54 protein-coding genes and 3 pseudogenes are annotated in these 52,375 nt (G+C 69.4%); 29 read left to right on the top strand and 28 right to left on the bottom strand.

What is annotated here, in order from left to right; all coding sequences use genetic code 11:
• Positions 1 to 51: 51 nt before the first annotated feature.
• Positions 52 to 1,182 (top strand): annotated as a pseudogene (locus ACYVO6_RS23395) (XdhC family protein); the annotation flags it as partial.
• 355 nt (positions 1,183 to 1,537) lie between these two features.
• Positions 1,538 to 2,404, top strand: a complete 867-nt coding sequence (locus tag ACYVO6_RS23390; RefSeq protein ID WP_461064148.1) for a helix-turn-helix transcriptional regulator — start codon at positions 1,538 to 1,540, stop codon at positions 2,402 to 2,404.
• 90 nt (positions 2,405 to 2,494) lie between these two features.
• Here the strand turns inward: ACYVO6_RS23390 and ACYVO6_RS23385 are convergent, their stop codons facing one another.
• Positions 2,495 to 3,262: a glucose 1-dehydrogenase gene (locus tag ACYVO6_RS23385; RefSeq protein WP_461064146.1), complete on the bottom strand. Its 768-nt coding sequence runs from the start codon at positions 3,260 to 3,262 to the stop codon at positions 2,495 to 2,497.
• A 117-nt stretch (positions 3,263 to 3,379) separates the two neighbouring features.
• Positions 3,380 to 4,066, bottom strand: a complete 687-nt coding sequence (locus ACYVO6_RS23380; protein ID WP_461064144.1) for a hypothetical protein — start codon at positions 4,064 to 4,066, stop codon at positions 3,380 to 3,382.
• Here ACYVO6_RS23380 and ACYVO6_RS23375 point away from each other — a divergent pair.
• Positions 4,047 to 4,382, top strand: a complete 336-nt coding sequence (locus ACYVO6_RS23375) for a cyclophilin-like fold protein (RefSeq protein WP_461064142.1) — start codon at positions 4,047 to 4,049, stop codon at positions 4,380 to 4,382. The two genes, ACYVO6_RS23380 and ACYVO6_RS23375, sit on opposite strands and share 20 nt — an antisense overlap.
• Before the next feature lie 18 nt (positions 4,383 to 4,400).
• Here the strand turns inward: ACYVO6_RS23375 and ACYVO6_RS23370 are convergent, their stop codons facing one another.
• Positions 4,401 to 5,282, bottom strand: coding sequence for a helix-turn-helix domain-containing protein (locus tag ACYVO6_RS23370; protein ID WP_461064140.1), 882 nt, complete (start codon positions 5,280 to 5,282; stop codon positions 4,401 to 4,403).
• A gap of 439 nt (positions 5,283 to 5,721) precedes the next feature.
• Here ACYVO6_RS23370 and ACYVO6_RS23365 point away from each other — a divergent pair, with 439 nt between their 5' ends.
• Both ACYVO6_RS23365 and ACYVO6_RS23360 read left to right on the top strand, forming a co-directional pair.
• Complete coding sequence (locus ACYVO6_RS23365) at positions 5,722 to 6,507, top strand: SDR family oxidoreductase (protein WP_461064138.1); 786 nt, start codon at positions 5,722 to 5,724, stop codon at positions 6,505 to 6,507.
• Positions 6,508 to 6,728: 221 nt separating this feature from the next.
• Positions 6,729 to 8,300, top strand: a complete 1,572-nt coding sequence (locus ACYVO6_RS23360; RefSeq protein ID WP_461064136.1) for a sodium:solute symporter family protein — start codon at positions 6,729 to 6,731, stop codon at positions 8,298 to 8,300.
• A gap of 70 nt (positions 8,301 to 8,370) precedes the next feature.
• Here ACYVO6_RS23360 and ACYVO6_RS23355 read toward each other — a convergent pair whose 3' ends face one another.
• The 3 genes from ACYVO6_RS23355 to ACYVO6_RS23345 form a co-directional block, all read right to left on the bottom strand.
• Positions 8,371 to 9,348, bottom strand: coding sequence for a CU044_5270 family protein (locus tag ACYVO6_RS23355; RefSeq protein WP_461064134.1), 978 nt, complete (start codon positions 9,346 to 9,348; stop codon positions 8,371 to 8,373).
• Positions 9,345 to 10,061 (bottom strand): RNA polymerase sigma factor, encoded by a 717-nt coding sequence (locus ACYVO6_RS23350; protein ID WP_461064132.1) that lies wholly within the window; start codon positions 10,059 to 10,061, stop codon positions 9,345 to 9,347. Before ACYVO6_RS23350 ends, ACYVO6_RS23355 begins: the two co-directional genes overlap by 4 nt.
• 82 nt (positions 10,062 to 10,143) lie before the next feature.
• Positions 10,144 to 11,259: an ADP-ribosylglycohydrolase family protein gene (locus tag ACYVO6_RS23345; protein ID WP_461064130.1), complete on the bottom strand. Its 1,116-nt coding sequence runs from the start codon at positions 11,257 to 11,259 to the stop codon at positions 10,144 to 10,146.
• 267 nt (positions 11,260 to 11,526) lie between these two features.
• On the opposite strand from ACYVO6_RS23345, the gene ACYVO6_RS23340 reads away from it, so the two are divergent.
• Complete coding sequence (locus tag ACYVO6_RS23340) at positions 11,527 to 12,060, top strand: DUF2165 domain-containing protein (RefSeq protein WP_461064128.1); 534 nt, start codon at positions 11,527 to 11,529, stop codon at positions 12,058 to 12,060.
• On the opposite strand, the gene ACYVO6_RS23335 is transcribed toward ACYVO6_RS23340, so the two are convergent.
• Genes ACYVO6_RS23335 through ACYVO6_RS23325 form a run of 3 tightly spaced genes read right to left on the bottom strand, consistent with a single transcriptional unit; the run spans position 12,057 to position 16,136 of the window.
• Positions 12,057 to 12,614, bottom strand: a complete 558-nt coding sequence (locus ACYVO6_RS23335; RefSeq protein WP_461064126.1) for a hypothetical protein — start codon at positions 12,612 to 12,614, stop codon at positions 12,057 to 12,059. The genes ACYVO6_RS23340 and ACYVO6_RS23335 overlap by 4 nt on opposite strands.
• Positions 12,615 to 12,662: 48 nt before the next feature.
• Positions 12,663 to 15,248, bottom strand: coding sequence for a bifunctional FO biosynthesis protein CofGH (locus ACYVO6_RS23330; protein ID WP_461064124.1), 2,586 nt, complete (start codon positions 15,246 to 15,248; stop codon positions 12,663 to 12,665).
• 42 nt (positions 15,249 to 15,290) lie between these two features.
• Positions 15,291 to 16,136: an LLM class F420-dependent oxidoreductase gene (locus tag ACYVO6_RS23325; RefSeq protein ID WP_461064122.1), complete on the bottom strand. Its 846-nt coding sequence runs from the start codon at positions 16,134 to 16,136 to the stop codon at positions 15,291 to 15,293.
• Positions 16,137 to 16,367: 231 nt separating this feature from the next.
• On the opposite strand from ACYVO6_RS23325, the gene ACYVO6_RS23320 reads away from it, so the two are divergent.
• The 5 genes from ACYVO6_RS23320 (at position 16,368) to ACYVO6_RS23300 (ending at position 21,102) form a co-directional block, all read left to right on the top strand.
• Complete coding sequence (locus tag ACYVO6_RS23320; RefSeq protein ID WP_461064120.1) at positions 16,368 to 17,879, top strand: CehA/McbA family metallohydrolase; 1,512 nt, start codon at positions 16,368 to 16,370, stop codon at positions 17,877 to 17,879.
• 50 nt (positions 17,880 to 17,929) lie between these two features.
• Positions 17,930 to 18,325: a nitroreductase family deazaflavin-dependent oxidoreductase gene (locus ACYVO6_RS23315; protein WP_461064118.1), complete on the top strand. Its 396-nt coding sequence runs from the start codon at positions 17,930 to 17,932 to the stop codon at positions 18,323 to 18,325.
• Between the two features lie 181 nt (positions 18,326 to 18,506).
• Positions 18,507 to 19,160 (top strand): RNA polymerase sigma factor, encoded by a 654-nt coding sequence (locus ACYVO6_RS23310; protein ID WP_461064116.1) that lies wholly within the window; start codon positions 18,507 to 18,509, stop codon positions 19,158 to 19,160.
• A complete protein-coding gene (locus tag ACYVO6_RS23305) occupies positions 19,157 to 19,789 on the top strand; it encodes a hypothetical protein (RefSeq protein ID WP_461064114.1) in 633 nt (210 codons plus the stop codon). Before ACYVO6_RS23310 ends, ACYVO6_RS23305 begins: the two co-directional genes overlap by 4 nt.
• A gap of 200 nt (positions 19,790 to 19,989) precedes the next feature.
• Positions 19,990 to 21,102, top strand: coding sequence for a hypothetical protein (locus tag ACYVO6_RS23300; RefSeq protein ID WP_461064112.1), 1,113 nt, complete (start codon positions 19,990 to 19,992; stop codon positions 21,100 to 21,102).
• A gap of 101 nt (positions 21,103 to 21,203) precedes the next feature.
• Here ACYVO6_RS23300 and ACYVO6_RS23295 read toward each other — a convergent pair whose 3' ends face one another.
• From ACYVO6_RS23295 to ACYVO6_RS23285, 3 genes are all read right to left on the bottom strand, one after another.
• Positions 21,204 to 21,488 (bottom strand): hypothetical protein, encoded by a 285-nt coding sequence (locus ACYVO6_RS23295; RefSeq protein WP_461064110.1) that lies wholly within the window; start codon positions 21,486 to 21,488, stop codon positions 21,204 to 21,206.
• Positions 21,485 to 21,760, bottom strand: coding sequence for a hypothetical protein (locus ACYVO6_RS23290; protein WP_461064108.1), 276 nt, complete (start codon positions 21,758 to 21,760; stop codon positions 21,485 to 21,487). The genes ACYVO6_RS23295 and ACYVO6_RS23290 overlap by 4 nt, the downstream gene beginning before the upstream one ends.
• 101 nt (positions 21,761 to 21,861) lie before the next feature.
• Positions 21,862 to 22,296, bottom strand: a complete 435-nt coding sequence (locus ACYVO6_RS23285; protein ID WP_461064106.1) for an ATP-binding protein — start codon at positions 22,294 to 22,296, stop codon at positions 21,862 to 21,864.
• Between the two features lie 227 nt (positions 22,297 to 22,523).
• Here ACYVO6_RS23285 and ACYVO6_RS23280 point away from each other — a divergent pair, with 227 nt between their 5' ends.
• Both ACYVO6_RS23280 and ACYVO6_RS23275 read left to right on the top strand, forming a co-directional pair.
• Positions 22,524 to 23,375 carry a helix-turn-helix domain-containing protein gene (locus ACYVO6_RS23280; RefSeq protein WP_461064104.1) on the top strand — a complete coding sequence of 284 codons (852 nt, stop codon included), beginning with the start codon at positions 22,524 to 22,526 and terminating at the stop codon, positions 23,373 to 23,375.
• A gap of 10 nt (positions 23,376 to 23,385) precedes the next feature.
• Positions 23,386 to 23,574 carry a DUF397 domain-containing protein gene (locus tag ACYVO6_RS23275; protein WP_461064102.1) on the top strand — a complete coding sequence of 63 codons (189 nt, stop codon included), beginning with the start codon at positions 23,386 to 23,388 and terminating at the stop codon, positions 23,572 to 23,574.
• A 72-nt stretch (positions 23,575 to 23,646) separates the two neighbouring features.
• Here ACYVO6_RS23275 and ACYVO6_RS23270 read toward each other — a convergent pair whose 3' ends face one another.
• From ACYVO6_RS23270 to ACYVO6_RS23260, 3 genes and pseudogenes are all read right to left on the bottom strand, one after another.
• Positions 23,647 to 24,498, bottom strand: coding sequence for a helix-turn-helix domain-containing protein (locus tag ACYVO6_RS23270; protein WP_461064100.1), 852 nt, complete (start codon positions 24,496 to 24,498; stop codon positions 23,647 to 23,649).
• A gap of 24 nt (positions 24,499 to 24,522) precedes the next feature.
• On the bottom strand, positions 24,523 to 25,056 hold the full coding sequence (locus ACYVO6_RS23265) for a DUF6879 family protein (RefSeq protein WP_461064098.1): 534 nt from the start codon (positions 25,054 to 25,056) through the stop codon (positions 24,523 to 24,525).
• Positions 25,031 to 25,287: pseudogene (locus ACYVO6_RS23260) on the bottom strand (hypothetical protein). Before ACYVO6_RS23260 ends, ACYVO6_RS23265 begins: the two are co-directional and overlap by 26 nt.
• 197 nt (positions 25,288 to 25,484) lie before the next feature.
• Here ACYVO6_RS23260 and ACYVO6_RS23255 point away from each other — a divergent pair.
• Both ACYVO6_RS23255 and ACYVO6_RS23250 read left to right on the top strand, forming a co-directional pair.
• Positions 25,485 to 25,670 (top strand): hypothetical protein, encoded by a 186-nt coding sequence (locus ACYVO6_RS23255; protein WP_461064096.1) that lies wholly within the window; start codon positions 25,485 to 25,487, stop codon positions 25,668 to 25,670.
• 4 nt (positions 25,671 to 25,674) lie between these two features.
• Positions 25,675 to 25,854 (top strand): hypothetical protein, encoded by a 180-nt coding sequence (locus tag ACYVO6_RS23250; RefSeq protein ID WP_461064094.1) that lies wholly within the window; start codon positions 25,675 to 25,677, stop codon positions 25,852 to 25,854.
• A gap of 16 nt (positions 25,855 to 25,870) precedes the next feature.
• Here ACYVO6_RS23250 and ACYVO6_RS23245 read toward each other — a convergent pair whose 3' ends face one another.
• Positions 25,871 to 26,173: a hypothetical protein gene (locus tag ACYVO6_RS23245; protein ID WP_461064092.1), complete on the bottom strand. Its 303-nt coding sequence runs from the start codon at positions 26,171 to 26,173 to the stop codon at positions 25,871 to 25,873.
• A 156-nt stretch (positions 26,174 to 26,329) separates the two neighbouring features.
• Here ACYVO6_RS23245 and ACYVO6_RS23240 point away from each other — a divergent pair, with 156 nt between their 5' ends.
• From ACYVO6_RS23240 to ACYVO6_RS23230, 3 genes are all read left to right on the top strand, one after another.
• Complete coding sequence (locus tag ACYVO6_RS23240) at positions 26,330 to 26,968, top strand: LysE family translocator (RefSeq protein WP_461064090.1); 639 nt, start codon at positions 26,330 to 26,332, stop codon at positions 26,966 to 26,968.
• A gap of 225 nt (positions 26,969 to 27,193) precedes the next feature.
• A complete protein-coding gene (locus ACYVO6_RS23235) occupies positions 27,194 to 27,964 on the top strand; it encodes an SAM-dependent methyltransferase (protein WP_461064088.1) in 771 nt (256 codons plus the stop codon).
• Positions 27,961 to 28,149 (top strand): hypothetical protein, encoded by a 189-nt coding sequence (locus ACYVO6_RS23230; RefSeq protein WP_461064086.1) that lies wholly within the window; start codon positions 27,961 to 27,963, stop codon positions 28,147 to 28,149. The genes ACYVO6_RS23235 and ACYVO6_RS23230 overlap by 4 nt, the downstream gene beginning before the upstream one ends.
• Before the next feature lie 82 nt (positions 28,150 to 28,231).
• On the opposite strand, the gene ACYVO6_RS23225 is transcribed toward ACYVO6_RS23230, so the two are convergent.
• From ACYVO6_RS23225 to ACYVO6_RS23210, 4 genes are all read right to left on the bottom strand, one after another.
• Positions 28,232 to 29,689 (bottom strand): aldehyde dehydrogenase family protein, encoded by a 1,458-nt coding sequence (locus ACYVO6_RS23225; protein WP_461064084.1) that lies wholly within the window; start codon positions 29,687 to 29,689, stop codon positions 28,232 to 28,234.
• Positions 29,690 to 29,705: 16 nt separating this feature from the next.
• Complete coding sequence (locus tag ACYVO6_RS23220; RefSeq protein ID WP_461064082.1) at positions 29,706 to 31,436, bottom strand: N-acyl-D-amino-acid deacylase family protein; 1,731 nt, start codon at positions 31,434 to 31,436, stop codon at positions 29,706 to 29,708.
• Between the two features lie 114 nt (positions 31,437 to 31,550).
• A complete protein-coding gene (locus ACYVO6_RS23215) occupies positions 31,551 to 32,669 on the bottom strand; it encodes an LLM class flavin-dependent oxidoreductase (protein ID WP_461064080.1) in 1,119 nt (372 codons plus the stop codon).
• A 99-nt stretch (positions 32,670 to 32,768) separates the two neighbouring features.
• Positions 32,769 to 33,545: an SDR family NAD(P)-dependent oxidoreductase gene (locus ACYVO6_RS23210; protein ID WP_461064078.1), complete on the bottom strand. Its 777-nt coding sequence runs from the start codon at positions 33,543 to 33,545 to the stop codon at positions 32,769 to 32,771.
• 307 nt (positions 33,546 to 33,852) lie between these two features.
• On the opposite strand from ACYVO6_RS23210, the gene ACYVO6_RS23205 reads away from it, so the two are divergent.
• On the top strand, positions 33,853 to 34,596 hold the full coding sequence (locus tag ACYVO6_RS23205) for a hypothetical protein (RefSeq protein WP_461064076.1): 744 nt from the start codon (positions 33,853 to 33,855) through the stop codon (positions 34,594 to 34,596).
• A 53-nt stretch (positions 34,597 to 34,649) separates the two neighbouring features.
• Positions 34,650 to 35,462 carry a hypothetical protein gene (locus ACYVO6_RS23200; protein ID WP_461064074.1) on the top strand — a complete coding sequence of 271 codons (813 nt, stop codon included), beginning with the start codon at positions 34,650 to 34,652 and terminating at the stop codon, positions 35,460 to 35,462.
• A gap of 120 nt (positions 35,463 to 35,582) precedes the next feature.
• Here ACYVO6_RS23200 and ACYVO6_RS23195 read toward each other — a convergent pair whose 3' ends face one another.
• The 3 genes from ACYVO6_RS23195 to ACYVO6_RS23185 form a co-directional block, all read right to left on the bottom strand.
• Positions 35,583 to 36,329, bottom strand: a complete 747-nt coding sequence (locus ACYVO6_RS23195) for a response regulator transcription factor (RefSeq protein WP_461064072.1) — start codon at positions 36,327 to 36,329, stop codon at positions 35,583 to 35,585.
• A gap of 170 nt (positions 36,330 to 36,499) precedes the next feature.
• Positions 36,500 to 37,402 carry an LLM class F420-dependent oxidoreductase gene (locus ACYVO6_RS23190; protein ID WP_461064170.1) on the bottom strand — a complete coding sequence of 301 codons (903 nt, stop codon included), beginning with the start codon at positions 37,400 to 37,402 and terminating at the stop codon, positions 36,500 to 36,502.
• 20 nt (positions 37,403 to 37,422) lie between these two features.
• The gene (locus ACYVO6_RS23185) at positions 37,423 to 38,655 is read right to left on the bottom strand and encodes an amidohydrolase family protein (protein WP_189323183.1); all 1,233 of its coding nucleotides are present in this window, start codon (positions 38,653 to 38,655) and stop codon (positions 37,423 to 37,425) included.
• Between the two features lie 265 nt (positions 38,656 to 38,920).
• Here ACYVO6_RS23185 and ACYVO6_RS23180 point away from each other — a divergent pair, with 265 nt between their 5' ends.
• Together ACYVO6_RS23180 and ACYVO6_RS23175 are read left to right on the top strand one after the other, a co-directional pair.
• Positions 38,921 to 41,872, top strand: a complete 2,952-nt coding sequence (locus ACYVO6_RS23180) for an AfsR/SARP family transcriptional regulator (protein WP_461064070.1) — start codon at positions 38,921 to 38,923, stop codon at positions 41,870 to 41,872.
• A gap of 231 nt (positions 41,873 to 42,103) precedes the next feature.
• On the top strand, positions 42,104 to 42,316 hold the full coding sequence (locus ACYVO6_RS23175; RefSeq protein ID WP_461064068.1) for a hypothetical protein: 213 nt from the start codon (positions 42,104 to 42,106) through the stop codon (positions 42,314 to 42,316).
• A gap of 152 nt (positions 42,317 to 42,468) precedes the next feature.
• On the opposite strand, the gene ACYVO6_RS23170 is transcribed toward ACYVO6_RS23175, so the two are convergent.
• Both ACYVO6_RS23170 and ACYVO6_RS23165 read right to left on the bottom strand, forming a co-directional pair.
• Positions 42,469 to 42,840: a fic family toxin-antitoxin system, toxin component gene (locus ACYVO6_RS23170; protein ID WP_461064066.1), complete on the bottom strand. Its 372-nt coding sequence runs from the start codon at positions 42,838 to 42,840 to the stop codon at positions 42,469 to 42,471.
• On the bottom strand, positions 42,837 to 43,055 hold the full coding sequence (locus ACYVO6_RS23165) for a hypothetical protein (RefSeq protein WP_461064064.1): 219 nt from the start codon (positions 43,053 to 43,055) through the stop codon (positions 42,837 to 42,839). The genes ACYVO6_RS23170 and ACYVO6_RS23165 overlap by 4 nt, the downstream gene beginning before the upstream one ends.
• A 211-nt stretch (positions 43,056 to 43,266) precedes the next feature.
• On the opposite strand from ACYVO6_RS23165, the pseudogene ACYVO6_RS23160 reads away from it, so the two are divergent.
• The 4 genes and pseudogenes from ACYVO6_RS23160 to ACYVO6_RS23145 all read left to right on the top strand — a co-directional run.
• Positions 43,267 to 43,509, top strand: a pseudogene (locus ACYVO6_RS23160) (Scr1 family TA system antitoxin-like transcriptional regulator); the annotation flags it as partial.
• Complete coding sequence (locus ACYVO6_RS23155) at positions 43,490 to 43,708, top strand: DUF397 domain-containing protein (RefSeq protein WP_461064062.1); 219 nt, start codon at positions 43,490 to 43,492, stop codon at positions 43,706 to 43,708. The pseudogene ACYVO6_RS23160 and the gene ACYVO6_RS23155, both read left to right, overlap by 20 nt.
• A 691-nt stretch (positions 43,709 to 44,399) precedes the next feature.
• Positions 44,400 to 45,353 carry a hypothetical protein gene (locus tag ACYVO6_RS23150; protein WP_461064060.1) on the top strand — a complete coding sequence of 318 codons (954 nt, stop codon included), beginning with the start codon at positions 44,400 to 44,402 and terminating at the stop codon, positions 45,351 to 45,353.
• 91 nt (positions 45,354 to 45,444) lie between these two features.
• Positions 45,445 to 46,080 carry a hypothetical protein gene (locus ACYVO6_RS23145; protein ID WP_461064058.1) on the top strand — a complete coding sequence of 212 codons (636 nt, stop codon included), beginning with the start codon at positions 45,445 to 45,447 and terminating at the stop codon, positions 46,078 to 46,080.
• A 3-nt stretch (positions 46,081 to 46,083) separates the two neighbouring features.
• Here ACYVO6_RS23145 and ACYVO6_RS23140 read toward each other — a convergent pair whose 3' ends face one another.
• Positions 46,084 to 47,712, bottom strand: coding sequence for a FadD3 family acyl-CoA ligase (locus ACYVO6_RS23140; RefSeq protein ID WP_461064168.1), 1,629 nt, complete (start codon positions 47,710 to 47,712; stop codon positions 46,084 to 46,086).
• A 147-nt stretch (positions 47,713 to 47,859) separates the two neighbouring features.
• Between ACYVO6_RS23140 and ACYVO6_RS23135 the strand changes: the two genes are divergently transcribed.
• The 3 genes from ACYVO6_RS23135 to ACYVO6_RS23125 are packed head-to-tail and all read left to right on the top strand — an operon-like array spanning position 47,860 to position 50,250.
• The gene (locus ACYVO6_RS23135) at positions 47,860 to 49,020 is read left to right on the top strand and encodes a lipid-transfer protein (protein ID WP_461064056.1); all 1,161 of its coding nucleotides are present in this window, start codon (positions 47,860 to 47,862) and stop codon (positions 49,018 to 49,020) included.
• Positions 49,021 to 49,030: 10 nt separating this feature from the next.
• Positions 49,031 to 49,471: a Zn-ribbon domain-containing OB-fold protein gene (locus ACYVO6_RS23130; protein WP_461064054.1), complete on the top strand. Its 441-nt coding sequence runs from the start codon at positions 49,031 to 49,033 to the stop codon at positions 49,469 to 49,471.
• The gene (locus ACYVO6_RS23125) at positions 49,468 to 50,250 is read left to right on the top strand and encodes an enoyl-CoA hydratase/isomerase family protein (protein ID WP_461064052.1); all 783 of its coding nucleotides are present in this window, start codon (positions 49,468 to 49,470) and stop codon (positions 50,248 to 50,250) included. The genes ACYVO6_RS23130 and ACYVO6_RS23125 overlap by 4 nt, the downstream gene beginning before the upstream one ends.
• Before the next feature lie 96 nt (positions 50,251 to 50,346).
• Here the strand turns inward: ACYVO6_RS23125 and ACYVO6_RS23120 are convergent, their stop codons facing one another.
• Both ACYVO6_RS23120 and ACYVO6_RS23115 read right to left on the bottom strand, forming a co-directional pair.
• Positions 50,347 to 50,958, bottom strand: a complete 612-nt coding sequence (locus ACYVO6_RS23120) for a hypothetical protein (RefSeq protein ID WP_461064050.1) — start codon at positions 50,956 to 50,958, stop codon at positions 50,347 to 50,349.
• A gap of 33 nt (positions 50,959 to 50,991) precedes the next feature.
• The coding region (locus ACYVO6_RS23115; RefSeq protein WP_461064048.1) for an outer membrane protein assembly factor BamB family protein at positions 50,992 to 52,375 on the bottom strand (1,384 nt) is incomplete at its 5' end.

The following is a 52,375-nucleotide window of genomic DNA, read 5'->3' as shown; positions in this document are numbered from 1 at the left end:
CCACGGTCCCCCAGTCCCCCGGCCCTCATGGCGAACCACGGAGAAAGACTCATGCTGAACATCGCGGACACACTGCACCGCTGGTGCCGCGAGGCACGCCCCTTCGCCCTGGCCACCGTCGTCGACGTCACCGGCAGCGCACCCCTGCCCGTCGGTACGTCGGTCGCGGTGGACGAGGACGGCACCGCGGTCGGCAGCATCTCCGGCGGCTGCGTCGAGGGCGCCGTCTACGAACTGTGCCGACAGGTCCTCCACGACCAGGGTCCACCCCAGCGCGCCCGGTTCGGCTACTCCGACGACGACGCCTTCGCCGTCGGCCTGACCTGCGGCGGCGAACTCGACGTCCTCGTCCGGCGCATCGACCCCGCCGCGGATCCCCATCTCGCCACCGCCCTGGACGACATCGTCCACGACAGGCCCACCGCCGTGGCGCAGGTGGTCGACGGCCCCCACGACCTGGTGGGCCGCATGCTCTGCGTCCTTGCCGACGGCACCGCCTCCTACGGAACCCTGGACGGAGGACCGACGGACCGCGCGGTGACCGCACAGGCGGGCGCCCTGCTCCGGTCCGGACGTACCGCCCGCGTCGAACTGGGCTCAGACGCCGACACCTGCCCGGACCGGCTGTCCGTCCTCGTCCACGTGGCCGCGTCCCGCCCCCGCATGCTGATCTTCGGCGCCGTCGACTTCGCCGCCGCGCTCAGCCGGGCCGGGGCCTTCCTGGGCTACCGGGTCACCGTGTGCGACGCCCGGCCCGTCTTCGCCACGGCGGCCCGTTTCCCGGACGCGGACGAGGTCGTGGTCGACTGGCCCCACCGCTACCTGGAGCACACGGCCGTGGACACCCGTACCGCCGTCTGCGTCCTCACCCACGACGCCAAGTTCGACATTCCCCTGCTGCGGCTGGCCCTCGATCTGCCCGTCGGTTACGTCGGTGCCATGGGATCGCGCCGCACTCACGATCAGCGTCTTTGCCTCCTGCGCGAGGCGGGCCTGTCCGACGAACACATCGCCCGCCTGCACTCCCCGATCGGCCTCGACCTCGGAGCTCACACGCCTGAGGAGACGGCCGTCTCCATCGCAGCGGAGATCATTGCCTCCGCCAACCTCGGCAGCGGCCTGCCCCTCTCCCGGGGAACAGGCCCGATCCACCGTCCGATGCCCGCCCCACCCACCCCAGCCGATGGCCGGCCCGGACGCGAAGAGGCAGCCGCACGCGCCGGGGCGGGACACGGCACGGGCTCCCGGGTGATCAACGGCTCGCCCCAGGCCGGCGACGCGACCCGTACGGTGGTCGAGGCGACGGTCGCCGAGCTGGGCCACGTGCCGGCCCCGGCAGCCGGAGCGCTCGCCGGGGACCGGACGGACGGAGCCGTGGACGGCGTCCCCGAAGCCCAGCCCCGCGCCCTCGCGGAGCCGTGACCGCTGTACGCGCCTGACCTGTGGACCTTCCCCTCCACAGGTGCGCAAGAAGAAGTTCCGTGCCACCAAGACTCCGCCCCGGCCACGGGGCCCCATCCTTGGGAGAATGGCTGACATGACTGGCAGCGCAGCCCACCATGAGCTGGGCGAATTCCTGAGAACCCGGCGCGCCGAGCTGACCCCCCGATCCGTCGGGCTGCCCGACTCGGGAGCGCCGCGTCGGGTACCCGGTCTGCGCCGGGAGGAAGTGGCCCTGCTGGCCGCGATCAGTACGGACTACTACACCCGGCTGGAACAGGGACGCATCGACGTGTCCGAGCCCGTGCTGGCGTCCCTCGCCCGCGTGCTGAAGCTCGATGACGACCAGCGGGAGTACGCCTTCCAGCTGGCGGGCAAGGAGACCGGCCGCCTGCGCCGGCCCGAGGTGCAGGTCGTCAACCCGCAACTGCAGCGACTGCTCGACGACCTCGGCTCCATCCCGGCCATGGTCCTCGGGCGCCAGATGGACGTCCTGGCGTGGAACGAGATGGGCGCCGCCCTGGTCGGGGACTTCGGGCGGATCCCGGAGAAGGACCGCAACTACGCGAAGATGATCTTCTCCGACCGTATGAGGGGGCTCTACGCCGACTGGGAGGGCGCGGCCCTGCTCGCCGTTGCCCAGCTGCGCATGGAGGTGGCCCGCGACCCCGGCTCCCCGACGCTCGTCGCGCTGGTCGAGGAGTTGTCGGAGCGGGACGCGGACTTCCGGCGGTGGTGGTCAGAGCACCATGTGGCGGCCCGACGGATCGGCGCCAAGACGCTGAACCATCCGGTCGTCGGCGAACTCACCGTCGAATGGGACACCCTCACCTGCAGCACCGACCCCGATCAGCATCTGACCATCTGGACCGCCCCACCCGGCACGCCCACGCAGGAACGGCTGCGCCTCCTCGCGGCCTGGGTGGCTGACGGCCACTCGCTCGCCCCCGGCGCGGCGAGCTGACGACGGCGTCACGTACGGGCGACGACGGGACCTCGGCGGCGCTACGGAACCCACGACGAACCGCCTGCCTACGCTGCTTCAGCCAGAACGTCACTGAGCGACATAGCCGCCGTCGACGGGAAGGGCGACGCCGACCACGAAGCTCGCCCCCGGACTGCACAGCCACAGAACCGCCGCGGCGATCTCGTCCGCACGGCCGAGCCTGCCGATCGGCTGGGCCGCCGCGGCCTCGGACCGGTCGAGTTCACCCTTCGCTTCCATGGCGGCGACCATGGGTGTGTCGATGGTGCCGGGGCAGACCGTGTTGATCCGGATGCCGCGTGGGGCGTATTCGAGGGCGGCGCTGCCGGTGAGGCCGATCACTCCGTGCTTGGAGGAGTGGTAGGAGGCCCGGCCCGGAAGGCCCACGAGGCCGCCGAGCGAGGAACAGTTGACGATGGCGCCGCCGCCCTGGGCGCGCATGTGCCGCAGCTCGTGCTTCATGCAGGCCCAGACGCCACGCAGGTTGACGGCCGTGACCCGGTCGAAGACCTCGCCAGGCTCGTCGGCGGCGTCACTCGGCGGGATCTGTATGCCCGCGTTGTTGAACGCCATGTCCAGGCGGCCGAAGGTCTCGACCGTCTTGTCGACCATGGCGGCGACCTGGTCCTCGCTGCTCACGTCGCAGGTGATACCGAGGGCTCGGTGACCGGCGGACGTCAGGCTGTCCGTGGCCTTGCGAAGAGCCTCCTCGTCGAGGTCCGCGAGCGCCACGGCCGCACCTGCCTCCGCGAAGGCCTGCGCAGTTGCCAGCCCCATTCCGGAGCCGGCGCCTGTGACGAGAGCGACCTTGTCGCTGAAGTCGTAGGTGGGGTTCATGGTTCTCCTCTTGTCGTTGCTGCCGGGACGGCACGAAGCCGGGCTCGCCCGATCGGCGGCTGACGTGCCCCGCTTCCTGTCGCTCCTGGCGGGCACGTGATGGCCATGGGCGGCGGGTCACACCCCGGCGCGGGAGCCGCTCTCCTCCATGGCGGTACTGCTCGCCGTGCTCTGCTGCACGACGCGAGACGTCGCCGACCCGGTCGTGCGCTGTACCGCGAGGGCGATCAGCGGTACGAGGGTGATGATCAGCGGCCGTGACATCGAGACTGACATGTCGCGGCTGACGCAAAAAGGGGAGGGTTTCTTCCTGGGGAGAACCATCCTGGGAGGAAACTCTCCCCCCAGGGCGCGACCGCACCACGCTATGAGGAACTGCACGAGAGCGACGCGCAGAGGAGCGTGCTCCAGGAAAACCTCAAGCCTGGGCAGGCGAGACTGGGGGGTACTGACAGGGCTTCCCACCTGCGGTGGCCTCGCCGTTAGCTTCGACGACATGACCAGAACCAGTTCCTCCGTACCCAGGCCGCCGCGTCGAGCGCGTCGGGGTTTGGTGCTCTCGCTGGCCATGACCTTCGTGTTCGTCGTGACAGCCTGCGGCAGCGGTTCGGAAGGGACGGCTTCGACAGCTTCACAGAGCGCCGCGCCCGCGAGTTCTTCGTCGTCCGGGTCGTCCGGGTCGTCCGGGTCGTCCGGGTCGTCCGGCGAGTCGGCCTCCGCTGCGGACTCCCCCTCGCCGAACCCGGACCAGTCGTCGAGCGACGGGACGCCGATCCGCGTCACCATGGGCGGCACGGTGCTCACGGGCCGGCTCCTGGACAACGCCACCGCTCGGGACCTGATCGAAAAGCTCCCGGTCACCGTGGAGTTCAGCGACCACCTGAACATGGAGAAGACGGGGGCGCTGCCCGAGGAGCTTTCCACGGAGGGCATGCCCGAGGGAGAGGACCCTCGCCCGCGGGACATCGGCTACTACGCTCCGGGGGGCGACCTCGTCTTCTACTACGGCGACGTGGGCTACCACGACGGCATCCTGAGGATTGGTCAGTTCGACGGAGACATGGACGCGATCGCCGACCAGGAGGACGGCTTCACCGCGAGGGTCGAGCTGGCCGACTGACCGTCGGTTGTCGGTGGCTCAGGTACTCACGGCCTCTGCGTTACTCGTGGTGGAGGTCTCCCCGGTCCCGGCGGCCCACCTGCTCAGATGAGCCAGCTTGACGGCCGTCGACGTATCCGATCCGGCGCTGTAGACGATGATCGAGAGTCCATGGTCGGCCTGCACATCAAGGGTCTCGAAGGCAAGGGTGAGGTCTCCCACGACCGGATGATGCAACTCCTGCAATCCGGTGTGGTGCGCACGTACCTCGTGGTGAGCCCACACGTCACGGAAGACCGGGCTCCTTGCCCGGAGCTCGTCGATCAGAGCGGTGAGCGCCGGATCGAGCGGGGTGCGTCCCGCTTCGGCGCGGAGGGCCGCCGCCGTGACGCGGCAGGCGAGGTCCCAGTCGGGGTGGAACGCCTGGGCACGGTGATCCAGGAAAACGAAGCGAGCCAGGTTCGGCGGCTGGTCGGCGCTGTCGAACGGCGTGACGTACAGAGCTCTCCCGAGCCCGTTCGCCGCGATCAGGTCCTGCCGTGCGTTCTGTGCGACAGCTGGGACGTGCAGCGCGTCAAGGACCCGCTGCACCGATGCCCGGACACGGCGAGCGGGCGCGGCCCGGCGCGGAGCGGGTGCCGTGTGGCCGCGCGCGAGATCGAACAGATGGTCTCGCTCGGCGGCCGTGAGTCGCAGAGCACGAGCGAGCGCGTCGAGCACGCTGTCCGACGCGCCCCGGATCCTTCCGCGTTCGAGACGCGTGTAGTAATCGACGCTGATGCCTGCCAGGAACGCGACCTCTTCGCGGCGCAGACCGGGAACCCGGCGTTCTCCTCCGAGAGCGGTCAGTCCGACCTGTTCGGGCGTGATCCTCGCACGCCTCGTGGTGAGGAAGCCGCGAACCTCGTCCTGCCTGGTCATCGGTTTCGCCTTTCGCCGGCGGATCGGCCTGTGCTTCGGTTCATGTGTCTGCCGCGTCGCCCATGGGCCATGGGCCGCTGCTTCCAACGCTGCTTCCAACGAGGAGGGGGATAGTGGCCGACGACGCCCAAGCTGACATTTGCCTCTCTTCCTTGTAAGGGGAGAATTCCTTCCTGGGAGCGGATGATCCAGGGAGAAAACTCTCTCCCTCAGCCGTCCTGGGACAGCAGCACCGATCACTCACCTGTCTGCCGGCTGGCGGCCCTGCGCGTGTCTGGCGCAGACCCCGCCCTCGCCGGACGGCAGTCAGGCAAACGACCTCTGGGCCGCAGCGGCCGCCCGCGGATGCCGCTCCCCTTCCTTCCTCTTCCTTCCTCCGGCGGACGCCCATACTCTGACGCTCCGTCAGATAGTTCGCCAGAGTCAGGGAGGCCTCGGCATGTCACTGCTCACGGACAGGACCGTGATCGTCTCGGGAGTCGGCGCCGGGCTCGGGCACCAGGTCGCGGCGGCCGTCGTACGGGACGGGGGCAACGCCGTGCTCGGGGCGCGTACGGAGGCGAATCTTGCCAAGGCCGCGGCGGAGATCGACCCCGACGGCACGCACACCGCCCACCGCCCGACCGACATCACCGACGAGGAGCAGTGCGAGGCGCTCGCCGCGCTCGCGGCCGAGCGCTTCGGGCGACTCGACGCCGTCGTCCATGTGGCCGCCTGGGACAGCTACTTCGGCGGCCTGGAGGACGCGGACTTCGCCACCTGGCAGTCCGTCATCGACGTGAACCTGCTCGGCACGCTGCGGATGACCCGCGCCTGTCTGCCCGCCCTGAAGGCGAACGGCGGGTCGGTCGTCTTCATCGGTACGCAGTCGTCGGTGGCCGCCCCCACCCAGGTGCGGCAGATGGCGTACGCGGCCTCGAAGGGCGCGCTGACGAGCGCGATGTACTCCCTGGCAAGGGAGTTGGGCCCGCATCGCATACGGGTCAACACCGTGCTGCCGGGCTGGATGTGGGGGCCGCCGGTCGAGGCGTACGTCCAGTTCTCGGCGCATACGGAGGGCGTACCGGAGGCAGAAGTACGGGAACGCCTCACGAGTCGCATGGCTCTGCCGGAGCTGGCCACCGACGGGGACGTGGCGGATGCCGCCGTGTTCCTGGCGTCCGACCGGGCTCGGGCCATCACCGGGCAGTCCTTGCTGGTGAACGCGGGTGAGTTGATGCGTTAGGCCGCGTGACCGGCCTCCGTACGGCTGGTCATGGATGTGAACCTAGGTCATCAAGCAGAACATTTTTGCTTCCTCTTGACCTGCCGAGCAGTTGTCGCCGCATGCCCGTCGAACCCACGATGAGCGGGCACTTCGCGGCCGCTTTGGCCTGCGCCGGTGAAGTGCCGTGCACGTCACTGCAGTTCAGCGCAGTTCACAAGGCGGATCGCGGGAGGGTGCATATGAACGGTCTCGACTGGACCGTGCTGATCGGCTACTTCGGTGTGATGGTCGCGATCGGCGTCTGGTCCCACAAGCGCGTCGACAACGTCAGCGACTTCTTCACCGCCGGCGGCAAGATGCCGTGGTGGCTGTCCGGCATCTCGCACCACATGTCCGGCTACAGCGCGGTGATGTTCACGGGCTACGCGGCCATCGCCTATACGTACGGCGTCACTTCCTACGTCACCTGGTCCTTCCCCATCGCCATCGGTATCGCGATCGGCGCGAAGCTCTTCGCGCCCCGGCTCAACCGCGTGCGCTCACGGCTGCACGTGTCCTCCCCGCTGGAGTATCTGAAGAACCGTTACAACCTGCCCACCCAGCAGGCCCTCGCCTGGTCCGGCGTACTGCTGAAGATCGTGGACGTGGGCGCCAAGTGGGCGGCGATCGCGACCCTGTTGTCGGTGTTCACCGGGGTCTCGCTCAACATGGGCATCCTGATCACCGGTGCCGTCACCGCCGTGTACTGCACGGTGGGCGGTCTGTGGGCGGACGCGCTGACCGAACTCGGGCAGTTCATCATCCAGTTCGTCGCCGGTATCGCGATGCTGATCGCCGTCATGGTCGAGCTGAGCGGCTTCAGCACGCTGTGGAGCGTGTGGGACGAGCCCGCACTGGACGGGCACACCAAGCCGCTGGCCGGTCCGTACATGATGGTCTTCCTGATCGCGTACCTCTTCATCAAGACCTTCGAGTACAACGGCGGCATGTGGAACCAGGCCCAGCGCTACATGGCCACGGACTCCGCGAAGTCCGCGACGCGCTCGGCCTCTCTGTCCGCCGTGCTCTGGCTGCTCTGGCCGCTGGTGCTGTTCTTCCCGATGTGGGTGGCGCCGCTGATCATCCAGACGGACGTGCCGGCCGATTCGTACGCGCTGATGGCTGAACAGCTGCTGCCGCACGGCCTGTTGGGCCTGGTCATCGTGGGCTTCTTCTCGCACACGATGGCAATGTGTTCGTCGGACGCCAACGCGATCGCCGCCGTCGTCACGCGCGACATCATGCCCGCGGTCTCGCGGAAGGTGCGCCAGTGGGACACCCGGACCGGGCTGCTGGCCGCGCGCTGGGCCACGCTGCTGTTCCTCGGTCTGTCGATGGCCATCGCGACGCAGGTCAACTCCGACTTCTTCGGCGATATCATCACGGTCGTCATCAAGTGGGTCGCCGGTCTGATGGGCCCGATCGCGATCCCGTTGATGCTCGGCCTGCTGCCCTGGTTCCGCAAGAGCGGTCCGACGGCCGCGCTGATCAGCTGGGGTGTCGGACTGGTGACGTTCTGGCTGGTCAACTACCCGATCCACTGGAACGTCGACGGCGGCGTCCCGCTCCAGTACCAGGTCTCGGTCCCGCTCGCCGTCTCGCTCGTCCTCTACATCCTCATCGGGTACGTGAAGCCGGAGGACACCCCGGAGCGGGACGCGATCATCGCGAAGATCAACAACGATGACGACGGTTCGGGTGCGGCGGCTGCGGCGATCCCGACTCCGGCGGGGGCGGCGGACGGTGTGGTGGGGGCGCCGGTCAAGGACTGAGCTGCGCATACGTACGACCGTGAGGGTGGCCACTCCTCGACGAGCGGCCACCCTCCGTACTGACTGGACGTCAACTCCTCGGCTCGTCACCGATCTTGTCGACGACTCCGACGTCGAGCAGAGCCTCCTTCTCCGAGCCCAGGTAGTCGAGGGTCTTCTTGCCGAAGACCCACACGTGGCGCTTGTCGCGCTCCTTGAAGCTCAGGCCGATGCCGGGGCGGCCGGCCTGGTCCTTGGCGTTCTCGACCACCGAGACGCCCGGGATCTTCGCCGCGGCGCGGTAGAGGGCGGCGCCCACCTCGGGGAGGAGCGTCGCTTCGTCGAGCATGTCGCCGATCGCCTCCAGTGCCGCGGCGTAGTGGGTCGGGCCCTGCCCCTTCGTGTCGGCGTAGATCTTCTCGAGCAGCACGCCGGGTTCGGTGGGCAGCGCCTCCAGCTCGCGGTACGTGGTGACGTTCGGGTCGGGGGACAGTGTCATGTCCCTCGTGCCCCTGGCGAACGCGTTCAACGGGTCCCGCGGCTTGGGCAGCGGGCCATTCAGCACCGTCATCCGGCTGAGTCCCTGGCGTTTGCCGTCGACGGCGGTCCAGCGCGAGTCGCGGTATTTGCGGTGGATCCGGATGTCCTCCTCCAGGAGCCGGGTGTCCATGGCGCCCTGCGTGCGGATGTAGACGTACTGGTCGTCGCGGACCAGCACGGACTCCTTTGCGGCGGCGACCGTGGCGATGCGGTTCAGGAGGTCGACGGCCTCCTGGTCGGTGGTGGGGGGCTCAGATACGCCGGTCCCGATGACGACCGCGGCGGCCACGGCGGTCGCCGTGGCGAGGGGTACGGCGACCAGGGCGAACCGGCGGCGGGGAGACGGCTTCCGGGGCACGGGGGCCGTCACGGTGTCTCGGTTTTCCTGGTTGCCGTGGACTTCCGGAGTGGCCTGGGTGAGCTCTCGCATCAGATGGTCCTTCAGCAGGTCGTGGCGGTCGCTCGTCAGGACCGGGTCGCCCGGGCTCGGCAGCAGCCTGGCCAGTTCTTCGCGCTCTTCGGGGTTCATCGGTGCTTCTCCTGTGTCGACCGGGCCGCTTCGGGGCGGCCACCCGGTACCTGTCCGGTGCGGGACTGGGGTCTCGCTTCTTCCGGCGGCCGGACGGCGGGCGCGCCCCGGGCCAGCTCCTCCTCCGCCAGGCGACGCAGGCGCACGCGGGCGCGGGAGAGCCGCGACCGTACGGTGCTGGCCGGCACTCCGAGGGCCTCGCCGGCGGCCGCGTAACTCAGGCCCGACCAGACGCACAGCGCGAACACCTCGCGCTCGGGTCTGCGGAGCCGACCGAGCGCGGTGCGGGCGGCGACGAGCCGTTCGGTGTCCTCCATGCGGCCGACGAGCTCGTCGGCGAAGTCGGGCACGGTGTCCTGGTCCGCCGGGCGGCCGTGGAGGCGGCCGAGCGCGGCGCGGTGCCGACGGGCGGCTCGGTAGGTGTTGCGCAGGACGTTGGTGGCGATGCCGTAGAGCCAGGGCCGCAGGCCGTCGCCCTGGGGCACCTCGGGCAACTCGGCGTCCGGGGCCCCCTCTTCAGGGGCCTCGGGTCTCAGCTTCTCCCGCAGCCGCCACGCCTCCAGAAAGGTCAGGGACACCACGTCCTCCGCGGCGCCCCGGTCTCCGGTCAGCCGGGCGGCATGGCTGTACACGGCGCGGGCATGGGCGCCGAACAGCTCGGCGAAGGCCTCGGGGTCACCGGCCCGTATCCGGGCACGTAGGGAAAGTTCCACAACCAGCCCTGTCCGCTCGGCACTTCGCATCTCTGTGGCGTCAGTCACAGGTGCGTCGCATCAGCGTACGGAGACTGAGAGTTCAGGCCCGCGGATACCGCGCCAGCCACCCCGGCGACGAGCCGCCCGGCCCGTGCAGCGCGGGTCCCTGGGTCATCTCCATCGCGAAGTCGTCGGCGAGGACGAGCATCGTGGGGCGGCCCTCCAGTTCGGCGAGCCAGGCCGGCGGGAGGGCCGTCTCGCCGTGCAGGGCGCCGAGGAGGGCGCCGGTGAGCGCTCCGGCGGCGCCCGACGGGCCGCCGTGGTTCACCGAGAGGCACAGCCCGTGCCGGGTGTCCTCGCCGACCAGCGCGCAGTACACGGCGACCGACAGCAGCCCCTCGGCCGTGCCCTCCCCGGCCAGCTCGTCGATCCGGGCCGGCGTGGGCATGCCCTGCCGTACGGCACCCAGCGCGTACTGCAGGGCGTCGGTCACCGGCTGCTGCCCTGGCCAGTCGGCGAGCACCTGGAGCGAGCGCTGCACGGCGGCGTCGAGGCTCTCGCCGCGGGCGAGTCCGTGCACGATCAGGGCGTACGCGCCTGCCGACAGGTAGGCGGTGGGGTGGCCGTGGGTCTGGGCCGCGCACTCGACGGCGAGCTGCATCACCAGCTGCGGCTCCCAGCCGACGAGCAGCCCGAAGGGCGCGGAACGGGCCGCGGCCTCGGGGCCCGTCTCCTTCTGGTTCTTGGGTGCGTCCAGGGTGCCCATCATGTCGTCGGCGAGGCCGACCAGACAGGCGCGGGCGGGGTCGCGGCGTGCGTACAGCCACTCCTCGCGGGCCAGCCAGCCGTCCTCCTTGCGGCGCTCGTCGGGACCCCAGTCGTGCTGCGTGGCGGCCCATCTGAGGTACGCGCGGTGCAGATCGGTCGGCGGGTGCCAGGCGCCCGTGTCCCGGCGGACCTGGGCGCGGATGAGCCCGTCGAGGCTGAAGAGGGTGAGCTGGGTCAGATGCGTGACGGTGCCGCGTCTGCCGTAGCCGAAGGGCAGGTCGATGACTCCCTCCGCGCCGTACGCCTCGCGGATCTCCTCCATCGAGAGCTCCCCGACCGGCGAGCCCAGCGCATCACCGAGGGCCGCGCCCAGCAGTGTGCCCCGCACCCGACTGCGGAAGTCCTGCTGCTCGACACGCCCCCAGACGGCACCGGACGTCGCACCCACCGAGGCCTCCTCCGATCCCGTTCCGCACGGCTGCCGTCCCGTACGGCCGACAGCTCAGCACTGTAATCGAACGGGAACAGTCGGTTGAGGGCCGGAACGGTTTGCGAATTCTGGGCGGGAACGTGCGGTGGTGCGAGGTGCGCGCACTCAGGCGAGAAGACGGCGGAACGGGGAATAGACAAGAATCCAACACCCTTGTCCCTCAAGGGACTTGATACACCTTGACCCAACACAGGGGGCTTTCATGGGGACTTCAGGGGGACTTTCATGACGAAGACCGGAAGCGGGCGGGCACTCCCCGTAACGGCGGCCCTGCTCACAGGCACGGTCGCCCTCTACATGGCGCTGGTGGCGTTCGGCAACATCACCGACTACGGCACGAACCAGCAGTTCGTACGCCACGTCCTGGCCATGGACACCACCTTCAAGGACGACGACCTGATGTGGCGCGCGATCGAGTCCCGCACGCTCCAGGACATCGCCTACGTCGCCATCATCGCCTGGGAGACCCTGGCCGCCCTCGTCCTCATCACCGCCACGGCCCTCTACGCCACGGGCCTGCGCCACACGGACCTGACCAGGGCCCGCCGCGCGAGCACCGCCGGCCTGCTCATGACGATGCTCCTCTTCGGCGCCGGCTTCATCGCCATCGGCGGCGAGTGGTTCTCCATGTGGCAGTCGGAGGACTGGAACGGCCTGGACGCGGCTCTCCGGGTCTTCGTACTGAGCGGGGTGGTGCTGCTGGTGGTGCATCTGCCGGGGGCGGCGGGGAGTGCGACGGGGGGCGGTGACGACGGCTAGTCGACCACCGAAACCGTCGTCCCCGTCGTGCCGAAATCCCAGACGGCGTCCCCGTCGGCCACGCGGACGCGGATGCCACCCGTCTTGACTCCCGGTGCGGGCGGCGGCGATGAGCCGTCCTCGGCGTTGGAGAAGGCGATCGAGACGCCGGAGCGGGTGGAGAAGTAGACGACGTTCTCGATCGGCACCCCGTCGTAGCCCGTCGCGGAGGCATTGCGGAATGTGACCGTGTACGTGCCGGGCAGTGGGCTCACCGAGCCCGGCCACACCGTGAACGTACGGCGGGCGTCCTTGCCGGAGTCGACCAGCCACACCCGCCGCTGGCCGAGGGAGTAGACGATGCGCCGCCCCGTGTCCGAGCTGTCCGGTACCGCCACCGGTGCGGACGGGCTGGGCGAGGCGGAAGGGCTCGCGGAGGCCGTCGGCTTCGGCTGGGCCGCCTGTTCGGCGCGTACGGCCAGGGCGACGACCACCACGACGGCGCCGAGGGTCAGCGCGGTGACCCAGGCCCACGGGGACAGCCGTCGTCGGGGCAGCCTTCGTCGGGTGGACACGGACACGCACCTCCTCCCCCTGCTCGGTGGGACAGCTCAGTCCACGTCTCAGTCCAGTACCGGCAGCAGCTCCGGCAGATGCCCGTCCGAAGCCGACGCCGCCCGCTGCCGTTCCTCCGGGACCTCCCCGTACAGCGTCGTCCGCGGACGCGCCGGACGGCCCGCCGCCTCCGCCACCGCGATCAGGTCCTTGATGGACTTGTACGAGCCGTAACTAGAGCCCGCCATACGGGAGATGGTCTCCTCCATGAGCGTGCCGCCGAGGTCGTTGGCACCGGAACGGAGCATCTCGGCCGCGCCCTCCGTGCCCAGCTTCACCCAGCTGGTCTGGATGTTGGGGATGTGGGGGTGCAACAACAACCTCGCCATCGCCGTCACCGCGCGGTTGTCGCGCATGGTCGGGCCGGGGCGCGCGATGCCCGCCAGGTACACGGGCGCGTTGGTGTGGATGAACGGCAGTGTCACGAACTCCGTGAAACCGCCCGTCTGTTGCTGGATCCGCGACAGCGTCCGGAAGTGGCCGAGCCAGTGCCGGGGCTGATCCACATGCCCGTACATCATCGTGGACGAGGAACGGATGCCCAGCTCGTGCGCGGTCGTCACCACCTCGATCCAGGTCGCCGTGGGCAGCTTGCCCTTGGTGAGGACCCAGCGGACCTCGTCGTCGAGGATCTCGGCGGCCGTGCCGGGGATGGAGCCGAGGCCCGCCTCCTTGGCGGCGGTCAGCCATTCGCGGATCGACATCCCGGTGCGGGTCGCGCCGTTGACGACCTCCATGGGGGAGAAGGCGTGGACGTGCATGCCGGGGACGCGTTCCTTCACGGCCCGCGCGATGTCGAAGTACGCGGTGCCGGGCAGGTCGGGGTGGATTCCGCCCTGCATGCAGACCTCGACTGCCCCGACGTCCCATGCCTGTTGGGCGCGGTCCGCCACCTGGTCCATCGAGAGGGTGTACGCGTCGGCGTCCGTGCGGCGCTGAGCGAAGGCGCAGAAACGGCAGCCGGTGTAGCAGACGTTGGTGAAGTTGATGTTCCTCGTCACGATGTACGTGACGTCGTCGCCGGCCACCGACTTGCGGACGTCGTCCGCGATACGGCACAACGCGTCCAGGGCGGGCCCGTCGGCGTGCAGCAGGGCCAGCGCCTCGCCGTCGGTGAGCCGGGTGGGGTCGTCGGCCGCCGTGGCGAGCGCCGCCCGTACGTCCGTGTCGATCCGCGACGGCACCATCCCGGGCGCCGCGGCCTCGCGGAGCGCCTCCCAGTCGCCGTACACCTCGTCGAAGTCGTTCCGGCGGTCGCCCGTACGCCCCTCAGTGTCGATGGTGCGATGCAGGTCGGTGCGGCCGGAGGAGGTGAACGCCTCGTCCGGCTCCTGCCACGGGTGGCCCTCGACGACGGCGTCGGGGTTCGCCAGGCCGGTCTCCGGGTCGGCCAGCGCCCGTACGTGCGGCAGCAGCCGCGGGTCCAGCCAGGGCTCGCCGCGCTGCACGAACTCCGGGTACACGCACAGCCGTTCACGCAACTCGAAGCCCGCCTGCCGGGAATGCTCGGCGAGTTCGTCGATCTGCGGCCAGGGCCGCTCGGGGTTGACGTGGTCGATGGTGAGCGGCGAGACACCACCCCAGTCGTCGATACCGGCGCCGATGAGCCGCCCGTACTCGAAGTCCACGAGATTGGGCGGCGCCTGGAGACAGGCGGAAGGACCCATGATGTGCCGCGCGACGGCCACCGTGGCGACGAGATCGTCCAGCTCCGCGTCCGGCATCCCGCGCATCGCCGTGTCCGGCTTGGCGCGGAAGTTCTGGATGATCAGCTCCTGGATGCCGTGGTACGCCCGCGAGATCTTGCGCAGCGCGAACAGCGACTCGGCGCGTTCCTCGTACGTCTCCCCGATCCCGATCAGCAGCCCGCTGGTGAACGGCACGGACGACCGCCCCGCATCCTCCAGCACCCGCAGCCGCACCGCCGGTTCCTTGTCGGGCGAGCCGTAGTGCGGGCCGCCCGGCTCGGACCACAGCCGGGTGGCGGTCGTCTCCAGCATCATGCCCATGCTGGGCGCGACGGGCTTGAGCCGCTGGAAGTCGGTCCACGACATGACACCGGGGTTGAGGTGCGGCAGCAGCCCCGTCTCCTCAAGGATGCGGATCGAGATGGCGCGTACGTACGCGATGGTGTCGTCGTACCCGTGCGCGTCCAGCCACTCCCGCGCCTCCGGCCACCGCTCCTCGGGCTTGTCGCCGAGGGTGATCAGGGCTTCCTTACAACCGAGTTCGGCCCCGCGCCGCGCGATGTCGAGCACCTCGTCCGGCGACATGAACATCCCGTGCCCGGCCCGCCGCAACTTGCCGGGAACGGTGACGAAGGTGCAGTAGTGACACTTGTCGCGGCACAACCGGGTCAGCGGAATGAACACGCTCTTCGAGTACGTGATGACGCCGGCCCGTCCCGCGGTCTCCAGGCCCGCGTCCCGCACCCGCCCGGCGGACGCCGCCAGGTCGTCAAGGTCCTCGCCGCGCGCCTGAAGCAGCACGGCCGCCTCGGTGACATCGAGCGCGACGCCGTCACGGGCGCGTTTGAGGGCCCTCCGCATGGCGTTCGCGGTGGGCCCGGTTCCGGAACTCGCGGAAGTCGTCATCCTTCGAGCATACGGTCGCATTGATCAGGCACAGGTGGCGCGCTACACGTACTTCGCATAGTCGTCCAGCACACGCAGTACCTCCGCCTCCCCGGCCGGCGGCAGTTGCAGCACGACCTCCTCGATGCCGAGGTCCGCGTAGTGCGCGAGCTTGCCGGGGGTGGGCAGTACGGCGTACGGCACGACCTGGAGCGCCTCCGGGTCGCGGCCCGCCTCGGCCCAGGCCGACCGCAGGACCGGCAGCGAATCGGTCAGCCCGCGGCCACCGATCGGCAGCCAGCCGTCCGCGTACTCGCTGATGTGGGAGAAGAGCTTCGGCCCGGCCGCTCCCCCGATCAGCGTGCGCGGCCCGACGACCGGTCCGCGCGGCTTCTGTACGGGTTTGGGGTAGGCGTAGCTGGCACGTACGGACCCGAAGTCGCCCTCGTACGGCGTCGGTTCCGGCGACCACAGCGCCCGCATCAGCGCCATCCGGTCCCGGCCGAGCTCCCGCCGCGTACGCCAGTCGACGCCGTGGTCGGCGGCTTCCTCCACGTTCCAGCCGAAGCCGATGCCGAGCGTGAAGCGGCCGCCGGAGAGGTGGTCGAGGGTCGCGATCTGCTTGGCGAGGTCGATGGGGTCGTGCTGGGCGACGAGGGTGATGCCGGTGCCGAGGCCGAGCCCTGTGGTGACCGCTGCCGCCTGGCCGAGGGCCACGAAGGGGTCGAGGGTCCGTCCGTACTCGGGCGGCAGCTCACCGCCCGCGGGGTACGGCGTTGTCCGCTCGACCGGGATGTGCGTGTGCTCGGGGAGATAGAGCCCGGCGAAACCGCGCTGCTCCAGCTCGCGCGCGAGCAGGGTCGGGCTGATCGTCTCGTCGGTGAGGAAGATCGTCGTGGAGATCCGCATGAGGACTTCCTAACCTGACTGACGCCCAGAGTCCATACCGACCGGTCGGACGTGCCTGCGAGCGTGTCTCGTCAAACACCTCGGAAGCCACGGGGAGCCGTCCCAGGGAAGCCCTCCCCCGAAGCACCGATGAAAGCTGCCGATTCCCTTCCCTTGCACAGGAGTTCACGGCTCAATACGAAGCTGGTACGTGCCATCCCCTGCCACACCCCACACCCTGGGAGCAGCAGCATGTGCGAGGACGACCACGGAATCGGCAGACGTGCCCTGTTCGTGACGGGAGCCGCCGCCGCGCTTACTTTGGGAAGCGTGAGTTTCCCGAGCGAGGCTGCCGACGCCGCAGCGGACCACGAGACGAAGACGGTGCGCGGCACCCTGCCCACCGGCTCCCCCGACTTCGTGTATCTGCCGGTCGAAGTCCCGGACGGCGTACGGGAGATCAAGGTCGCGTACACCTACGAGAAGCCCTCCGTCCCGGCCGGCACCGCGGGCAACGCGCTCGACATCGGCATCTTCGACCAGCGCGGCACGGAACTGGGCGGCAAAGGCTTCCGAGGCTGGTCGGGAGGGGCGCGCACGGAGTTCTTCATCCGCGCCGACGACGCCACGCCCGGCTATATCCCGGGCCCGGTCCGTGAAGGCACCTGGTACATCGCGCTCGGCCCCTACACCGTGGCCCCGCAGGGACTCCCGTACGAGATCACCATCACGCTCACCTACGGCGACCCCGGCGCCGCCGTGAAGCCGAAGTACCCGCCCACCCGTGCCAAGGGCCGCGGTCGCGCCTGGTACCGCGGTGACTGCCACCTGCACTCCTGGTACTCGGACGGCCGCCGTACCCCTGCGGAGATCGCGGCCCTCGCCCGCGAGGCCGGACTGGACTTCATCAACACCTCCGAGCACAACACCCATGCCGCGCACGCCCATTGGGCCGACGAGGCGGGCGACGACCTGCTGGTGATGATGGGTGAAGAGGTCACGACGCGTAACGGCCACGTCGTCGCGCTCGGCACGGACCCCGGGACGTTCATCGACTGGCGCTACCGCGCCCGCGACAACCGTTTCGGCAAGTACGCGCGCGAGATCCGCCGCTCCGGAGGCCTGGTCGTCCCCGCCCACCCGCACGCCACCTGCATCGGCTGCAACTGGAAGTTCGGCTTCGGCGAGGCGGACGTAGTCGAGGTGTGGAACGGCCCGTACGGGCCCGACGACGAGGTCTCCCTGGCCGACTGGGACGGCATGCTGGTCGCCTCGGTCCGCGACGGCCGCGACTGGATCCCCGCGATGGGCAACAGCGACGCCCACCGCCCGCCGGACCCCGTCGGCACCCCGCAGACGGTCGTCCTCGCCGACGACCTGACCCGCGAGGCGATCCAGGAGGGCCTGAAGGCAGGCCGCTCCTACGTAGCCGAGTCCAAGTCGGTCACGCTCTCCTTCACGGCCTCCGGCCCGAAGGGCGAACACGCCGGTATCGGCGGCCGTTTGAAGGTCGACCGCGATGACCCCGTCACAGTCCGCCTGGAAGTCACCGGCGCCCCCCGTTGCACGACCCGCTTCGTCACGGACCAGGGCGTCCTGCACACCAGCCCCGTCCTCCCGGTCTCGGGCTCCGGCACGGTGGAGTGGCGTACGACGGCTCAGTACGCGGCATACGTACGGGCCGAACTGCGTCACGAGGCGGCGGTGGCACCGCTTCCGGGGGCACTGGCGGCGTTCACGAACCCGATCTTCTTGGGGCGGTAAGGACCGCCTGAGAGACTTCTCGAATCACCGACGAGAAGGACCAGGGCCTCATGTCGCGCTTCCACGACCTCAAATTCCGCGCCGTCACGACGCTCCAACGGCGCGTAGCCAACCCGCTGTCCAGACAACTGCCCTTCCAGACGCTCCTCGAGACCACAGGGCGAAAGTCGGGTCAGCCGCGCCGGACCCCGCTCGGCGGAAGCCGGGTCGGGAACGAGTTCTGGATCGTCTCCGAGTACGGCGAGAAGTCCCAGTACGTACGCAACATCCAGGCGAACCCGAGAGTCCGGGTCCGCATCAAGGGCCGCTGGCACACCGGGACGGCCCACCTGCTCCCCGACGACGACCCGATCGCCCGCCTGCGCACCCTGCCCCGCGCGAACAGCACGGCAGTGCGGCTGGTGGGGACGGATCTGCTGACGGTGCGGGTGGATCTGGAGGATTGACGCGCCCTCAATCCGAGGACTGAGGGGCTGTTGATCCACGGGCCTACCCCTCCCATGCAGAAGTGGCAAAAGTCGTCCCACTGTCAGGTAGGCAATGCCTGCGTCCCCTTATCCGCAAAGCCCCAGCAGGGACCGGCGCCCCGGATATGACGCACGTCACATGGAACCCAAGGTGGGCCGCGTGGCAGAGCCAGGTATGGAGCCACCATTCCGGGCCCGCGTCCGAGCGGGCGACGAGAACTCCTTCAGGGTGCTCTTCCGTGAACACGGGCGGGCGGTGTACAACCACTGCTTTCGCCTGACCGGGGACTGGTCGGTCGCCGAGGACTGCGTCTCGCTGGTGTTCCTCGAAGCCTGGCGGATGCGGGAGAAGGTCGAGCCGCACGGCGGAAGTCTGCTGCCGTGGCTGCTGGGGATCGCCACGCACGTGGTGCACCACCGATGGCGCACGGCCCGGCGGCACCGGACCCTGATGGAGCGCATGCCCCCGCCCGATCTGCTGCCGGACTTCGCCGACGAGGTGGTCGGCCGGCTGGAGGACCAGGAGCGGATAGCCGCGGTGCGCACGGCGCTCGACCAGCTGTCGCGGCCGGACCGCGAGGTGCTGGCGCTGTGCGTGTGGGCCGGGCTGGACTACGCCGCGGCTGCCGAGGCGCTGGGGGTGCCCGTAGGCACCGTCCGCTCCCGGCTGTCCCGGGCGCGCCGCCGGCTGGAGAAGCTGGCGCAGAAGAATCTTGACCAGGACACGGAACCTGCGACAGCGAGACGGCAGCAAACAGGTGACCGCCACGAGGCGGTCCGGCCGAGCGGAGAAAACGGAAGGGGACCGTGGTGAGCAGGGACCAGCACCGGGACGGCGACGTCCAGGAACTGCGCCGACTGCTGGCCGTACCGGCCGAGCGGGACTTCCCCGCCGGCCGACGGATCCAGCGTGAGGAACACCTGATGCGCAGTTGGCGGACGATGAAAGAACAACGCACTGGCGGGCGCAAGCGCCAAGTCCAGAAGCGGTTCGCGTTGGGGCTGGCGGCGGCAGCGATCGCGGCAGGCGTGACGGTGGCGGTGCCGGGCGGGACGGAGACCCCGGCCTACGCGGTGGAGAAGAATCCGGACGGCACCCTGACCGTCTCACTCCGCGACCTCGACTGGTGGGGCGACCCGCAGCATTTCGACCGGCTCGCGGCCGAGATCCGGGCAGCCGGCTTCACGGCGATCATCGACAAGGTTCCCCCAGGAAAGAGGTGCCAGTTCGACCGGGGAGAGCTCCTGAAGCAGGAGAAGTTCGGCGACGGCAAGGGGGACTACAGGTACGTCATGACGCATGCGGATGCATATCTGGTCGAGGAGCACCTGCCCGGTCCCTGGCCGAAGGGGTCCGAAATGCGGTCGGCCCACTTCTTCAGGCAAACGTTCATCAAGGGCCCGGTCAAACCGTGCAATCCCGTAAGCCCCACCGCTCGCTGAACCCACCGCGGTGACGTAGCGACGCAGCAGTGGTCCGCCCAGGTCCGGCCTGGGCGGACCATCCAGGATGAACTCCCCCCCCACCTCGGGCAGTTGGGCCCGATTTTGTCACGTGCGCGCCTAGACCTCTGGACTTGTCTGTTTCACCGTGGTCCCTCCTACCCGCATGGAGGGACCCAGCAGTGAGACGAAGACGATTTGTGGCAGGAACGATCGGCGCACTTTCGGGGATCACGCTCGGTCCGGGCTCGGTCCGGGCCGACGCGCCGGCACCCCGTACCCAAGGCTGGCAGGCCGTGCCGGCGCCCGGCAGTACCCCGGTCGCGCAGTTGCGCCGCATCGCCGCTGCCGGACCCGAACTGGCCTGGGCCGTGGGCGAGGAGGGCCGCGCGGGGCCGTCGCAGGGACGAGGGCTGGCCATGCTCTGGAACGGCAGCGCCTGGTCGAAGACCGACCTGTCGCACCTGACGTATACGCGGTTGAGCGACGTCGCCGTTGTCAGCGTCACCGCGGCGTGGAGTGTGGGCCTGCCTGCCGACGAGGGCACGAGCCCCCTGCTGAGCTGGGACGGAACCACGTGGCGCGAGGCCGAGTTCCCGGGCCTGGGCGAGCCGGACGTCCGCATGGACGCGGTGGCGGTCGGCCCCGACCAGCGGGTGTGGGTCAGCGGCAGCCGCGGCGGCAGCACCGGCCTGCTGCACGGGGACGGGCAGCAATGGCGATGGCTGGACCCGCTGCCTGTCGCGAGCGCGAGCCTGTACCAGGTCGTACTGCGCTCGCCGGACGAGGTCTGGGTGAGCGGCGACCAGGCAACCGGCGGAGGATGGTCCGGACTCGTGGCCCGCTGGAACGGAGCGTGGACCGTCCTGCCTCCGATCACAGGCCTCCGTCTGAGCATCAGCGATCTGTACCCGGCCGGTCCGGACGACGTATGGGCGGTGGGCACCGAGCGTGGCATCGGCGGACCACCCGGACGCCCCGGCAGCCCCGTTCTGGCCCACTGGGACGGCACGGCCTGGACGCGGGTGCAACCGGGCTTCACCGTCGGGTCGTTGACCGGAATCGCGGGCGACGCGCAGGGCCGCGCCGCATGGATCTCGGGCTGGAACTACCAGGACCAGACCCGCAGCACATACCTGCGCCGGGACGGCGACGCCTGGACCGTCGTACGAGGCCCGGCCGGCGCGGCGACCGCACCGTACCTCAACGACGTGACGCCCATTCCCGGCACCGCGGGATTCTGGTCGGCGGGCATGACGAGTCCCACCCCCGCTCCTCCGACCGAGGCATACACGGAACGCCTCGACGCCTAGCCCCGCGGCGCGTTCGAGAGGCGGTCCAGCCACGCTGAGCACGCGTTGCGGTGCCGGCCCAGGGGGCAGGCACCGCAGGGAAGGGCTGGTGATCCACGTGCCTACGGATCCATGACCTGTGGATCGCGAAAGTAGTAGACGACCGTCACTCCCATACCCGGAGTGTGCGTGTACACGACGGTGATCGCCTCGGCTGAGTCGTGGGCGAGAGGTGTCGTGTAGGTGTACTCCACGGAGGGAGGACGCCAGCCGGGGATCTCGCGCCCCGCCGTCGGCTCCCGTGCGATGACCGTGAGCGCCTCCCGGACCACTTCCCGTTCCCCCTCCGTGAGGTCGTCGTACGCCTTCTTGGCGGGTTCGGCCTCCTCCAGCGGGACCTCGCTCATGCGCTGCCGCCTCCGGCACGCGCGTCTTCGAGGGCTGCCATGATCTCGGGTGAGTTCCTGATCCGGACCCGGTGACGGTACGCCCTCACCACGGCCGCGGCGCGCTCGAAGTCGTCTGTGGGCGAGGCTCCTACGGCTGCGGCCAGTTCCTCCTCGAAGCGCTCCCGGTCGCCCGGGAACCCGTACCGGCTGAGCGCGCTGCGCAGGTCGTCCACGGTCCGGATCTCCGGGAGGGGCATCGCTCCCCAGCCGTACTCACGCTCTGCGCTCATGATCTGCTCCTGGTGGACGGGCATGCCTCCACCTCCCAGTATGGCGCCGTGCGCCCACGGCGGACATCGCACGTCACTTCCCACGGCCTGCACCGCCCCGCTCACCGCGCCTCCCCGCACTCGGCCCACAGCAGCTTCCCGCCCTTCGACGCACCCCACTCCCGCAGAACGGACACCCCCAACGAGTCCGCACACGCCCGTACGAGGTGCAGCCCGCGCCCGTGCTCGGCGTCTTCCGCCGGTACGACGACGGGGGCACCCTCCTTGAAGGCGTCCGGCACCTTCGGGTCGGTGTCCCAGACGGCAACCATGAGGCGGTCGGGCTCCATGGAGCGGATGCGCAGGGCGTACGGGCCGGTGGTGTGGGTGTGGGCGTTGGTGAGCAGCTCGGAGGCCAACAGCTCGGCGGTGGGCGTGTGTTGAGCCATTCCGTGCGCGGACAGGACAAGCTTGAGGGTTCCTCGGGCGATGCCGGGAGCTCTTGGGTCTCGGGGAAGGTGCAGGGTGTAGTTCCAGGGTGCGGATACGGTGGCCATGGAAGTCTCCGGTTACAGAGGGGAGTTGGACGGTTGGTCTACGTTGCTTGCGTGCATGGGTTGCCCAGTGACCGTCGCCGCTCCGTCGAGCGGGGCACTTCTGGGCGGGGCGCCTGGTCAGTAATCTAGCGGCCAGACACTTAATACATTTCCCATATGGGCAATCGCATGAGATGTTCCCTCGTGTGGGTGACATCAACGTGCCGCTTCACAAGGAGAGTTGAGCCATGGCGCCCAAAACCGCCACGTCCGCCCGCCGCCTCCGTCTCGGCACGGAACTGCGGAGGCTTCGTGAGCGCGCGGGTATGACCGTCACCGAGGGAGCCCGTCAACTCGGCGTCAGCCAGGCACAGCTCAGCAACATCGAGGCCAGCCGCTTCGGCGTCAGCCCCGACCGCCTGCGCGCCCTGGCCCGCATCTACCGCTGTTCCGACACCGCGTACATCGACGGCCTGATCAGGCTGGCCACGGAACGCAAGAGCGGCTGGTGGGAGACGTTTCAGGAGGTGCTCCCCGCCGGCCTGCTGGACCTCGCGGAAATCGAGCATCACTCGGTCCGGCTCCAGGCGGCCAACACGGCACACATCCCCGGCCTGCTCCAGCTCGCCGACCATGCCCGCGCCATCTACGAGCAGGCCGTACCGGAGTTCAGCCGCCGCGACATCGAGCACCGCGTCAACCACCGGCTCCAGCGCCAAGCGCTACTGGACCAGGCCGATCCGGTGCCGTACCAGGCGATCATCCACGAGGCCGCCCTCCGCGTACCCGTGGGCGGCTCGTCGGTTGCCAAGCGGCAGCTGAAGCACCTGCTGGCCCAGAGCGAGCGCGACGAGATCACCATCCAGGTGATCCCCTTCACCATCGGCGCCTACCCGGGCTCCGGACAGACGTTCCTCTACATCCACGGCACCGTGCCCCGGCTCGACACGGTCTCCCTGGACCAGTCACACGGACCCGCGCTGGTCGACGCCGAGGCCGAGCTGGACACGTACCGCAATCTGCTCCGGCGTATGGAATCCGTAGCACTCCCCCCGGAGAAGACCCGCGACTTCATCCGTAACCTGGCCACCGAGCTGTGAGAGGACCCTCATGACCGCCTACGCATGGCAGAAGTCGTCCTACTGCGCACAGGGCGAATCCTGCGTCCACATATCCGCCGCACCTCAAACCATCCACCTCACCGAAAGCGCCGACCCCACGCACGCCATCCTCTCGGCCACCCCCACCGCCTTCAGCGCCCTCCTCCACACACTGAAGGCGAGCCCGAACCACGGCTGAAGCACGCCCGGGAAGGTCGTAGCACCAGCGCCAGCTCCAGGAGTCTCCTGCTTCAGCCGAGCGCGTCGATCTTCAGCCGAGCGCGTCGATGGCCTTGACGATCAGCGCTCGCGCTGCGGCGCCGTACACAGCCATGCTGCGGAGCTGCTCGAACGCCTTGATGTACAGGGCGATCTCGGAGGGCTGGGTGACGTTCACCTCGGCGGAGATCAGCTCGACGGAGACGAGCGTGTCGTCGTGCACGTCGAACGTCTCCTGTGGCCACAGCACCCGTTCGCGCGTCGCTGCCGGGATGATGCCGAAGGAGACCGCAGGGAGCGCTCCGGCCGTGAGGAGGTAGCCCAACTGGGCGGCCATCGCCTCCGAGTCGCCGAGCTGGTAGTAGAGCACTGCCTCCTCGATGAGCATCACGAAGCGGTGCCCCGGCTCGTGGATGATCTGCGAGCGCTCCAGGCGCGCCGCTGCCGCTTCGGCCGCGTCGTCGGGAACGCCGAGGAAGCGGGCGTTGCTGCTCAGCAAGGCCCGCGCGTATCCCTCGGTCTGCAACAGCCCTGGCACCAGGACCGGGGAGTACACGCGCAGCAGCTCCGTCGACCGGTACAGCTCCACGTAGCTGTCCTGGAGCTTGCGAAGGCCTGAGCGCACGCGCTGCCGCCACTCGCGGTAGAGCGACTCCGCGTGCTGGGAGGCGGCTATCAGGTCGGGGGCCTGGTCGGTGGCGCCGGTCGCGCGGCACCACAGGCGGATGTCCGTGGGCGAGGGCGGTGTGCGGGCGTTCTCGATGCGGGAGGTCTTGGCGTGGTGCCAGCCGCAGGCGGAGGCCAGCTCAGTGACCGTCAGGCCGGCGTTTTTCCTCAGGTCGCGTAGCTGCCGCGCCACGTTCTCGCGCGCGGCCTGGGCTGAGGAGGACGGGGAGATGGACATGAGCTGGCCGGTAGTGCCTTCCGTTCAGTGGATCTCGTACTGGTCGTGCGGGATGGCGCGCTCCCAGACGGCCTCGAACGCGTCCGCGCACTGCTTGACGATGCTCGGCTCGGTCCGCAGTTCCATGTTCGGATCGGCCCAGTTGCCGTCACCGGTGAAGTGGTTGAAGAGGACCTGGGTCCCGTCGAAGATCCACAGGTCGGCGCCCGGCAGCATCAGATCGACCGCCCGCTGACGGGGCAGCCAGCGCACCTGTTCACCGGCATGGACGTTGACGGCCGTTGCGGCGTGCTCGTACCGGATGTAGTCGGTGACCGGTTCGGAGACGATGCGGGCACGCCGTACGACAACCCCGCGCGCGACCGCGCGGGAGATCATGTCGACCCAGGGGGCCCAGTACTCCGAGGCGGGGTCGGTGTCCCGTCGGCCGGTGCTCAGCCAGGTGCTGAAGTCGTCCGCCTCGTCGCCGACGGCGTACTGGTCGCGCATTTCGAGGTGCACGGCGGATCGCTGTGCGGCCTCCATCAGTTCGTCAAAGCTGGGTACGTTCTGCGGCATCGCAGGCCTCCCTCAGTACCGGCACCAGGCATGCGGGGATGCGGATCACCGTCTCGTGGTCGGGGATGCCCTTCGCGTGCCCTGGTGCCGTGTTCTCCATGCACTGGGCCGCGTCTCCTCGTCGGCCGTGTAGCCCTGGATCACGATGTCCGCGCCGTCCAGGTCCACCCACGCCGTCGGTGACCCGTTCTTGCCTGTGTCCGGATCGATCCCGATGAATTGCAGATCCATAACTGCCCTTCCAGGTCCGTTGGTTGTGCTCCGGTGTGCATCAACTTCGTTCCCCAGACGGCCTACTGTCAAGGGCGTGAAGGAGCAGCACAGCCTCACAAAAAGCTATGCGCACATCTATGCACATCGCTTGAGTTGGCAACTCCCGCGTCCCTAGCGTGCTGGATATCGAGCACAGCCAAGCCGGGGAGACACACATGGCGGCAGCGGCAGAAACAGATGCGAAGCAGTGGGAGTACACGACGTACGCGCCCAGGGGCGAGACGTGCCCGGCCTGCCTGAAATCGATCAAGAAACTTGAGCAGGTCCGGCGAGGCGTCCTCGACCGTACGTCCGGCTCTCCCGTGGTCGTGTACCGGCACCTCGAATGCCCCAAGGGGTGACCCGTTGAATCAACTTCCCGCGGGGTTCGAGGCGTGGCTGCTCGACTGCGTACCGGTCCCCGGCTGCAAGGTGTGCGCAGCGAACTGGAAGCAGCTCACCGCCGCGAAGAGCAAGGGCGACATCACCAAGGCGGCCAGACACGCCACCGAGATTCGTGATCACGCCTCGGGGGTGCATTCATGACGCTGGACATGCAGACCTACCGGGACGGCCGGAGAGCGCGGAACGGCGGTTCCTGCCACGGCCGCAGCGCGTCCAGACGTTCCAGCAGACGCCGCAGGAAGTCCCGGACCGACGGCTCGTCATGCGGCTGCCAGGACAGGTCCCGCTCCCAGGAGTCCTCGGCGAGCGCCGCCTTGATCGAGGCGTACTCCTCCTCCGTGGTGAGGTCGTAAAACGGCTGCTCAAGGATCATGCGAGCGATGCGCTCGACCTCGCTCTCGCCCAGTTCCCGGCTGAACTGCACGCAGTAAAGGACCGCTACGACCACCCCGAAGTGCATGCGCGCAGTATGACGAACCACGCCAGTCAGTTCAGGTCGTACCCAAGGAAGTAGGGGACAGAGCCAGGGCTGAGCGGCTTCGGCCGCGTCGACCGTGGCTCTGTCCCCTGAGAAAAGGGGATGCGCCGGTAGGCCCTCCCTGTGTTGCATGGCCCCATGGTGTCCACCGACCGACTGCTCGCCTTCGCGGCCATGTCCTTCCTGCTGATCGTGGTGCCCGGTCCGAGCGTGCTGTTCGTGATCGGGCGGGCGCTGGCGCAGGGGCGCCGTGCTGCGCTGACCACCGTCGTGGGGAACACGATCGGCGCGTACGTGCTCGTCGTGGCCGTGGCGCTGGGTATCGGTTCCGTCGTGGAGCGCTCCGTCCTGGTCTTCACGGCGCTGAAACTGGCCGGTGGTGCCTACCTGGTGTACCTGGGGGTGAAGGCGTGGCGGCAACGGGGTTCGTTGCAGGCCGCGTTCAGCGGTGACGCGGCCACGGCCGGCGGTCGGCGCACGCTGTGGGAGGGGTTCGCGGTCGGGATCGCCAACCCCAAGACCATCGTGTTCTTCGCCGCCGTACTGCCCCAGTTCGTCGACCGCGCCCAAGGACACGTCGTGGCCCAGATGCTGCTGCTCGGCCTGGTCTTCAACGTCATCGCGCTGGCGTCCGACAGCGTGTGGGGGCTGGTCGCCGCCACCGCCCGGGGCTGGTTCGCCCGGTCACCGCGGCGGCTCTCCCTGGTCGGCGGTGTCGGCGGACTCACCATGGTGGGCCTCGGGGTCACGGTCGCCGCGACGGGGCGCAAAGAATAGCTGCTCCCGCCGATCCGGACAGGCCGGACGCTGCTGCGGCGGACACCGGACGACCTGCGCGGCAGGATGCCCACATCACAGCCGACGTGACGATGAGCCTGCCCGACGCCCAGGTCCGACTGCTCCCGGCCTAACCGGGAGAGGCGCACGCATTCAGACGCCCGGCGACGGCCCCGCCCGAAATTCGGCAGACACCCCTCCCCCATCCGCGCCATGATCCCCCTCATGGATCGCCGCCGCATCAGCACCCTCGCCCACGCCGACCACCCCATCGCCGCGCCCCTGAGCGACGCCTCGGTGGCCCGTCTCCTCGACCGGGCCCTTCGGGACGGCGCCGAGCGGGTGCTGGATCTCGGGTGCGGGGAGGGGGCCTGGCTGATACGGGCTCTGGAGGGGAGGCCGGGGGTTACGGCCGACGGAGTCGATCTCGACGCCGGCACCATCGCCCGGGGCCGCGACGAGATCGCGGCACGCGGACTCGGTGACCGTGTCACCCTGCACGCCCAGGACGCCCGCGAGTTCACCGCCGACGACCGGTTCGGCCTCATACTCTGCGTCGGCGCCACCCACGCCTTCGGCGGCCTGCTGCCCACCCTCGAAGCGGTCCGCCGTCACCTCGCCCCGGGCGGTACGGCGCTGATCGGCGACGGCTTCTGGGAGCGCAAGCCGGACCAGGGCACCCTCGACGCCGGATTCGCGGGCGACGAGTTCGCCGCTCTCGGCACCACCGTCGACAGGATCACGGCGGACGGGTGGACGCCCGTGTACGGGCACGTCAGCACCACCGAGGAGTGGGACGAGTACGAGTGGTCCTGGACCGGCGCCCTGTCCCGCTGGGCTCTGGACCACCCCGCCGACCCGGACAGCGGCGAGGCGTACGCGGCCGCCGCCGAGCATCGCGCCGGGTGGCTGCACGGCTACCGCCACACCCTCGGTTTCGTCACGCTCCTGCTCCGGCGGACACCGGACGACCTGCGCGGCACGATGCCCACATGACGGTCGACGTGACGATGAGCCTCCCCGACGGCGTAGCCGCCTTCGTGAAGGCCAAGGGGGACGTCTCGGCGTACACCGCACGCGTATTGCGCCGCCAGATGTTCGCCGAGGACCTGGAAAGGTCCGCGCGCGTGCGGGCCCAGGCCGGGATCATGACTTACCGCGGCGGAGCCCACCGAGGGTGAGGACGCCACCCTGGAGCGCTGGGCGCAGGTGGCGGGCCGGTGAGGGGCGGGCGCGTCTACCGGCTGCCCTTCGCAGCCAGTGTCACCCCGGCCAAACGATCGCCTGCACCTCGCTGTACGCGTGCAGGGCGTACGACCCCACGTCCCTCCCCACCCCGCTCTTCTTGAAGCCGCCGAACGGGGCCTCCATGTTCCGCCCGACCGTGTTGACGCCGACACCGCCTGCCCGCAACGACCGCGCCACGCGGAACGCCCTCGCCACGTCCCCCGACCACACGTAGTCGATGAGGCCGTAGTCGCTGTCGTTGGCGAGCGTGACCGCCTCCTCCTCGTCGTCGAAGGGGATGACCACGACGACCGGGCCGAAGATCTCCTCGCGCGCGACCCGCATGTCGTTCGTGCAGTCCGCGAGGAGCGTGGGGGCGACGTAGAAGCCCGTGTCGTACGGCGGCCGTTCGCCGCCCGCGACCACCCGCGCGCCCTCCTTGCGGCCCAGCTCGATGTACGACTCGACCCTGTCCCTGTGCGCCGCCGAGATCACCGGGCCCACGACCGTGCCTTCGGCTCGCGGGTCGCCCACCTTCAAGTAGCCCGCGTACGCCGCCAGTTGGTCGACCACACGGTCGTACACCGCCCTCTGCGCCAGCACCCGCGTCGGCGCCGTACAGATCTGCCCGCTGTAGAACGAGAACGTCGTCCCGATTCCCCGCACCGCCGACGCCACGTCCGCGTCGTCGAAGACGATCGCCGCGCCCTTGCCGCCGAGTTCCATCAGCTGGCGCTTCATGTCGCGTCCGCACACCTCGGCGATGCGCTGCCCGACCGCCGTCGAGCCGGTGAAGCTCACCATGTCGACGTCGGGCGATTCGACGGCCGCCTCACCGGCCTCCGCCCGGGACCCCGACACCACGTTCACGACACCCGGCGGGACGCCCGCCGCCTCCAGCGCCTCCGCCATCCGGTAGACGGACAGCGGGTCCTGGGGCGCGGGTTTGACCACCACCGTGTTGCCCATCGCCAGCGCCGGGGCGATCTTGCCGGCCGGGTTCGCCCAGGGGTTGTTGTACGAGGTGATGCAGGTGACCACGCCCACCGGCTGGCGTACAGCCAGGGCGCCCATGACGGCCGCGGCGCCGAACGGCCCCGCCTCGTTGATCTGCGGGACCAGCGCCTCCTCGACCGGCTCCAGCGCCCCCTTCGCGTACCGCCTGAAACGGGCCGCGCCGACCCCGACCTGCATCCCGCGCGCCGTACCGGTGGTGGCGCCGCTCTCAGCCTGGGCGAGTTCGGCGTACGGGACGAGGTTGCGCTGGATGATGTCCGCTGCCCGGTCCAGGATCGCCGCACGCTCCGAAGGGGACGTACGCGACCACGGCCCGAAGGCCTCGCGAGCCGCGGCTGCCGCCGCGTGCACCTGATCCCGCGAGGCCTCCGGCGCCAACCCGACGACTGACTCGGTCGCCGGGTCGATCACCTCGTAGTGACCGCCGTCCGGCTCGACCCACGAACCGCCGACGAACAGCCGCTGCTCGTCCGTCACTCCGTACTCACCTCGGTCACTTGGTGTTCACCGTCCGGGTGTCCCGACCCGAGCGCAGCACCTTCCCCGGCACCGCCCCCGTCACCTGGTCCCCGCGGATCGCCTCGACCCCGTTCACCCAGACCGCCGTGATCCCGATCGCCTTGGAGTCCAGCCGTGGGCTGTCTCCCGGCAGGTCGTGCACCAGTGTGGCCGTGCCGGCGTCGATGCGTTCCGGGTCGAACAGGACGAGGTCGGCATGCCATCCCTCGGCAATCCGCCCGCGCTCGCGCAGGCCGAAGAGCTGGGCGGGATCGTCGGTGAGCATCTGCACCGCCTGCTCCAGCGTCGCGAGCTTCCGTCCGCGCAGGCAGTCCCCGATGAAGCGGGTCGTGTACGGCGCCCCGCACATCCGGTCCAGATGCGCCCCGGCGTCGGATCCGCCCAGCATGACGTCCTCGTGCTGCCAGGTCTCGGCGCGCAGGGCCCAGGAGTCGGGGTCGTTGTCGGTCGGCATGGGCCAAAGGACCGTACGCATCTGGTCGTTGGCGCAGGTCTCGACGATGCACTCGAAGGGTTCCTGGCCGCGTTCGGCCGCGATGTCCCGTACGACACGGCCGGTCAGCCCCTCGTTCTCGGGACTGTACGTGTCCCCGATGACGTACCGCCCGAAGTCGGCGAGGCGGCGGAAGACGCCCGCCTCCTTGCTGTCCGCGCGGCGCAGCATCTCGGTCCGTACGTCCCGGTCGCGGAGTTTCGCGATCCGTTCGGGTACCGGCAGGCCGAGGATTTCGCCCCAGCCGGGGATCAGGTTGAGGGCGCAGAAGGTGCCGAGCGACATGTTCATCGGCGTCAGGATCGGCATCGTCAGCGCGATGATCCGGCCACCGGCCTTGCGGGCACGCTCACTTGCGGCCAGTTGCCTCGGTACGCGGTCGGGGGCGGCGGAGTCGATGGTCAGGACGTTCCAGTTCAGGGGACGGCCCGCCGACGCGCTCATCTCCACGAAGAGGTCGATCTCGTCGTCACTGAACTGGTCGAGGCAGCCCGCCACGATGGCCTCGATCTGCGTGCCCTCGTGATCGCCTACCGCCCTTGAGAGCGCGAGCAGTTCGGCCGGTTTCGCGTGCCGCGACGCGACCGGTTTTCCGTCGCCGTCGGAGTGCGTGGAGGACTGGGTGGTCGACAGCCCCCAGGCGCCCGCGTCCATCGACTCGTGGAACAGCCGCAGCATGTCCGCCAGTTGTTGTTCCGTGGGCTGCCCGCCCACCGCGTCCGGCCCCATCACATACCGCCGCAGCGCGCAATGCCCCACCATGAAACCGGCGTTGACGGCGATCCGCCCCTCCAGCGCATCGAGATACTCCCCGAACGTGTGCCAGCTCCAGGGCGCCCCCTCCTCCAGCGCGACCAGCGACATGCCTTCGACCTTGGACATCATCCGCCGTGTGTAGTCGGCGTCTTCGGGTCGGGAGGGGTTCAGGGGGGCAAGGGTGAAACCGCAGTTACCTCCCGCGACGGTCGTCACGCCGTGGTTGAGGGAGGGCGTCGCGTACGGGTCCCAGAAGAGCTGGGCGTCGTAGTGGGTGTGGGGGTCGACGAAGCCGGGGGCGAGGACGAGCCCGGAGGCGTCCTCGGTGGTGCGGGACGCCTCGGTGACCGTACCGATGGCCGCGATCCGCCCATCGCGTATCCCCACATCGGCGGTGTAGGCGGGCGCGCCCGTCCCGTCGACGACGGTCGCGCCTTTGATGACGTGATCGAGCATGGACGTTGCCTCCTCAAACTCCGGTGCACTGGACGCGCCCTATAGGGGCGCGGGGAACGGCGCGACCAGCCACAACGCACCCGCACCCGCGCATAGCCCGCAGCCCTACGGCGATCAAGCGCTCGCACGGAACCGCGAGGTTCGATGAACCGGATCCGTATCGATCTTCGGAATCACGTGCTCCCCCACCAGCCGAATCGTCTGCAGCGTGTCCTCCCGAGAGATCCCGATCGGCATCCCGAACGACAACTGATCGGCCCCGGCCTGCTCCCACCGCTTGCACTGCGTGAGCACCTCGTCCGGATCGCCGCAGATCAACAGCTCCTCGGCGATGAGATGCTCGATGATCTCCTCGTTGAACTCGGGCAGCGTCTCCGGCCACACCGGGAAGCCCTCGGGCCGCGGGAACGTGTCGTGGTAGCGGAAGACGAGCGACTGCAGATAGTGGAGGCTGCCGCCCGCGGCGATCCGTACCGCCTCCTTGTGCGTCGGCGCGCAGATCGCCGTCGACGTCACCATCACGTTGTCGTTGACGAAGCCCCCGACCGGCTGCGCCTCGACGATCGCCGTCTTGTACTGCTCCAGAACCCACTCCATGTCGGAGACCTTCTGCACGCTGAAGCCGAGCACGCCCAGGCCCTTGCGGGCGGCCATGGCGTACGAGGGCGGGGACCCGGCCGCGTACCACATGGCAGGGTGCGCCTTCCCGTACGGCTTGGGCAGCACCTTGCGCGGCGGCAGCGACCAGTGCTTGCCCTGGAAGCCGACGTACTCCTCCTGGAGCCACATCTTCGGGAACTCGGCGATGGTCTCTTCCCAGATCTCCTTGGTGTAGTTCATGTCGGTGACGCCGGGGATGAAGCCGAGGATCTCGTGCGAACCCGCGCCCCGTCCGCTGCCGAACTCGAAGCGGCCCTCGGAGAGATGGTCGAGCATCGCGACCTTCTCGGCGACCTTCACCGGGTGGTTGACCTGGGCGAGGGGGTTGAAGATCCCGGAGCCGAGGTGGATGCGCTCGGTGGCATGCGCCAGATAGCCGAGGAAGACATCGTTCGCCGAGAGGTGCGAGTACTCCTCCAGGAAGTGGTGCTCGGACGCCCAGGCGTACTTGAAGCCGGACTTGTCCGCCTGGATGACGTACTCGGTCTCCTCCATCAGCGCCTTGTGCTCGGCGAGCGGATCGGTCTCGGCCCGCTTGCCCACGTATCCCTGTACAAAGAGCCCGAATTCCAAGGAGGTTCACCGTCCCCAACATCGGTATCTGACGTGCCGTCAGATCTACTCCGCCGACTGTTGCACCGCACCCGCGAAGGGTCAATAGCTGACGGGGCGTCAGAGCACGCTGACCCCCGCCAGCCAGCCCCCGTCGATCACGAACGGCTGCCCCGTGATGTACGAGGAGTCGTCACCGGAGAGGAAGAGCACCAGCCGCGCCACCTCCTCCGGCTGCCCGATCCGCCCGAGCGGCACGAGCTTGCGATACAGCCGGTCGATGCCCTCGGCGGCCTTCTCCGTGTCCGCGTCGGGGTCGAGCTGGGCCGGGTTGCTCATGGCGGTGTCGATCGCGCCCGGACAGACGGCGTTGACGCGTATCCCCTTGCCGGCCAGCTCCAGCGCGGCCACCCGCGTCAGGCCGACGATCGCGTGTTTGGTGGCGGCGTACGCGCCGACGTACGCCATGCCCGTCACGCCCGCGTACGAGGCGGTGTTCACGATCGTGCCGCCACCCGCCGCCTCGATCTCGGGCGCGAGTGTCTTGATGCCGAGGAAGACCCCGACCTGGTTGACCTGCACGATCTGCTGGAACTCCTCGAGCGGCGTGCTGACCAGCTCGTTGAAGCGCAGGATCCCGGCGTTGTTGACCAGCCCGTCGATCCGCCCGTACGCCTCCTTGGCCGCGGCCACGGCGGCCTGCCAGTCGGCCTCCTGGCTGACGTCGAGGTGCACGTACCGCGCGCCCAACTCCTTGGCCAGCGCCTCCCCTTGATCGTCCAGTACGTCCCCGATGACGACCTCGGCGCCCTCCGCGACGAAGAGCCGCGCCTCCTGCTCACCCTGGCCGCGTGCGGCGCCGGTGATGAGGACGACGCGTCCGTCGAGCTTGCCCATGGGTTTCTCCTTCAGCGGTGGAGGACGCGCGTTGACTGCATTCCTGATGCTTCGTCACACACGTGGCGACGACCCCCATGGTCTTAGCTGACGAGCCGTCAGGCAAGGGTTGGCGGTTTCGGCGGGAGCAGCGCAGCGCCTGCCGGGCAAGGGGCGGCGGCGTTCGAGGCGTGTGGCGATGGACACGCCAAGTAACTGATCGGTAGGGATATTTGACCCTGTCGGCGCGGCCAACCGAACGCCAATAATCCCCAACGGGAAGGCAAAGGAACTCCCAATAAATCCCCCCTCAAGGAGAGGCCAGAACGTGGCCAAGAGGCGATTCAAGAACAAGAAAGTCCGGTATGTGGCGATCGGCGCGGCGATCACGACGAGTGCCGCCGTTGCCACCGTTCTCCTGCCGTCGGCCAACGCCGCCGAGGAGAAGACGCCGGAGCAGATCATCAGGATGTGCGAAAGGACCGAGGTCCTCAACGGCAAGAAGCAGTCCCTCCAAGACTTTGGTGGCCATGGGATCGCCGGCCCCGGTTTCGAGTCCGACACCTGCGATTTCGTCGAGACGAAGTTCGAGACCTTCGACGGCCCCACGGAGAAGGTCACGGTCGACTTCCCGAACTGCGAGCCGAACGCCACCGAGCCCGCGAAGGTCGACACCACTTGGAAGGCGACCGTGGGTCAGGGCGAGGGCAAGTACACCGCGACTCAACAGGGTGCTGGTGGAGGGCTCTTCGGCGCCCTGAGCGGGTCCTGGCTCAAGCACAAGGGAACGACCGACCTGACCCTCGAGACGGTGACCGCCGGCGACCAGGAAACGAGGGATGTTCCGGTCGGCAAGGTTCTCCACATGGAGTTCACGCCGAAGATGCAGCGGATGACGGGCGAATGGCGAGTGAAGATCGAGGCCCGCTCGGCGACCACCACCACCAATGCCGTCCCCGAGCAGAACTACACGGCGCAGGATGTCGTCGAGGGACCCGTCACCCTGCCCGGAGCCGCCGGCGCTCCCGGAATCGCGGACGGGGAGCCCAAGGCCATCCTGACCGACTGCTGACGGACCTTTCTCCAGCCCTCAACTCCCCACACTTCCCCCCAAGGAGACGCACCATGACACGCCCCAGCCGCAAGGGAAACCACCGGAGCAGGAAGAAGCGCATCACCCTCATGCTGGCCCCAGTGGTGGCCGCCGGGGTGGCCGTTCCGCTGATGTACTCGGCGGGTGCCGCCACCCCCTCCGAAGTGTCCAAGGACTGCGCGGAGAACTCCGACAAACTGGAGAACTGCGAATTCGTCGACGTCCAGTTCAAGAGGAACAACCTGGGGCCCAACAAGCGCGTTTCCACCCCGTCCGACAACTGCGGAGCCACGACTGCTCTCGAGAAGAACTTCTCGGTGGCCACGTCGGTGGTGAGGTCCGTCACCACCGAAGACGGGTTCGTCGCCGCCGCCGATTCCAAGCTGTCGAGCTCGTTCTTCGAGATCGGCGCCAAGTTCAACACGACGGAATTCAACCTCGAGCGTGACGACACCGGCACCGGCTTCGATTTCTCCAGGACCGACAAGGTGCAGCCCGACCACATCGGCTTCTTCATGTGGTCGGAGAAGCGCACCGACGTGAGCGGGTACCTCAAGGCCACGTACAAGGAGGAGCAGGACGGCCAGAAGGTGTTCTTCTCCCCCAGCGAGGGCGCCAAGACCGTGCATGTCTTCTATCCGCAGATCCTGAAGAACGGCACCCCTGACGGCCGTCTCTGGCTGCGCAACGTGAAGTGCGGTACGCCGCAGGCCGAGGAAGTCCAGGGCGGCAGCAGCCCGCAGAGCGCCGAGATCCGCGCCGAGTCGCAGCAGCCCGGATTCGGCAAGGGCGGCGCGAACGTCACGGACGTCGAGATCCCGCTGTCGGAGATCCCGGCGCCGTAGCTCGTCGGCCGGACAGCGACAGCCGACGGCGACAAACGGAGCACAACCGGCCCCCGCGCTCACGCGGGGGCTTCTTCCGTGCCCGTGCCTCTGCCCGTCGGCGGCAGATCGACGGCAGCGTCAGCGGGCCGCCGACCCCAGGCTGTCGCCCTGCCTGGCGCCCAGCCACCGCAGCACCGCGTCCGTACTCCCCCGGGCGTCCAGCTTGGCGTAGATGTTGCTGAGGTTGTTGCGGACGGTCTTCTCGCTCAGTCCCAGCCGCACCCCGATCTCCTGCGCGCCCAGGCCGGTCGACAGCAGCTCCATGATCTCCCGCTCGCGGGGCGAGAGCAGGGACCGCAGCCGTTCCAGGGCGTCGTCGCGCGGGGCCGCCATGCGCTGGGCGCACTCTCTGAGGGCCGCGCACGCCACGGGCGAGAGATAGGTGTGCCCGACCGTGGCGCCCACGACCGCCGCGGAGAGCATGCAGGTGCAGTAGTCGCCCTCCACCAGGTAGCCGGCTCCGCCGCGGAAGACGTCGACGATCACGTCGGGGTCGCGCTCGGGGCTGAGAACAATCACTGATGCGTTCATGTCACCCATGGCGTTCAGCAGCCCGGAAAAGGCGACCGTCGGGTTCTCGCAGGGCAGCACCACGACGTCCACGGCCTCGTTGTCGCCGTTACGGGCACGGTCGCGCAGGAAACGGTAGGGAGCCGGGGAGTACAGCACCCGGCTCACGTGCGGATCGTTCGAGGTCGGCCAGTCGTCATGCGGCCAGTCGTCCTGGGCGCAGGCCAGGACAACCGTCAGGTCCCGGGACGAAACGGCAGGTGTGGGGGGATAGGGCGCGTGATCCGCCGTACTGACATGCCTGGAAGATCGCATTTCGCGTGTCCTTCAGCCGAAGTCATGACGTCTCTACGTACGTGACTCGGGTGGGATCTGTTCAAATCTTCAAAGAAAATGCTGTCATGCTGTCAGACAGGTAGTCAGTTCTCGCCATCTCACCGGCGCCCCGGCCAGTTCCCTATGGTCGCGGAGTCAAAGATGCCGAGTTACAGGTGCGGCGCCACCTCGATCCCGAACGCCCCCATCTGGTCCGTGAGTTCGGTCCGGCTCCGGGAGCGGAAGCGGACCTGGATCTGGTGTACGCCCATCGCCTGGTACGCACGCAGCGACTCGGCGAGCGCTTCGGGGCGGCCGGAGAGGGTGCGGCGGCCGACGTCCCAGCCCGGCTCCCCGACGTACAGCGGCTCGGTGATGGCGCCGATGGCGATGGGGTCGGTGATGCCCGCCTCCTCCCGTATCCGTTTCAGGCGGGCGATCTGGTCCGGCAGGCGGTCGCGGGGGTCGCCCTGTGGCAGCCAGCCGTCCCCCTTGACCGCGGCCCGGCGCACGGCGGCGGGTGAGGACCCGCCGACCCAGACCGGTACCTGCGCCTGCGCCGGCCGGGGCCGCTGCCCGAGCCCTTCGAAGTCGTACAACTTGCCGTGATGCTCGGGGAATTCATCAGGCCCGAGGGCGGACCGCAGCGCGTCGATGCTCTCGTCGAGCACGGATCCACGGCGCTCGAAGTCGGCCCCCAGCGCCTCGAACTCCTCCTGTACGTGCCCGGCGCCGACTCCGAGGATCAGGCGACCGCTCGAAAGGTGGTCGAGGGTCGCGTACTGCTTGGCGGTGATGAGCGGGTGGCGGAGTCCGATGACGGCGACATGGCTGAGCAGCCGTACGCGCTCGGTCACCGAGGCCAGGAACGCGAGGGTGGCGACCGGGTCGTACCAGACGGTGCTCATCGCGGCGGCGAGTCGGCGCGGGATGGCGACGTGGTCGCAGCTCGCGAGGTACGCGAAGCCGGAGCGGTCGGCGGTGCGGGCGATCTCGACGAGGTCGTCGGGTCCGGCCGCCGCCTCCCACGCCTCGGCGTAGATCGTGCTCTGCGACTGGATCGGGAGCTGCATCCCGTACAGCAGCCGGCTGCTCAACGCGCACCGCCCGGTCCGGCCCAGAGCCCGTCCTCCGTGAGCCCCAGCAGCTCGATCGCGTTGCGCCGTACGATCCGGTCGACGACGTCCGCGTCCAGGTGCCCCATCTGGGCCTCGCCGACCTGCCTGGACTCGGGCCAGGTGGAGTCGGAGTGGGGGTAGTCGGTCTCGTACAGGACATTGGGGACGCCGATCGCGTCGAGGTTCTTCAGGCCGAAGGCGTCGTCGAAGAAGCAGCCGTAGACGTGCTCGGCGAAGAGTTCGGAGGGCGGACGGTGGACCTTGTCGGCGACGCCGCCCCAGCCGCGGTTCTCCTCCCACACCACGTCCGCGCGCTCGAGGATGTACGGGATCCAGCCGATCTGCCCTTCCGCGTACATGACCTTGAGGTTCGGGAAGCGCTCGAACTTGCCGCTCATCAGCCAGTCGACCATCGAGAAACAGCAGTTGGCGAAGGTGATGGTGGAGCCGACGGCGGGCGGCGCGTCCGCCGAGGTGGACGGCATCTTGCTGCTGGACCCGATGTGCATGGCGATGACGGTGCCGGTCTCGTCGCAGGCGGCGAGGAACGGGTCCCAGTCGTCCGTGTGGACGGACGGCAGTCCCAGGTGCGGGGGTATCTCGGAGAAGGCGACGGCGCGTACGCCGCGAGCGGCATTGCGGCGCACCTCCTGCGCCGCCAGCTCGGCGTCCCAGAGAGGGATGAGCGTGAGCGGTATCAGCCGCCCCTGGGCCTCGGGGCCGCACCACTCCTCCACCATCCAGTCGTTGTACGCGCGCACCCCCAGCAGACCGAGCTCGTGGTCCTTCGCCTCCGTGAAGGTCTGGCCGCAGAAGCGGGGGAAGGTGGGGAAGCAGACCGCGCTCTGGACGTGGTTGACGTCCATGTCGGCGAGGCGTTGCGGGACGTCGTACGAGCCGGGCCGCATCTGCTCGTACGTGATGATCTCCAGCTTGATTTCGTCGCGGGAGTACCCGACGGCGGTGTCGAGGCGGGTGAGGGGGCGGTGCAGGTCCTCGTAGACCCACCAGTCGCCGATGGGGCCGTCGTCGCCGGGGCTGCCCATGACGGGGGCGAACTTGCCGCCCAGGAAGGTCATTTCCTTCAGCGGCGCGCGGACGATACGGGGTCCTCGGTCCTGGTACTTCGACGGGAGCCGGTCCCGCCAGACGTTGGGGGGCTCCACCGTGTGGTCGTCCACCGAGATGATCTTCGGGAAGGTCTCCATGGTCTCCATGGGGTCTTACGGTAGCGCTGATCTGACGGGGCGTCAGCTATGGCGTCAGCTACGTATGCCGGCCGTCCGCCCTGTATCTGCCCGCGGTAAGCGGTCTCTAGGTTGAGGGGACCGTGTGGGGGCCGTGTGAGACGTTTCAGTCCATGGCATGTCCGCCTGTGATCGGCGTCTCCCACGGCTGACGTATCCGGCGTGCACAAGGCAAACTGGCCTGGTTGTCATGACAGTTCGGCAGGGGTTCGGCAGGGGGACAGCGATGGACGGTGTACCGCGAGTAGAGCCGCTGGAGCAGGGGCGCCCCGAGGAATCGGCCGCGTCGCTCCGCTTCAGCCTGCTCGGCCCGGTACGCGCCTGGCACGGCGCGGAGCCCCTGCCCACCGGCTCCCCGCAGCAGCGCGCGCTGCTCGCGGCACTGCTGCTGCGCGAGGGCCGTACGGCCACGGCCTCCGAACTGATCGACGCCCTCTGGGGCGAGGAGCCCCCCTCCCAGGCGCTGGCGGCGGTCCGTACGTACGCCTCCCGCCTCCGGAAAGTCCTCGGCTCCGGCGTCCTGGTCAGTGAGTCGGGCGGGTACGCGATCCGGTCGCTCGGCGAGGGGGCGCTGGACCTGGCCCTCGCCCAAGAGTTGGCAGCGGACGCGGAGAAGGCTCGTACCGCCGGAGATCTGTGTCATGCACGCTCCTTGCTGAACAAGGCGCTGAGCCTGTGGGACGGGGAGGTACTGGCGGGCGTTCCGGGTCCGTACGCGGACACGCAGCGGACGCGGCTCGAGGAGTGGCGGCTCCAACTGGCCGAGACCCGGCTCGACATGGACCTCGAACAGGGCTGCCACGCGGAAGCGGTCTCGGAGCTGACCGCTCTGACGGCGGCCCATCCGCTGCGCGAGCGCCTGCGGGAACTGCTGATGCTGGCGCTGTATCGCAGCGGGCGGCAGGCGGAGGCGCTGGCGGTGTACGCGGATACGCGGCGCCTGCTGGCGGATGAGCTGGGAGTGGATCCGCGGCCCGGTCTGAAGGACCTCCAGCAGCGGATCCTGCAGGCGGACCCGGCGTTGGCGGAACCGTCGGCTCCGGTGGAGGAGCCTGCGGCTGCGCCGGTGCGGCCGGCGCAACTCCCCGCCACCGTCCCCGACTTCACCGGGCGTGCCTCCTTCGTTTCCGAGCTGGGAGAGGTTCTCGCCTCCGCCGAGGGCCGTGTCATGGCGGTGTCGGCGGTGGCCGGGATCGGGGGCGTGGGCAAGACGACGCTCGCGGTGCATGTGGCGCACCAGGCGCGTTCCGCGTTCCCGGACGGGCAGTTGTACGTGGACTTGCAGGGGGCGGGGGCGCGGGCTGCTGAGCCGGAGACGGTGCTTGGTGCCTTTCTGCGGGCGTTGGGGACGGCTGACTCCGCCATCCCGGATTCATTGGAGGAGCGGGCGGCGCTGTTCCGGTCGGTGCTGGACGGGCGTCGGGTGCTGGTGTTGCTGGACAACGCGCGAGATGCCGCCCAGGTGCGCCCGCTGCTTCCTGGGACGGAGGGCTGCGCGGCGCTGGTGACATCGCGGGTACGGATGGTGGACCTGGCGGGCGCGCACCTGGTGGACCTGGACGTGATGTCCCCCGAGGAAGCGCTGTTGCTGTTCACGAAGATCGTGGGCGAGGAACGGGTGGCCTCCGAGCGGGAGGCCGCGCTGGACGTGGTCGCGGCCTGCGGGTTCCTGCCCCTCGCCATCCGGATCGCCGCGTCTCGGCTGGCGGCCCGTCGTACGTGGACGGTGTCGGTTCTGGCGGCGAAGCTGGGCGATGAACGGCGGCGGCTCGATGAGCTGCAGGCCGGGGATCTGGCGGTGAAGGCCACCTTCGAGCTGGGGTACGGGCAGTTGGAGCCGGCGCAGGCTCGGGCGTTCCGGTTGCTGGGGCTGGCGGACGGGCCGGACATCTCGCTGGCTGCGGCTGCGGCGGTCTTGGACCTCCCCGTCGAGGAGACGGAGGATCTGCTGGAGTCGCTGGTCGATACGTCGTTGCTGGAGTCTGCGGCTCCTGGGCGGTATCGGTACCACGACTTGGTCCGGCTCTACGCGCGTGCGTGTGCAGAGCGGGATGAGCAGCCACCCAGTGAGCGGGAGGCGGCGATGTCGCGGTTGCTGGACTTCTATCTGGCCACGGCTGCGGGGGTTTACGCGATCGAGCGGCCGGGTGACCGGCTGGTGGATCACCTGGAGGCGACGGAGTACGCGGGGCTGCGGTTCACCGAGGGCGCCGCCGCCCTGGACTGGTTGTACACCGAGGCGGCTTCCTTGTTGGCCTGCGTACACCAGTCCGCGGGCACGGACAGGCTGCGGCGTGCGGTCGATCTCCTGTGGATGGCCAAGGACCTGACCGAGTCGGGCGCGAACTCCCACCAGTACGAGACGACAGCCAGGGCGGCGTGCGAGGCCACACGGGCTGCGGGAGACGTACGCGCCGAGGGCAGAGCACGTACGACCCTCAGCCAAGTCCTCCTGGTCTCCGGACGTATCGAGCAGGCGGCGGAGCAGGCCGAGCTCGCCATGGAACTCGCGGCCTCCGCGGGGGACATCACCGCGAGGAGCTGGGCGGCCAACGACCGGGGCAACATCTTCCTGCGACAGAAGCGGTACGTGGACGCCAAGACCCTCTTCGACCAGGCGATAGAAGGCTACCGGGCGGTCGGCAACAGGCTCAACGAAGCAGTCGCCCTGGCCAACCTCTCCCGCGCCCACCTGGGGATGGGCAACGTCGCGAAGGCCGTCGAGCTCGCGCAGCAGGCCCTCGCGGCCCACGCCGAGCTGGGGAAGCCGATGCGCAAGGCCAACGGGCATTACAACCTGGGCATGGCTCTGGCCGGGGCCGGACGTCATGCCGAGGCGCTCAGCGAGTTCTCCGACGCGCTGAGCATCTTCACCGACCATCGGCAGCGGCTCTGGCAGGGAAACACCCACTTCCGGATCGCCGAAGTGCATCTTGCCGTCCGTCGCCCCGCACGAGCGGCCCAAGGAGCTGAACAGGCGCTCGCCCTGGGCTGCGTCGGCGGCGACTGGATGCGGGGCAATGTCCTGACCCTCCTCGGGCGGGCACTCTCCGCTCTGGGGCAGGCGGACCGGGCGCAGGCATGCTGGCGGGAGGCTCTCAGCCTCTACGAACTGAACGGCGTCGCCGAGGAAGCCGACGAAGTACGCGCGTTGCTCAGCCCTGCCACGGCGGCCTGAGCGTGCCTGAGCATCAAGAGGCGCTCCAGTGTGTTGCGGGCGTTCAGCATTCGTTTATCGCCGCCCGGCACTCTCATATCTGTCACACCGTCGCGTCGGGGGGCAGGCGGTGGGACCAGGAGCCCGATCGCGGGGGATACGGCTCCACGACGCCCGTCCGGTGGCCCTCGGGGGAGCATCCGGGCGGGCGTTCCTCACTCCGCACTCACCAGAGAAGAGGAAGTTGAGCACATGACCGAGAAGGCCAAGGACACGGACCTCAAGCCCCACGACAACAGCCCGCCCAGCGCGCCGGTAGGCAAGGAGACCTTCACCACGCTGGACAACAGCCCGCCGAGCGAGCCGGTGTCAGACGGGGACGCGACCACGCAGGACAACAGCCCGCCCAGCCAGCCGGTGGCAGACGGGGACGCCACCCCCGAGGACAACAGCCCGCCGAGCTGACACTCCAAGTAGCCCACTTCCCGACGGGGATCGGCCGCGGCGGCGCGGAGGGGGAGCCGCCGCGGCCGAGGCGTGTCCGATGGGGGCCGAGCCAGGTGGGCTCGGCCCCCATCGGCATGCTCGGCCTCGCCCGCCTACAGCCCGTGTCCGCCTCAGACCGCCCAGGTCTTCAACACAGCCGCGACACTCCGCGCCGTACAGCTGTCCTTCTTCAACTCAGCCACCAGCGCGGTGACCCTCTCCTGGTCCAGCTTGGACGGCACCCCCGAAGCGACCAGGTAGGCATGGGCCACCGCCACGGCGACCCGTAGGTTGGAACGCTCCAGCCATCGCATACGACCCAGCGAGTGAGCGAGGGCGGCGGCCTTGGCGAAGGCGCCGTGATAGACGTCCTGACCGACGAGGACCGCACGGTGACGCTCGACGGCGGCAACCGGCACGCCGTAGTCGTCGATACCCGGATCATCCACACCGGCCCGCTGGGCGACTTCAAGGATCCAGGCGAGATCCACTTGAACGGTCACGAACTGGACTCCCCTTCCAGCTCGTCGATCAGATCCCCGTACTCGTCGAGCACCTCTTGCGCCGCGGCCATGAAGACCGCACGCACGCGCTCGTTGTCGTCACGGATCAGCTGCTCGACGTACTCGTTGACCGGTATCCGCCTGGTCTCGGCGGCCTGCCTGGCCATCTCGGCGGTCTCGTCGTCCATGCGGATGTTGATCTGCATCTTGGCCATGATTCGAAGGTACCACCTGATACCAGCATGCTGGACGGCTTCATTCACCCGGGAGGCGCCTCTCGCTGTTCGGCCTCCACCTCTTCGGGCCGATCCTGTTTCCACTGGCGCCTCAGCGCTCCCGCCACGTACTCGCTGAAGCGCCGCGGTCCGACTTCCCGTCGAACCTCCTCCGCGAGCCCCTCGGGCAGCGTCACGGCGTACCTCTTCGTGGAATTCCGGGGCGCATCCTCTGATGCTCGGTGCCGTTACGGTCCTGGCCTTCCCTGACGCCCCACCGCTGGTCTACACGGAGTCCTCCTACAGCGGCGATACGGTCGACGATCCGGCTCTCGTGAAGCAGTACCGCAAGGCATACGATCGGCTCAGGGCCGCCGCACTGCCGCCGAAGGCGTCCCTCGCCCTGATCGAGCAAGCGGCTGAGGACTACCGAAATGGCAAGCACCGACTTTGACTTGAGCACGGCGCGCTGGAGGAAGAGCAGCTACAGCAACGGGGACGGCGGCAACTGCGTAGAGGTAGCCCTAGGTCACCCCGAAGCCATCCCCGTCCGCGACTCCAAGACCGCCCACCACGGCGGCCCCGTCCTCCTCTTCCGGACCACGGCCTGGGCCGCCTTCCTGGCAGAGGTGAAGCAGGGGCGTACGACCTGAGTGGTCGACATGCCCCGCATCCCTCGACCAGCTCGCACACCTGACGCGCTCCACGTGGCGCTCGTCCAGGTCGCTCCTCACCGACTGGCCGACATGGAACGGCAGCAGGACGAGGTCTCGGAATCAGGAGCGGTTCTCTACGCCGCACTCGCCTGTGCCGACTTCGTCTGCTCGGGTATCGGCAGCCACCTCGCACCGCTCACCGCCTGGCTCTCGGGAAACGGCGAGCGCGCCGTCCTGGTGGGCCTGGCCACCAGTGCGGTCGGCCTTGTGCTGCTCGGCGTGACCGCAGCGTCCGCGGAAGCGCTCTCCATGGCCCTCGCAGGCTTGGCCATCGGCGCCCTCCCGCAGGGCCCACTGCCCTGGCTGCTGGCAGGCGCGGCGCTGCTGGCGGGATCCCTCCTGCGGACTCGCCGAAGTGAGCCCGCGGGCCCGGGCTGCACCGCTGCCGATCCGCCTCGGACGACCGGCGACCACTCGGACCGCAGACAGAGCACCGCCCGCCGACAAGCCGCCAGTCACAACAGGCATGGCAGGAGTCTTTGGAAGGTTTGGGCCATCAGACGCCACCCCATCACCCGACAACACGGGACCAGCCCTGGCCCAAATCTTCCAATCCCTCCCCTCCTTATCCCGGCTCGGGTTGTCCACAGGGGCAGCGAGGGTGGGGGGAGTTCGCGAGAGTTTGGCTGTGGAACGGAGTGAGTTGGTGGAGTTGGCCGAGGGCGGGGTGCTGCTGGTCTCGCGTGCCCTCGATGCGGGGTGGCCGAGGCGGTCGCTCAGCCGGAGGCTGCGGGAGGAGGGGTGGAGCCCGATCCGGGCCGGGGTCTGGGGCGAGCCGGGGCTTGATCTGGGTCTTCGGGTCCGGCTGAAGGCGGTTCAGTCACTGGAACCGCGGCTCGTCGTGAGCCACCGCTCGGCGACGGCGCTCTGGCGGATCGAAGCGCGTTCGGGCCCGGTTCGGGGGTCGGCGGCCCTTGAGTTCGTGGATCCCGGGCTCACTCTCCGGCGGGCAGGGGGCGGCGTGCGCGTGCACCGCGTTCCCCTGGCGCCCGGCGACACGACCGAGCGGCAGGGACTACGGGTGACGACGGTCGCCCGCACCCTCGCCGATCTCCTGCGGGCCGGGCCGCGGGATGACGCGCTCGTTGCCGTGGAGTCGGCGTTGAGCCGGCGGAAAGTCGATCACGTGCGCCGAGCCCCACTCACCACCCCGGCCGCGCTCTCCGCCGCGCTCGAAGCCCCGCTCCTCGGGGCCGGGAGAGCCCGCCGCTGGCTGGAGCTGGCCGATCCGACCTCCGGCTCACCCGCGGAAACCATCGCCCGATTGCGTATGTACGACGCCGGCCTCCACCCCGAGACCCAGGCCGAACTCATCACCCCTGGCGGCCGTCGTCGCTTCCTGGACTTCTTCTTCCGAGCCGAGGGCCTGGCCGTCGAGGTCGAGGGCTACGCCTACCACGGCACCCGCGAGTCCCACCGCCGCGACATCACCCGCTTCAACGAGGTCCTCCAGTGCCCGGAGGTCCGCACTCTCCTCCGGTTCACCGCCGAAGACATCTTCCACCGGCCCGCTCACATGATCGAGGAGATCCGGGCCGCCCTCGCCCGCCTCCGGGGCGGAGGCGGGCAGCCGAACGGATAACGGAACGAACCCCTCCGCCACTGCCCACGTCCCAGTACCGATCGATGCGGACGCAGGGCATCGCAGAGTACGCAGGGCATCAGGGGGCGACATGGACAAGCGCAGGATCACCAGGAGCGCGACAGGCGCCGCCATCACAGCGCTGGCGCTCGGGGCGCTGCAGGGGGCCAGTGCCGCCGGGGCCGACGGCGAAACCAAGGGGGGCGGCGGCGCCCCGGCCGCCCTCGAGCCGGCCAAGGTGTGCGTCGGTACGCAGCCGGAGGGGCGGCTCCCCAGTTGGGGGCCCAAGGGCAGCCGCCCCGACGACACTCCGCTGTACCGGGTGTTGGCGTACATCGACAGGATGGGTAAGGCGCACCCGGGCATCTTCACCGGCTTGTCGGTCGACGACGCCAACGGGGCCGCGAACGTCTACCGCGTCCCCGGCAAGGAAGCCGAGAAGTTCGATGCCGACATCTGCGGTGCCGCCGAGAAGGGCGTCACGGTGCGGCTGTACGACACCGAGGTCACCGAGACCGAGCTCAAAGGCCTCGTCGATCGCATCAGCGGTGACATGGACCGCTGGAAGGGCGCCTTCATGATCTGGACGGTCGGCATGAACGCCCACTCCGTGGTCGTGGGTGTCTCCGATCCCGAGAAGGCCGAGCCGGTCCTCCGGGAGGCTTACGGGGAGGAGACCATGCGGCACATCAAGATCGAACGCTCCGAGCAGCCCACCCTGTTCTGAACCTCACACCCCCCGTACGCTCCCCCGCAACTCCCCCTTGACCACCTTCCCGCTCGCATTCCGAGGCAGCTCCCCCACGAACTCCACCACCCGCGGCACCTTGTAGTTCGCCATCTCGCGTCGCGCCCAGGCGATCAGATCGTCCGAGGTCATGGACGAACCCGGCCGGCGTACGACATACGCCTTGCCCACCTCGCCCAGTCGCGCGTCCGGGATGCCGATCACCGCCACGTCCGCCACGTCCGGATGGAGGCCGAGCAGCTGCTCGATCTCCGCCGGGTACGCGTTGAAGCCGCCGACGATGAACATGTCCTTGATCCGGTCGGTGATGCGGAGGTTGCCCGCGGAGTCCAGGACGCCGACGTCGCCCGTACGCAGCCAGCCGTCCGGCGTCAGCACGGTGGCCGTCGACTGCGCGTCCTCGAAGTAGCCCCGCATGACGTTGAAGCCGCGGACCAGGACCTCCCCCGGGGAGCCGGGCGGCAAGGCAGCTCCCGTCGGTCCCACCACCTTCACCTCCGTGTCCGGGATCGCCCGCCCCGACGTGGACGCGATCACCACCGGCTCGTCCCCGCGGCGGCACATCGTGACGATGCCGCTTGCCTCGGAGAGTCCGTACGCGGTCAGGACCGTCCCGACACCGAGTTCCGTACGGAGGCGTTCCACCAGGCGGAGTGGCACGACCGCCGCGCCCGTCACCACCAGACGCAGGGCCGAGAGGTCGTACGAGTCACGGGACGGGTGGTCCAGGAGGGACTGGTGGAGCGTCGGTGGGCCGGGCAGGACCGAGATCCGCTCCGCCGCGATGTTCGCCAGTGCCGTGTCCACGTTGAACACCGGCTGCGGGATCATCGTCGCGCCCCGCATCAGGCAGGCGATCACGCCCGCCTTGTAGCCGAAGGTGTGGAAGAAGGGGTTCACGATCAGGTAGCGGTCGCCGGTACGAAGCCCGGCCAGTTCGCTCCATATCGCGTACGCCCGCAGCGTCTGCGCGTGCGTGATCACGGCGCCCTTGGGGCGGCCGGTCGTACCCGAGGTGAAGATGATGTCGGAGGGGGAGCCGGGAGCCAGGGCCGCCGAGCGTGCCCGCACCTCCGGCTCGCCCACCCCGTCTCCGCTCGCCAGGAAGTCCTTCCACGTACGGAAGTCGGCGGGTGCGTCGTCCGACAGCACCACCACCTGCTCCAAGTGCGGCAATCCGGGGAGCGGCCCGGCGACGCCCGGCTCTTCCGAAACCGGCCCCTCCGAAGCCGCCCGCCGCAACGACGCCACATACGACGTCCCCAGGAACGTCCCGGTCACAAAGAGCAGCCGCGCCCGGCTGCGCGCCAGCACATACGCCGCCTCCGTCCCCTTGAAGCGCGTGTTCAGCGGTACTAGCACCGCCCCGGCCGACACCGCGCCCAGCGCCGAGACGATCCAGTCCAGCGAGTTCGGCGCCCAGATCGCCACGCGGTCGCCGGCCTGGACACCGTTCGCGACACAGGCCGCAGCCGCTCGCTCCACGCGCGCGCCCAGTTCCGCGTACGAGATGCGTGTACGCCCCTCCACGACCGCCTCGGCATCCCCGTACCGGTCGGCCGCCGAACGGACCAGCCCCGGGATGCTCTCCCATTCCAGGTCCCCGCGCATCAAGTCCCTGCGCATCGCAAGCCTCCCCATACCAACAGGCGTACCACTGGTGTCCCACTAGCTGACCACCCGTCAGATTAGCTGTAGCCTGACGCACTGTCAGCAGTCCGGGAGTAGTGCGGACCACAGCAGCGGAGGTGCGTGCCCATGGCAGTACTCACGGCGGGGCTCAAGGACGCGACCGCCATCGTCGGCATCGGTCAGACCGCCTTCGCCAAGCAACTCCCGGAGTCCGAGAAGACCTTGGCCTGCCGCGCCGTCCTCGCCGCCCTCGACGACGCCGGGATCCCGCCGAGCGAGGTCGACGCGCTCGCCTCGTACACCATGGAGGAGACCGACGAGGTCGAGCTGGCGAAGGCGATCGGCGCCGGGGATCTCACCTTCTTCAGCAAAGTGGGCTACGGCGGGGGCGGTTCCTGCGCCACCGTCGCCCATCTCGCCGCCGCCATCGCCACCGGGCAGGCCTCCGTCGGGGTCGCCTGGCGGTCACGGAAGCGGGGGTCGGGCCCGAGGCCCTGGAAGAACACGACAGCCCAACTGCCCACTCCCGCCCAGTGGACCCGCCCCTTCGGGCTCCTCCGCCCGGCCGACGAGATCGCCATGCTCGCGCGCCGCTATATGCACGAGTACGGCGCGAGTCGCGACCACCTCTTCAATGTCGCCCTCGCCTGCCGCAACCGGGCCAACCAGAACCCCGCCGCGATGATGTACGAGCGCCCGCTGACCCGCGAGATGTACATGACCTCCCGCTGGATCAGCGAACCCCTCTGCCTCTTCGACAACTGCCTTGAGACGGACGGGGCGTTGGCCTGCGTGATCGTGTCGAAGGAACGGGCTCGCGACTGTCGGCACACACCCGTGTACGTCCACTCCGCCGCCCAGGGCCTGCCCGCCCAGCACCACGGCATGGTCAACTACTGGAACGACGACCCGCTCACCGGTCCCGCCTGGACGACCGCCCGACACCTGTGGAAACAGGCCGACTTCGGGCCCCATGACGTTGATGTCGCGCAGATCTACGACGCTTTCACGGCACTCATCCCGCTCTCCCTGGAGGGCTACGGCTTCTGCGGCCGGGGCGAGGGCGGTGCGTTCACGGAAGGGGGCGCCCTCGAAATCGGGGGGCGGCTGCCGCTCAACACCAGCGGCGGAGGACTCTCCGAGGCGTACGTCCATGGCTTCAACCTCATCAACGAGGGTGTGAAGCAGTTGCGCGGAACGAGCACCGCCCAGGTCCCGGACGCCTCGACCTGCCTGGTCACGGCGGGCGAGGGCGTCCCGACCTCCGCGATCCTCCTACGGAACTGAGGAGTTGACGATGGAGTTGACGATGCCGGGAGAACTCCTGTCCCCCGTCCGCGACGACGACGGCGCCCCCTTCTGGGAGTACGCCGCCCAAGGCGAACTCCGCGTCCAGGCCTGCGCCGACTGCGGCGAACTCCGGTTCCCGCCCCGGCCCTGCTGCCCCCACTGCCAGTCCTTCGCGAGCGAGTGGCGGCTGATGAGCGGGAAGGGGCGGATCTGGTCGTACGTCGTCCCGCATCCGCCGCTTCTTCCGGCGTACGCGGAGCAGGCGCCGTACAACGTGATCGTCGTCGAGCTCGTCGAGGCGCCGCGCATCCGGCTCGTCGGGAACCTGGTCAGCGGCGCCGACGCCCCGCTGGGCTCCCTTCCGCCGGAACGGATTCGGATCGGGGCGAAAGTGCAGGTGGTGTTCGGCAGCACGGTGTTGCCGCAGTGGGTACGGGAACGCTCATGACGCCGCCTGCCTCCCTCCGTATCAGCGTCGACAAGAGCACGGGCGTCGCCGTGCTCACGCTCGACCGGCCCGAGAAGCTGAACGCCATCGACCTCGGTCTGGCCGCCGAACTGGCCGCCGCCTGGCGAGAGTTGAGGCTCGACGATGCCGTACGGGCCGTCGTCCTCACGGGGGCGGGTGAGCGGGCCTTCTGTACGGGGCTCGACCGGAGCGTCGAGGTGCCGCAGCCGGGCTCGCCCTACATGGCGGACGATCCGCTCGACACGATCGGCCCCAAGGCGAACGATCTGTGGAAGCCGGTGATCGCGGCTGTGCGGGGCATGGCCTGCGGCGGGGCCTTCTACCTGCTCGGCGAGGCGGAGTTCATCGTGGCCGACTCCACCGCCACCTTCTTCGATCCGCATACGACGTACGGGATGGTCAGCGCGTACGAGTCGGTCTACATGGCGCAGCGGATGCCGTTCGGGGAGGTGGCGCGGATGGCGTTGATGGGGTCGGCGGAGCGGCTCTCCGCACGGCGGGCGCACGAGATCGGGCTCGTGTCCGAACTCACCGCGCCGGGTGGGGCGTTGGGCGCCGCCGAGGAAGCCGCCGCGGTGATCGCCTCGTACCCGACGGAGGCCGTCCAGGGCACCGTACGGGCCGTCTGGGCGGCGAAGGAGGCGACGCGCGCGTCTGCGCTCGCGCAGGCCCCGCACCTCGTCTCGCTCGGGAATCTGCCGGGCGAGCGGCAGGCGGAGTTGTTCCGGGCGCGACAGCGCGAGTTCAGGTTGCGTTAGCAACTCACTTACATCGCACAGGCGTAGGCTCGCCGGCATGGTTGAGCATCGCGTGGTCGGCTTCCTGACGGAGTTGAGGGACTGAAGTCCCAGCCCTCAGTCCCGGACCTCGGCCTCCGGATCTGCCTCGCAGTGGTCGACCGACGCCAAGAAGCGCTTGCCCAGCGTCACCTGAGTGGTGGCCTTGCCCTTCGCGGGCACCGTGACCACGGGGGAGTTGTTCGAGAGGAGCAGAGTTCCTTCAGCGTCGTAGAAGGTCACCCAGACCTGGAACTCGGCCTCGCGCTTGTTCGGGTTCGTGACCTCCACCGTCGCGTAAGGAGTGGTCGCGGTCGCGCAGCTGACCAGCTTCGCCGTGCCGTCCTCCAGCTCCGCGCTGCTGGTGCCCGTGCTGGAGGGAGTGGGAGTGGAGCGGTAGCCGGGCCGCCGGGTGGAGGAACCGCCGCCGCTCGTGCTCGTGCTGCCGCTGTCGTCGTAAGAATCGTCGTACGAGTCGTCCGAGTCGTCGTCCGAGCCGGATCCGTACGACCCCCCACTCGTCGTCGACGACGAACTGCCGTGATCCTGGCTGGAACTGCTGCAACCGCCTCCGCCGCTACCTCCACTGCCACCGCCGTGACCGTGACGCCCCGTCGAGAAGCCGGTCAGTGCGAGCACGACCAAGGACAGTGCCGCCGTGAACTTGAGTGTGCGCCCCCGAGAATGCATGTGATCACTCTAGTCACGGGATCAGGCACGAGATCACGTCGTCCGAGCCGTCCCCGTCCCCTTCTCCGCGTCCAGCGCGTACACGCAGCGGTCCTTGCTGCACGCGTACACCACCCCGTCCTTGACGACCGGGGCCCCGGTGATCTCGCCCCCCGTGGCCAGCTTCCAGCGGAGGCGGCCGTCGTCGGCCTTCAGGGTGTAGAGGAGGTGGTCCGTGGAGCCGAAGTGGATGCGTCCGTCGGCGACCGCGGGGGCGCCGACGAGGTCGCCGCCCGCCTGGAAGCGCCACTTCGGGGTGCCGGTGACGGCGTCCAGGGTGTAGAGGCCCTTGCCGCTGCCCACGTGGACGTGTCCGGCCTCGACGAGCACCGGGTCGATCGAGGCGCGGGACTCCGTGGCGATACGCCAGCGGTCACGGCCGTCCGTCGCGTCGAGGGCGTACACCGTGCCGAGGTAGTCGGCGAGGTAGATCCCGCCGCCCGTGACCGCGGGGCCGGACGCGAAGGTGGGCGGGCTCAGGAAGACGGCGGGCGCCTCGAAGTGCCAGCGGACGTGGCCGTTCGCGATGTCGATGGCGAGCACCCGGGTGCCGGCGGACACGTACACGTATCCGTCGTCGGCCTGGGTGAGGCGGATCGGGACGCCGCCGCAGGAGGCCGCGTCGCCGATGGGGTATGACCAGCGCTCCTCGCCTGTGCGCGCATCGAGGGCGCGCAGGCGGGCGTCCTTCCACAGGTACACCGTTCCGTCGTGGACGACGGGCCCGGCCTCGGGGGACTCGAAGTCGCCCTGGGCGCCGGTGATCTCCCAGAGTTTCTGGCCGCTGGAGGCCTCCCAGGCCTGTACGCCGCCGCCGCGGGTGCCGGTGACGACGGTGCCGCGGTCGGCCTTGAGGGAGTACACCCAGGCATCCGTCGGCAGCCGCCACAGGTCGCCGCCCTCGCGGGCGTCCAGGGCGAAGAGGGTGGGCCCGTCGGAGGCGTGGATACGGCCGTCCGAGACCGTCATCGACCAGGCGACGTCCCGCGTCTTGAAGCGGCGGCGGCCGGTCGCCACGTCCAGGGCGTGGACTTCGAAGGAGGTGACGTAGACGAGATCGCCGGCGACGGCGGGCGTACCCCACACATCGTTCGACATGCGGAAACGCCACGGCCGCCAGGACGAGCCGGAGTCGGGTGCGGGAGCCGCCGTGGGCGTGGGTACGGCGGGGTCGGCGCCGTTGACGCCGGGGCGCGGCCGGGCCCAGGAGGCGGCGAGTCCCGCTTCCGGAGGAGGTGCCTTCACGGCGGCGGCGCGGGCGTCGGCGACGCGCGGGCCTGGCCCGATGGGCACGGGGGCCCCGGCGAGACGTACGGGCCCGTTGTCGGGCGCGCCACCGTGCCGCCCCGCACCCGCGCCGACGGGGACGGGGACGAGC

This window comes from Streptomyces pseudoechinosporeus (genome assembly GCF_054783935.1).
Note: the sequence above shows the minus strand (reverse complement) of the source record. Positions and strands in the feature narration are given on the sequence as shown.

Bases quoted from the DNA above. Each gene is read 5' to 3' on its own strand.
- ACYVO6_RS23235 (WP_461064088.1), top strand. From the start codon at position 27,194: ATGGATCGCCGCCGCATCAGCACCCTCGCCCACGCCGACCACCCCATC.
- ACYVO6_RS23355 (WP_461064134.1), bottom strand. From the start codon at position 9,348: ATGAACCCCGAAGAGCGCGAAGAACTGGCCAGGCTGCTGCCGAGCCCG.
- ACYVO6_RS23315 (WP_461064118.1), top strand. From the start codon at position 17,930: ATGTCGCGCTTCCACGACCTCAAATTCCGCGCCGTCACGACGCTCCAA.
- ACYVO6_RS23180 (WP_461064070.1), top strand. From the start codon at position 38,921: ATGGACGGTGTACCGCGAGTAGAGCCGCTGGAGCAGGGGCGCCCCGAG.
- ACYVO6_RS23200 (WP_461064074.1), top strand. From the start codon at position 34,650: ATGACACGCCCCAGCCGCAAGGGAAACCACCGGAGCAGGAAGAAGCGC.
- ACYVO6_RS23135 (WP_461064056.1), top strand. From the start codon at position 47,860: ATGGCAGTACTCACGGCGGGGCTCAAGGACGCGACCGCCATCGTCGGC.
- ACYVO6_RS23240 (WP_461064090.1), top strand. From the start codon at position 26,330: ATGGTGTCCACCGACCGACTGCTCGCCTTCGCGGCCATGTCCTTCCTG.
- ACYVO6_RS23155 (WP_461064062.1), top strand. From the start codon at position 43,490: ATGGCAAGCACCGACTTTGACTTGAGCACGGCGCGCTGGAGGAAGAGC.
- ACYVO6_RS23330 (WP_461064124.1), bottom strand. From the start codon at position 15,248: ATGACGACTTCCGCGAGTTCCGGAACCGGGCCCACCGCGAACGCCATG.
- ACYVO6_RS23220 (WP_461064082.1), bottom strand. From the start codon at position 31,436: ATGCTCGATCACGTCATCAAAGGCGCGACCGTCGTCGACGGGACGGGC.
- ACYVO6_RS23210 (WP_461064078.1), bottom strand. From the start codon at position 33,545: ATGGGCAAGCTCGACGGACGCGTCGTCCTCATCACCGGCGCCGCACGC.
- ACYVO6_RS23140 (WP_461064168.1), bottom strand. From the start codon at position 47,712: ATGCGCGGGGACCTGGAATGGGAGAGCATCCCGGGGCTGGTCCGTTCG.
- ACYVO6_RS23270 (WP_461064100.1), bottom strand. From the start codon at position 24,498: ATGTCCATCTCCCCGTCCTCCTCAGCCCAGGCCGCGCGCGAGAACGTG.
- ACYVO6_RS23390 (WP_461064148.1), top strand. From the start codon at position 1,538: ATGACTGGCAGCGCAGCCCACCATGAGCTGGGCGAATTCCTGAGAACC.
- ACYVO6_RS23130 (WP_461064054.1), top strand. From the start codon at position 49,031: ATGGAGTTGACGATGCCGGGAGAACTCCTGTCCCCCGTCCGCGACGAC.
- ACYVO6_RS23280 (WP_461064104.1), top strand. From the start codon at position 22,524: ATGGCGCCCAAAACCGCCACGTCCGCCCGCCGCCTCCGTCTCGGCACG.
- ACYVO6_RS23255 (WP_461064096.1), top strand. From the start codon at position 25,485: ATGGCGGCAGCGGCAGAAACAGATGCGAAGCAGTGGGAGTACACGACG.
- ACYVO6_RS23360 (WP_461064136.1), top strand. From the start codon at position 6,729: ATGAACGGTCTCGACTGGACCGTGCTGATCGGCTACTTCGGTGTGATG.
- ACYVO6_RS23175 (WP_461064068.1), top strand. From the start codon at position 42,104: ATGACCGAGAAGGCCAAGGACACGGACCTCAAGCCCCACGACAACAGC.
- ACYVO6_RS23370 (WP_461064140.1), bottom strand. From the start codon at position 5,282: ATGACCAGGCAGGACGAGGTTCGCGGCTTCCTCACCACGAGGCGTGCG.
- ACYVO6_RS23385 (WP_461064146.1), bottom strand. From the start codon at position 3,262: ATGAACCCCACCTACGACTTCAGCGACAAGGTCGCTCTCGTCACAGGC.
- ACYVO6_RS23230 (WP_461064086.1), top strand. From the start codon at position 27,961: ATGACGGTCGACGTGACGATGAGCCTCCCCGACGGCGTAGCCGCCTTC.
- ACYVO6_RS23165 (WP_461064064.1), bottom strand. From the start codon at position 43,055: ATGGCCAAGATGCAGATCAACATCCGCATGGACGACGAGACCGCCGAG.
- ACYVO6_RS23375 (WP_461064142.1), top strand. From the start codon at position 4,047: ATGGGCGGCACGGTGCTCACGGGCCGGCTCCTGGACAACGCCACCGCT.
- ACYVO6_RS23190 (WP_461064170.1), bottom strand. From the start codon at position 37,402: ATGCAGCTCCCGATCCAGTCGCAGAGCACGATCTACGCCGAGGCGTGG.
- ACYVO6_RS23120 (WP_461064050.1), bottom strand. From the start codon at position 50,958: ATGCATTCTCGGGGGCGCACACTCAAGTTCACGGCGGCACTGTCCTTG.
- ACYVO6_RS23285 (WP_461064106.1), bottom strand. From the start codon at position 22,296: ATGGCCACCGTATCCGCACCCTGGAACTACACCCTGCACCTTCCCCGA.
- ACYVO6_RS23340 (WP_461064128.1), top strand. From the start codon at position 11,527: ATGACGAAGACCGGAAGCGGGCGGGCACTCCCCGTAACGGCGGCCCTG.
- ACYVO6_RS23275 (WP_461064102.1), top strand. From the start codon at position 23,386: ATGACCGCCTACGCATGGCAGAAGTCGTCCTACTGCGCACAGGGCGAA.
- ACYVO6_RS23325 (WP_461064122.1), bottom strand. From the start codon at position 16,136: ATGCGGATCTCCACGACGATCTTCCTCACCGACGAGACGATCAGCCCG.
- ACYVO6_RS23125 (WP_461064052.1), top strand. From the start codon at position 49,468: ATGACGCCGCCTGCCTCCCTCCGTATCAGCGTCGACAAGAGCACGGGC.
- ACYVO6_RS23295 (WP_461064110.1), bottom strand. From the start codon at position 21,488: ATGAGCGAGGTCCCGCTGGAGGAGGCCGAACCCGCCAAGAAGGCGTAC.
- ACYVO6_RS23290 (WP_461064108.1), bottom strand. From the start codon at position 21,760: ATGAGCGCAGAGCGTGAGTACGGCTGGGGAGCGATGCCCCTCCCGGAG.
- ACYVO6_RS23185 (WP_189323183.1), bottom strand. From the start codon at position 38,655: ATGGAGACCTTCCCGAAGATCATCTCGGTGGACGACCACACGGTGGAG.
- ACYVO6_RS23365 (WP_461064138.1), top strand. From the start codon at position 5,722: ATGTCACTGCTCACGGACAGGACCGTGATCGTCTCGGGAGTCGGCGCC.
- ACYVO6_RS23320 (WP_461064120.1), top strand. From the start codon at position 16,368: ATGTGCGAGGACGACCACGGAATCGGCAGACGTGCCCTGTTCGTGACG.
- ACYVO6_RS23265 (WP_461064098.1), bottom strand. From the start codon at position 25,056: ATGCCGCAGAACGTACCCAGCTTTGACGAACTGATGGAGGCCGCACAG.
- ACYVO6_RS23145 (WP_461064058.1), top strand. From the start codon at position 45,445: ATGGACAAGCGCAGGATCACCAGGAGCGCGACAGGCGCCGCCATCACA.
- ACYVO6_RS23245 (WP_461064092.1), bottom strand. From the start codon at position 26,173: ATGCACTTCGGGGTGGTCGTAGCGGTCCTTTACTGCGTGCAGTTCAGC.
- ACYVO6_RS23195 (WP_461064072.1), bottom strand. From the start codon at position 36,329: ATGCGATCTTCCAGGCATGTCAGTACGGCGGATCACGCGCCCTATCCC.